Origin of the sequence: Barnesiella sp., from assembly GCF_022723415.1 — a bacterium.
In the GTDB taxonomy this organism is placed as follows: domain Bacteria; phylum Bacteroidota; class Bacteroidia; order Bacteroidales; family Barnesiellaceae; genus Barnesiella; species Barnesiella intestinihominis.
The window spans coordinates 1-57671 of sequence record NZ_JAIJHU010000001.1 but is presented as its reverse complement, the minus strand read 5'-3'; the positions used below and the strand labels follow the sequence as shown (position 1 = coordinate 57671).

The following is a 57671-nucleotide window of genomic DNA, read 5'->3' as shown; positions in this document are numbered from 1 at the left end:
GGAACCCGTCGGCACAGGCAGCGGCGTATTGGTACAAGTAGGTTTTGTAGATGAATCGGCAGGTATGTTCGAATCGAATGCCGATCGTCCCGAACAAACCGCTGCGGAACGTCCCCGTGAAAATGAAGATGAGCTCCTGACTCAAACCGATGAGGAAAGCATACACATCGAAAAAAAAGAAGATAAAAAAGATAAAACCATACAAGAGAATAAAAAAGACGAGCGCATAGCCAATCAAGTCAAAAATGCTTTCGGGAAAGGAGTTTCCAATGACGGCAGCAGAGGCGATAGCGACGAAGGAAGCGGCACGCAGGGCAATCCGTTCGGTAACTCTTCGACCGGCGAAATAACCGGTGTGGGAGGATATGGAGGATACAACCTCGGCGGACGCGGACTCGTAGGTTCATTACCATATCCCGAATACGACAACAGTAACGATGCCGGTATCATCGCCATATCCATAACCGTAGATCCGCAAGGAAAAGTCATCAGTGCTATCGCTACGGTTAACGGCAGCAAAGGCACGGCATTCTCCAACCCGAAGTTGCGGGCATCCGCCGAAGCCGCCGCCCGCAAATCGCGATTCGAGCGCAGCACGGGTTCCTCCAATCAAACAGGAGTTATCATCTATATCTTCAAACAAAATTAAGCACTTCTTTACTACGGAATTAAAGTCGAAAGGAGAAACCTCTCGACTCCTTTCCTCTTGTCCCTCGCACCTTCGGCTTGTCCCGTAGCCTTACGGGGTGTTTTGCATCGCAAAATATAGGGGAGGTGTCCGAAGGACGGAAGGGTTAAATAAATATCCACAACAGAGGAAACGTATCAAGGTATCAACACTCTCCCTCTGCTCATCGTAGATGAGATAAGGGGAGTGCCCGCAGGGCGAGGGGGTTAAATCTCTCAAAAACATAATTTATTATCTTCTCAATCCTTCTCCGAAGAGCCTGAAATGTAGCTATCGTCAAGCAATTCATCGCTAAAATTCACGTCTACCCCACAGTTTTCCTACTAAACTAAAAGAACAGTGCAATAAACGTAGAAATAGCGAGAGAATAATTTACGCCGTCTAATACCCCAACGCTATATTATCGATCCAAAAAGTATTGCCCAATCCTCCTATATAGGCCGTTCCACAAGTAGCCGAAGCCATTACCAACATGTGCGTTACCGGTTCGTCGGCTTCTCCCCAACCCACTTCGACCACCGGAACCATATCGCCTTTGCTGTTTCGGCAATAATACGATTTATCTTCGGGAATAAGCCCCATATAAGATTTGTAAAAAGGCTTATCGGTAATATCCCCGTAGTGAATAGGCACACTATGACCGTTAACCCAATCGGGTGTACTCTTTATATATCGTTCTCTCCCAGTGCCCACACGACGAGCATACACATTTCCGTCCTCATCTTCCCACCGGTGCTGCAACAAAATATATACTTCCGCGCTATCTCTTCCGGCCAACTGTTTCCGAGAACTGAATCCGGTCGATTCCGTACGGAAATCATCGGGCGAAGCCTTATATTTATAATCGAAAATCAATCGCACGGGACGTTTGGTGAACGGTATACCCATTTCCATTTTACCATAAGGATTACTCGTCGAACGAATCGGCTCGTTCACCTCTCCTAAAAAAATACTCCCGCTCACCAACACGTGAAGATTCATCATACCCAACACACGACAATCCTCTATGACGGTCTCCATACAAGCACAAGTCCCGCCATCTTGACGTTTCTCCGGTCGTACGGTATTACTGGCCTTCACTATTCCCATTACATTCGCCATCACATTCGACGACGCCCAGGGAGAACCGCCCATGTTCCGATACGCTTTATTCCCTTTGATATACTGTGTCGGAGCGATGGCGTATACAGTCTTCGTTTTTCCTCCCAACAAAGCAGATTCCTTGATTTCACGAGTTACCCAATGTTCAAAATCGCCGAAAGCTATCGGTTCCACATGTTGAGCCCTCAGACTCACCGGCTCCAAAAGACCGAGCAAAATAATAAACAAACTTAGTTTTCGCATCTTTTTCATCTTAATTTTCACAAAGTCAGACGTTACAAAATTAAATCCTCCTTCGATTTATTGTGGACAATTATCTATTTTTAAATATTCACAGGTCCTCATTTTGTATAAAACCTTTCTATTCCGCTTTTTGTTCGAAACAAAAAATGTTTCTTTATGTAAAAATACAGAGGGTTTCAGAAAAGTATTTAAATCGGAAACGATCTCTTTAATTTTCATTATTTTTGCAATATGTATGAAAATAGAAGCGGTTTAACACGAGAAAAAACATATTCGTCTTACTCGGCCCCTATCCCATCATGCGTTATTTTTGTAAAAACATTACTATTCATTTATCTTATATCGAAAAAACACAATGGACACGGCTACATTCAATACATTCCTCGTCGTCATGGCCGTTACGGCACTTATCGTTTTCATCGCGCTACATTTTATCAACGCGGGCTACGGTATGCTTTTCGATAAAAAATGGGGAGCATCACTTTCCAATCGCATAGGCTGGATCGTCATGGAAGCTCCGGTATTTATCGCCATGATTTTCTTATGGATTTTCGCCACCGACGAATACCGGTTCGACCCGATTCGAATCACATTCCTCGTCTTGTTTCAAATTCATTATTTCCAACGCTCTTTCATATTCCCCTTTCTCATTAAAGGGAATAGCCGCATGCCACTCAGTATCGTGAGTATGGGTATCATCTTCAACCTGCTCAACGCACTCATGCAAGGAGGTTGGATCTTTTATATCTCACCCCTAGACTACTACACTGCCGAATGGTTCTATTCTCCGCAATTCATCATCGGAGTTATTATCTTCTTTGCGGGAATGTTTATCAACATTCAATCCGACTCCATTATACGCCACCTGCGCAAGCCCGGTGACCGACGGCATTACATACCGCAGGGAGGAATGTTCCGATGGGTATCGTCGGCAAACTATTTTGGAGAATGGCTCGAATGGGTAGGATTCGCTATCCTCACTTGGTCATGGGCCGGAGTCGTATTCGCTTGGTGGACATTCGCCAACCTCGCCCCACGGTCGGCGGCTCTTTACAAGCGATACAGCGAAGAGTTCGGAGAAGAATTTACAAAAGAAAAACGAAAAAAAATAATACCCTTCATCTATTGACAACATGGATAACGAATATTCCCAAAAACAGGCCATACTGTTCACTCCGGCTTCGATAGGCCCGATAACCCTGAGAAACCGCACAATCCGCTCAGCGGCGTTCGAAGGCATGTGCGACCATAACGCACCCACCGAAATGCTCTATGACTACCATCGCAGCGTAGCGGCAGGGGGTATCGGTATGACCACATTGGCCTATGCTTCGGTAACCCGAAACGGGCTCTCGTTCAAACATCAATTATGGATGCGACCCGAAATCGTCAAACCGCTGCGACGCATTACAGATGCCATTCACGACGAGGGAGCCAAAGCCTCCATTCAACTTGGACATTGCGGCAATATGTCGCACCGCAGCACAGCCGGCCAGATTCCCATATCGGCATCGACCGGATTCAACCTCTATTCCCCCACATTTGTGAGAGGAATGCGTAAAGACGAAATCGAGGAAGTCGCAAAAGCCTTTGGCACTGCCGTCAATACAGCACGTGATGCCGGATTCGACGCAGTAGAAATCCATGCCGGACACGGTTATCTCATCAGCCAATTCCTGTCCCCGTACACCAACCGGCGACGTGACGAATACGGAGGCTCGCTCGACAACCGCATGCGATTTATGCGCATGTGCATGGAAAATGTGATGAAAGCGGCCGGAAACGATATGGCGGTAATCGTAAAAACCAACATGAGAGACGGGTTTAAGGGAGGTATCGAAATCGACGAAGGCATACTCATCGCACAAGAACTCGAACGCTTGGGAGCCCATGCCTTAGTATTGAGCGGAGGGTTCGTCAGCAAAGCCCCCATGTATGTCATGCGAGGCGAAATGCCCATTACCTCCATGACTTATTACATGAAAACATGGTGGCTAAAATACGGTGTCAAACTGGCCGGACGATTCATGATACCCAAATCCCCGTTCCGAGAGGCCTATTTTCTGGACGATGCGCTCGAATTTAGAAAAGCATTGAAACTTCCCCTCATTTATGTGGGTGGTTTGGTAGCTCGTCCGACGATCGAAAAGGTGCTCGACCACGGATTCGAATTCGTACAAATGGGACGTGCGCTCATCAACGAACCCGATTTTGTCAACCGCATGAAAAACGAAGGCGAAGAACGTTGCGGGTGCGATCATACGAACTATTGTATCGCCCGCATGTATTCCATCGAAATGGCCTGCCACAAACATTTGGAAGGACAGCTTCCCCCTTGTATCGCACGGGAAATAGAGAAAATGCACCATGCCACGAAATAAAGATCTTTCGGCATACACGGCTCTCGTCACCGGAGCGAGTTCGGGAATCGGGCTCGAATATGCTCGACAGCTAGCTGCGCGGGGAGCTAATTTGGTGATGGTGAGTATCGACCGGGAAGACCTCGATCGGGAAGCAAAAAAGATTGTCGACACCAGTGGCGTATCGGTCGAAACCATTTGCATGGATTTAGCCCAACCCGATGCGGCAAACAAACTTTACGACCACTGCCGACAAAAAGGAATACAAATAGAGATTCTCATCAACAATGCAGGCATATTCTCTTTTCAGGAAATAACACGCACCGATCCGAAGAAGATAGAAACGATGCTCCAACTGCACATCGGTACAATCACTCGCCTGTCCCGCCTCTTTGCCGCAGACATGTGCAACAGGAAACACGGATACATACTCAACATGTCCTCTTTATCCTGTTGGACGCCCTATCCCGGCATAGCGCTCTACACAGCGACCAAAGCCTATATCAGAGTGTTCACTCGGGCTTTGGGCTACGAATTACGCGACTACGGAGTCGTAGCCACAGTCGTTTGTCCCGGAGGCGTTGCCACCGGATTATACGGATTAAAACCCGGGCTACTGAAATTGGGAGTTCGGTTAGGAGTCCTTATGACAACCGAGCGCTTGGTTCGCAAAGCATTAAAAGCCCTGTTCCGAGGCAAAAAACAACTTATCCCCGGAGTATTCAACCGTCTGCTGATTCCTTTGGCATCTGTCATGCCCACCTCCATACGGCTATTTGTCAAACACCGTCTGCTCGATGAATAAAGATTATTACATAGTTACCGGAGCAAACGGTAGCATAGGACAAGCCATTACCGAAGCTCTCGCTGCCCAAAACCTCCCGGTCGTCATGGGCTGCCGGAACATAGCCAAATCACAACCTATCAGACAACGAATCATGGAGAAAACCGGTAATTCCGATATTCTCCTCCTGCCGCTCGACCTTGCCTCATTCCAATCCATATCCCATTTTTGTAAACAACTGGTAGAAACGGGTATCTCCATAAAAGCACTCGTTAATAATGCAGGAGTCATGTGCAAGGACTTCGGTAAAACCGTCGACGGATTCGAAACCTCGATAGGCGTCAACTACATAGGAACCGTTTTTCTCACTGAGTCGCTAATACCGCTCATGCACCCGGGGAGCCGCATTGTCATGACTACTTCGTTAACCCGATATATCGGGAAAATAGATTCCTCTTTTTTCTCCGACTCACCCCGAACCTACAAACGATTCAAGGCATACGGAAAATCGAAACTCGCCCTTACCATATACACTGCACACTTGTCCATGAAAATTCGAGATAAAGGAATATCGGTAAATGCGGCCGACCCCGGTATCGTCGATTCCGACATGATCACCATGCATTCTTGGGTCGATCCGTTAGCCAATCTTTTTTTTCGACCCTTTATCAGCTCACCCCGAAAAGGAGCGATCGGAGCGATCTATGCAGCGAGTGCGCCGGATACGGATAACATTACAGGCGAAATTTTCACAAAACACCGCCATACCCCTATCCCAGCTAAATGGAGAAAGTCTCGGCAAGCCCTATGGTTGCAAAACGAAACCGAAAAAATAATAGCCGGTATTAGGTCGTAAAACGCCCTTGCTTCCGACTGAAAATATAAAATTATACAAGACTTGTATTTTCTTATTAACTCGTCGCAACCGCCTATTAGACATAGTCACGAATGGTAACATAGGCATAATAATATGACAATTATCCAGATACGGAAAGTCCCATCTATCGACATACCTCTATTTAATCATATTTTTATAAACGAACCCCCTTTTTTCAGCACGCAGAATAAGAATTATAATTTTGTTTTTAATTCCGAAAACACTACCTTTGCCAAGTATTCAGATTTACATTTTCTCTTGTTTCAAGGGAAAAAGAAACAAGAGATATCTTTGATATTACGAACAAGTTCTGCCGGAAAAAACAACGATGTGAATCGTTATACTATCAGTCCCCTTTTTTTATGATATCGAGATTCCGGCAGAACTTTCCTTTTTTATATCCTTAGACCAAACAAATAAATATTGACCTCTTTGCACACGGTGCAAGAGAAGTCATCAACAAACACAATCTTGCTCTTATCGAGTTTTACCGGAAAGCAATAAAGCACAATAACAATTCAACCTTCTCCCCTGTGTTTCCGTAGGGAAATATAGGGGAGAGACCGAAGGAACGGTAGTTCCTGAGGAGAGGGGTTAAATGATATATAAAAACACTGCTCCTTCTGATTTCCTACCGAACCTATTTAAATTAATCTCATTTTTATCTCCTAAAAACAAAAACCGCCGAGCTCGTTCAGAACTCGGCGGCATTATGTATGTAATCAAATCCTTCAATTACAATTTACCGGCACTGCCCAATACATTTTCAATTTTGTGTTTGTACAATTTTTCCATGTTGTCACGAGCCGGGCCCAAATATTTACGAGGATCGAATTCTGCGGGTTTCGTCGCAAACACCTCGCGGATAGCGGCTGTCATAGCCAAACGGCTGTCCGAGTCAATGTTGATTTTACAAACGGCCGATTTAGCGGCTTTACGCAATTCCTCTTCGGGAATACCGATAGCGGCATCCAATTTTCCTCCGTATTTGTTGATCGTATCGACCTCTTCTTGGGGTACAGAAGACGAGCCGTGCAATACGATGGGGAAGCCCGGAAGTTTTTCCATAACGGCATCCAATACGTCGAATGCCAAAGGAGGAGGAACCAAACGACCCGTCTTAGGATCTACATGACATTGTTCGGGTTTGAATTTATAAGCTCCGTGAGAAGTACCGATAGAGATAGCCAAAGAATCGCAACCTGTGCGAGTAGCGAAATCGATTACTTCTTCGGGGTCGGTATAAGTGTGATGTTCTGCACTTACCTCGTCTTCTACACCGGCAAGTACACCCAGCTCACCTTCTACCGTTACATCGAATTGGTGAGCATAGTCCACTACTTTCTTAGTCAGAGCTACATTCTCTTCGTAAGGCAAGTGAGAACCGTCGATCATTACCGAAGAAAATCCCATATCGATACAAGATTTGCACAATTCGAACGAATCGCCGTGATCGAGGTGCAGAACGATTTGAGGATGTTCGCAACCCAACTCTTTGGCATATTCCACTGCACCCTGAGCCATATAACGAAGCAATGTTTGGTTGGCATAGTTACGAGCGCCTTTCGAAACTTGGAGAATTACCGGCGATTTAGTTTCAACAGAAGCCTTGATAATAGCCTGTAACTGTTCCATATTGTTAAAGTTGAAAGCGGGAATTGCATAACCGCCTTTGATAGCCTTAGCAAACATCTCTTTGGTGTTTACCAATCCTAATTCTTTGTAGCTTACCATCTTATAATAAATTAATGTTAGTAATTCCTCATGTGAAAAGATTGCGAACAAAATCAATAGGACTTTTCTTATCAGCTAGTCCGGCTTGTTTTCGACAATCGTTGCAAAGATAAACATTTTTGCCGACTCCCTTTATCAACAAGTATAAAAAACATGCATACCGCATACTTTTTTACTAATTTTACATAACGGAAAATGTGGCATTCCACTCTCTTTATATCGATATAACCTGCAAAATGTTCAATAAATATACTCAGAAAAAGGTTAAATCTTTGTACAATCGCACATTATTGCATTTTGAAACCGTTTCTGCTTTCTCTATTCAATTATTATCTGTACTTTTGCCCTCCGTATATTTTTTATAACCCCTTAAATTCAATTCGTTTATAAAAAATGAGAAAATGGCGTATTGAGGACTCCGCCGAACTATATAACATCAATGGGTGGGGCCTGAAATATTTTTCGATCAACGACAAAGGGCACGTCGCTGTAACGCCCCGGGAGGGAAGCGCATCGGTCGATTTGAAAGAATTAATGGACGAGTTACAAGTCCGCGACGTCACATCGCCCGTATTGTTGCGTTTTCCCGATATTCTCGATAATCGTATCGAGAAAATATCCAAATGTTTTCAACAAGCGGCCGACGAATATGGTTACACGGCCAAAAACTTCATCATCTACCCCATCAAGGTCAACCAAATGCGACAGGTGGTGGAAGAGATCGTCAGTCACGGTAAAAAATTCAACATCGGCTTGGAAGCGGGTTCCAAACCCGAATTGCATGCTGTATTGGCAATCAACACCGATGAAAACTCGCTCATCATCTGTAACGGATACAAAGATGAGAACTACGTAGAATTGGCGCTTTTAGCTCAAAAGATGGGACGGCGCATCTTCCTTGTCGTGGAAAAATTGAACGAACTACGTCTCATAGCCGATATTTCCAAACGCTTGAAAATACGTCCGAACATCGGGATTCGCATCAAACTGGCAAGTTCAGGCAGCGGCAAATGGGAAGAAAGCGGAGGTGACGGAAGCAAATTCGGGCTCAATTCCAGCGAATTGTTAGAAGCTCTCGATTTCTTGGAAAAAGCCAAGATGACCGATTGTCTCAAACTGATACACTTCCACATCGGCAGCCAAATCACAAAAATACGCCGCATCAAAAATGCACTCAAAGAAGCCTCGCAATTTTATGTCCAGCTCCAAAACATGGGATTCCATGTAGAGTTTGTCGATATCGGCGGAGGCTTGGGTGTCGATTACGACGGAACCCGCTCCTCATCGAGCGAGAGCAGTATGAACTATTCTATACAGGAGTATGTCAACGACTCCGTCTCGGCGTTGGTCGATGCTTGCGCTAAAAACAATTTGCCGCAACCGAACATCATCACCGAGTCGGGACGATCGCTTACTGCCCATCATTCCGTACTAGTATTCGAAGTACTGGAAACTACCTCGCTCCCGATATGGGACGAGAAAGAGGAACTCGGTGAAAATCCTCACGAACTGGTAGACGAGCTCTATAAAATATGGGACAACATGAATCAACCCCGGTTGCTCGAATCGTGGCATGATGCCCTGCAAATCCGGGAAGAAGCTCTCGACCTGTTCGGGTTGGGGCTACTCGACTTACGTACCCGTGCCCAAATAGAGCAACTATTCTGGTCTGTGGCTCGCGAAGTGAACGAAATCGCCTCCGACATGAAGCATGCTCCCGAAGAACTTCGGAAAATCTCCAAACTTCTGCCCGACAAGTATTTCTGCAACTTCTCTCTGTTCCAGTCGTTACCAGATTCATGGTCGATCGACCAACTTTTCCCCATCATGCCTATCAGTCGGCTCGACGAGCGCCCCGACCGCACGGCAACCATACAAGACATTACTTGCGATTCCGACGGAAAAATCAATAATTTCATCTCATCGCACGGAGCGAACTCGCACCTTGCCGTACATGCGCTCAACAACAAGGAGCCCTATTACATAGGCGTATTCCTCGTGGGAGCCTATCAAGAGATATTGGGAGATATGCACAACCTTTTCGGTGACACGAATGCCGTGCACGTCAGCGTGTACAAAGACCGCTACGAAATAGACCAAGTCATCGATGGCGAGACGGTGGCCGAAGTCCTCGACTACGTGCAGTTCTCACCCAAGAAACTGGTTCGCAGTGTGGAAACATGGGTAACCTCGTCTATGAAAGCCGGCATCATCACTCCCGAAGAAGGTAGAGAATTTCTCTCCAACTACCGATCGGGTTTGTACGGATATACCTATTTAGAAAACGACTAACTTTTCACATGGATTATCGGGACACGAGCTTCCCGGTAATCCATTCCTATTTAAAAATGCAACGCTATTTCATCTACCTTTCTTTCAACGGTGCGCAGTATCATGGTTGGCAAATACAGCCCAATGGAATCACTGTGCAAGAAGTCCTTGAAAAAGCGTTAGCCACATTGCTCCGCCGTGAAACTCCGGTGACAGGAGCGGGACGAACCGACGCCGGCGTCAACGCCCGACTCATGGTTGCCCACTTCGACGCTCCAATACCCCTCGACAATCCGACCGAAACGGCCGACAAACTCAATCGTATTCTGCCGCCCGACATAGCTGTCTACGAAATACGTCCCGTCATTGCCGAAGCACACAGTCGATTCGATGCTTTGAGTCGCACCTACAAATACTACATAATAGATCACAAATCACCATTTATCGAATCCTTCGCCTGCCGTTATCGGGGAGATCTCGACTTCGACAAAATGAATACGGCGGCCGAACAGCTCTACCGATATACCGATTTCACCAGTTTTAGCAAACTGCATACCGATGTTAAAACCAATAATTGCCGAGTGACATTCGCCCGCTGGGAACCCGAAGGCGAACGACATGTATTTACCATCACTGCCGACCGTTTCCTCCGTAACATGGTGCGGGCCATCGTAGGAACGCTGCTCGATGTAGGACAGGGAAAACTATCGGTGGAGGACTTCGGCCATATCATCGAGCAAAAAAACCGTTGCGCCGCTGGAACTTCGGTCCCCGGCAAAGCGCTCTTTCTTCACGACATCGTTTATCCCGACCACCTTTTCCTGCCTCGTTAATCCTTACACGACCTGTGAAAATCAAACACATCACACAAAACAAGGCCGACTTTCTTGACCTGCTTTTATTGGCCGACGAAAGCGAAACTATGATAGCCCGTTATCTCGACCGCGGCGAAATGTTCGCCTTGTATGATGACGATTTGAAAAGTATCTGTATTGTCACACAAGAAGGGAAAAATCTTCACGAAATTAAAAATCTGGCCACCTATCCGCCATTCCAACGACAAGGATATGCCCGTCGGCTAATCGAATACATAGAAAATCGCTATAACGCACCCGGCACGATACTACAAGTCGGCACAGGTGACTCGCCTCTCACGATACCCTTTTACGAGCATTGTGGGTTCCGCTACTCCCATCGTATTCCTCGTTTCTTTACCGACAATTATCCGCACCCTATCTTCGAAGGAGGGAAACAGCTCGTCGATATGATCTATTTGAAAAAAGAACTCTGAGAATTTCTTTCGAAATTTCCCGGACAACGACTCTTGCGCGACCACCTATCGAACCGCTTTCTTCCGTTTCGTGATTACGAAATATAGCCCCAACAAGACAAACGGGATACTCAATATCTGCCCCATATCGATAGGCAATACATTCTCGAAATCCACCTGCCGCTCTTTCAAAAATTCGATAAAGAAGCGGAACAAAAATATCAAAGTAATACACAACCCGAAGTAAAAACCTCGCCCGTAATTATCCTTTTTATATCGAGCGACCCCGACCATAATCAAGAAAAACAGAAAATAAGCGATAGCCTCGTACAACTGAGCCGGGTGACGAGGGAGCATATCCTCACGCTCGAATACAAAAGCCCACGGCACATCGGCGGGCAAACCTATAATTTCGGAATTCATCAAGTTGGCAAGCCGTATGAAACCCGCCGCCAATGGTGCGGCGATACCCATCATATCGAGAATATCGAGATAATGAATCTTGGTCTTGCGACAAAATATAGCAAGGGCTATAATCAACCCCAACGTTCCACCATGACTTGCCAATCCCGCATATCCCGTAAACTTCCAATCGCCATCGGGATAAAAGTGCACCGGCAAAACAATTTCCAACGGGTGACTCAGGTAATAGTCAGGCTCATAAAACAAACAATGTCCTAACCGTGCCCCGATAAAAATACCTAAGAAACTGTATAAAAACAAATTCTGAAACGTATCGACAGGTAAACCCTTCGATTGATACAATTTATAAACCACCTGACTGCCCGCCAAAATGGCGATAAACCAAAAAATACTGTACCAACGTATCGCAATGCCGGCAATCGAAAACAATATGGGATCGGGATTCCAATGGATATATAGCAACTCCATAATTTACAACGATGTATGTTAAAGAAATAGTACAAGCCGAGAGTGGAAACAAACTCACTTGGTTACACCGAGGCACAGTCTATTTTCGTAAAATGCAAAGATAACGCAAGGCACGAAAAGGGCAAAACGGACTTGTCCATTTTTTATTTCGAATCACTACCTATCTGCAATAGACTTTTCAAAAAACAACACAAACAAAGTCCTAATCTACCATCTTCTGCCTCTATATCAAGCAATACAAGTCCTCAGAACGAGAGAGCTAAAAATAAACCGGACTGTTCTTCCTTTCTATAATATAATAAAAGTTGCAGGTGAGAGTAGAAAAATCAACTTTTTATTAGTTTTGTAAAAAAACAAATATATGCCCGTAACGATCCCTACACACAAGGCCACCCAACAATCGGACTGCGGAATATTGCTAAAAACAATTTCTCCCGGCTCTTTCCAAGAACCCGTCCAATATGCCCACCGAGACGATTACTACATATTCGGCATAGTAGAAAACGGGCATTGCTGTATCAGTATCGACTTTAAAAATTACACAGTATCGGACCATGAAATATTATGTGTTCAACCGGGTCAAGTTCACCGGGTTGTCGACACAGGAAATGCGCAAGCAACGATACTTTTCATAGATAGTGTATTTATCGACGCACCGGATAAACAAATCTTATCCGAATACGCATTATCTGTCGCACCGTTCCGAATAAACGACCTGCAATTCAACGAATTGGAACAAATTTTCTCCATTATCTCCCGAAATATAAATATACCGGAAAGCAGCCGTACCAAACGAATCGTACAAGACTTATCCCGTGCTGCCACGGGTATAATAATCGATAACATACAAAACATCATCTGCCGTCAATTGAAAAGCAGAAGACAAATCGAAATCACCTTAGCTCTCAAAAAACTACTCTCCGAAGATTCTCATATCAACAGAAGACCTTCTTATTACGCACAACTGCTACATATCTCCCCGGTCTATCTGAATGAAGTCGTCAAAAACATAACCGGGACCACCGCAAGCAAATACATTCAAGACGAAATCATATTGAGAGCCAAACGTATGCTAATCTATACCACCTTGAGCATAAAAGAGATAGCTTTCAATCTAGGGTTCGACGACCATACCTATTTCACCCGTCTATTCACTCAAACAGCCGGTTTATCCCCCACTACATACAGAAAAAAATACCTCGAATAATCCAATCATTACCCCATATAGTCTATTTCCCAGTTTCCCTATAAGCCGTTACTTTGTACTGTCTCCAAAAGAACCTATCGAACAAGAAAAAACGATGAACAAAAGACGGCTTATTTACTTGACAGACGCAATATTAATTCCCCTTTTCGTCTTATCATTATACTCAGGTATACAACTGCACATCGCAGGCCACGGAACCGAACACGACATTTGGCACAACTGGGCGGTATTTCATACCATCGACAGTCTGCTCTTTACTACATTCGGGATCATACACATCAAAAGTCATTGGTTTTGGTACAAAGGCTTGAAAAACAAAAAGCGGGAACGCAAAACACGAAGGAAACAAAAAATCGTCCTACTGCTCACATTCATCTTTATATGGGTCATTATTACCGGTATATGGTTGTTGTGTTTTGTCGAAGGAGCAAATTCGCCGTTTGGGAAATTACACTACAAGGCCGGTCTACTAATGGGTATCTTAGGGCTCCTGCACATAGTGAAACGATTGCGTCTCCTAAAAAACGGCTTATGTCTGAACACCTCTCACCCTACGAGTACTCCCCCTATCTCACCGAAATAAGCAAGGGTGAATTAAAATACCAAATGAATTCGTTACACAAAGGCAAAGCTCAGGTTAAATACATTTTATTCCTTTTTCCAATCCCCCCTCCTACTATTTTAGGAAGAACGAAATGAAACACATCAACGAGAGAAAGAACTTGAAAACACTGTCGGCTTCACATACAATAAAGCAAATACCACATGACGATGGATAGTTCGAAACCCGCCTGTTACCGCATAATATAAGGTGAAGAGACCCATTCAGTCAGACACCCGTTCCACTTGCACCAAACATCTATTTGTAAAAATTAAAACAGTTTCTAACTTTGCAGGCGATTTACAGATATAACTAAAAGATACAAAAGATGTGGTTATCACTCGCTTTTCTCTCGGCTTTCCTATTAGGCTGTTACGAAGTCTGTAAAAAGAAATCGCTCGACAACAATGCTGTCATTCCTGTACTCTTTCTCAATACCTGTTTTTGCAGTCTGTTGTTCCTCCCGTGTATTGTCCTTTCCTACGGGTTTCCCGAATTTATGCGAAATTCACTCTTCTATGTGCCCCCTTCCACCGGTCACGAGCATATTTATATCATAGGCAAAGCGGCGCTCGTCCTCACATCATGGACTTGTGCCTATTTCGCCACCAAACATTTGCCCATCACCATAGCCGGGCCAATCAAGGCTTCCCAACCCATTCTCACACTCGTAGGAGCATTACTCATCTTCGGCGAGCAACTGAATCTCTATCAATGGATCGGAGTCATTCTGGCGATCGTCTCGTTCATTATGCTATCCTTCTCCGGAAGAAAGGAAGGCATCAATTTCAAACACAATATCTGGATTCTCTTTATAGTCCTCGCCACAATCACCGGTGCGGCCAGCGGGTTGTACGACAAATATCTCATGTCGCACGGCTTCGACCGAATGACCGTACAAGTATGGTACTCCTACTATCAAATGGCGATGATGACCGTTATTCTCTTTGTATTATGGTATCCCAAACGTAAGCATACCACACCTTTTGTTTGGAAACCCTCTATCTTTTTCATCTCCCTGTTTCTCGTTTGTGCCGACTTCGTATATTTCTACGCCCTCAGCTACCCCGACTCCATGATTTCTATCGTCTCTATGGTACGTCGCAGCAGTGTCGTCGTCAGCTTCATAGCCGGCGCATTCCTGTTCCGAGAAAAAAATATCCGTAGCAAATCGTTCGATTTGATACTCGTCCTATTGGGTATGTTCTTCCTTTATCTCGGCACAAAATAAAAGACGGTAACAATATTTACGGCTGTTTTTTTGGCTCACAGAAGCAAATATGATTACTTTTGTGTCAAACGATCGTTATGAAACTAAAGAATCTGTTATTCTGTTTATGCTCGATAGTCACCTTGACATCATCGGCAATAGAACCAGTAGCGCAATTATTCATTGCCATGCCCGACTCGCTCGTCCCTTCTATCGAAGTGAACCGAAGGAAGGACCTGATCGATTTGATGCACGCCGGACAGAAAGCCGAGATTGTCACGAAACTCGGCAGTAAAGCCGAGATGACACTGCTACAAGACAGCCTGCTCTCGATCGACCTGTCGAAACGCAGTAAAATGGAAATACGGTGGTATGATACAACCGGCAACGATACGATTATCGCTCTTGTCAATACGGTATATGCCCCGGCGGGAGACAGTCGCATACGGTTTTTCGACACTGCATGGAAGGAACTCCCCGCTTCGGAACGCATTCGCCAGATACGACGGGAAGAGTTTTTCCAATTCCCCGATAGCTTGACAAAGGCAAAAAAAGAAGACTTGTTACGTCCGGTAGACATTTTCCTTGTGGAGTACAACTTCGCTACCGACGGTTCTCTATGTGCCCGGCAGTCATGGGCAAACTATCTAGACAAAGAATCATTCGATCGTATCGAACCCTATCTGCAAGATTCAATCGTGTTGCATTGGAACGGAAAAAGATTCAAATAAAACAACCTCACTTTCCTGAACAGAATCAGATTCAATCGCAGCGATAATCATCTTATATCATCAGAGACCAAACGGGCTCAGTCGATAATTAGTAGGGATTGACCTTGTATATTCCAACCCCTCTCCTCAGAAACCGTTGTTTCTTCGATGTCTCCCCTATACGGCTAACGCCACACAGGGGAGAAGGGTAAATACAATCTCCATCTCATTCTCCAAAATAATGCGGCAGAGGGGAAACTCTTCCCTTACCGTTTCTCGCAACCCTATGGAGTATATGTCGCCAAACAAAATATAGGGAGAGGAGACACATAGTGACGGAAGAATCGGAAAACAGAAAGGTATTAACCTCCTGCCCTGCGCACACACGTACGATAGGGGAGGTGGCACGTAGTGACGGAGGAGTTCAAAAATACCCGCAGCAAGAGGGAACGGATTAGGGCATCCCCCTCTCCCCCTGCCGTGTCCCGTAGCTTTACGGGGTGTTCCCATAAAGGGATACAAGGAGAGTACCCGCAGGGCGAGGGGATTAAACTTTCAAAAAGCAATATATTGTCTTTCTCAATTCTTCTCCGAAGATATCCGGAATGAGGTTGTCGACAGAGATTCATCTCTAAAATCCAAGTCTATCCTCACAAATTTTCTACTAAATCACAAAACGGGGTTACCTTTACAGGTAACCCCGTTTAATTATACAAAAAAACCTCTTTAAAACTCTGCGTTTTTCGGTGTACGAGGGAACGGTATCACGTCGCGGATATTAGTCATACCCGTAACGAACAACAGCAACCGTTCGAATCCGAGCCCGAAACCCGAGTGGGGAGCCGTACCGAAACGGCGGGTATCGAGATACCACCACATATCCTTCATCGGGATATGCAACTCTTCGATACGGGCAAGTAACTTATCATAATTTTCCTCACGCTGCGAACCTCCGATAATCTCGCCGATACGGGGGAACAGCACGTCCATCGCCCGAACCGTCTTGCCATCGTCGTTCATTTTCATATAAAAAGCCTTTATCTCTTTCGGATAATCGGTAAGGATAACCGGTTTCTTGAAATGTTCCTCTACCAAGAAACGCTCATGTTCGCTCTGCAAATCGGCGCCCCAATAGACTGGATATTCGAATTTATGACCCGACTCCTCTAATATTTTTACACCCTCGGTGTACGGCAACCGCACAAAATCGTTATCCACGACGAACTTCAACCGGTCGATCAATTCCTTGTCGTACATTTGGCATAAAAATTCGAGGTCGTCCTGACAGTGATCGAGCGCATAACGAATCAGGTATTTGAGGAAATCCTCCGCCAAATCCATGTTCTCTCCGATTTCATTGAAAGCGACTTCCGGCTCTACCATCCAAAACTCGGCCAAATGTCGCGGCGTATTCGAATTCTCGGCGCGGAACGTAGGGCCGAACGTATAAATCGCGCCCAAAGACATCGCACCCAATTCACCTTCGAGCTGTCCCGATACAGTGAGGCTGGTAGGTTTGCCGAAGAAATCCTCGCTATAATCCACCGCTCCGTCCTCGGTCTTAGGTACTTGGTTCAAGTCAAGAGTCGTTACTTGAAACATAGCTCCTGCGCCTTCGCAGTCGCTACCCGTAATTAACGGAGTATTCAAATAGAAAAATCCCCGATCGTTGAAATATTTGTGAATGGCATAAGCCATATTGTGACGGATACGCAACACTGCTCCAAATGTGTTCGTGCGAGGACGCAAATGTGCGATTTCCCGTAAAAATTCCAGCGTATGCCCTTTCTTCTGCAACGGATATACATCGGGGTCGGCGCCGCCGTAAAGCTCTATGCTATCGGCCTGTATCTCGGCCTGCTGACCTTTACCTTGCGACTCCACCAATGTACCGATGACACTAATACAAGCACCGGTCGTTATCGGTTTCATCTCCGCTTCCGAAAATTTGGAGAGGTCCACCACGACCTGTATATTTTTAATGGTAGAACCGTCGTTCACGGCAATAAAATTCACATTCTTATTGCCACGGCGCGTACGCACCCAACCCTTTACATTTACTTTTGTCCCGTAAAGAGATGCATCAAATGCATCGACGACTTTGGTTCTTTTCATTGTTTCCATACTTTTCTATATAATTGTACACTTTTTTAAGCATCGTCCCGTACGGAGAACCGTTCGGGACGTGATAAACATTTCTTATTCGAATGAACCCATCTGCAACATGTTCACCTCTTGCTGAGTGAGGTAACGCCAACGTCCCCGTTGCAGGTTCTTCTTGGTAAGCCCGGCGAAATAAACCCGGTCGAGTTTAACCACACGATACCCTAAGGCTTCGAAAATACGACGCACGATACGATTCCGCCCCGAATGAATCTCGATACCCACTTGGTTCATATCCGTCTCGTTGGCATAACTTACGGCATCGGGCTGTATAGGGCCGTCTTCCAATTCTATACCATCGGCGATTCGTTGCATATCCTCCTCGCTCACATCTCGGTCGAGCCACACATGGTATATCTTTTTCTTGATAAACTTCGGGTGCGTCAGTTTCGATGCAAGGTCGCCATCGTTCGTCAGCAGTAACACACCGGTCGTGTTGCGGTCAAGACGTCCCACCGGATAAATACGTTCGGTACAAGCGTTACGCACGATATCCATCACCGTGAGTCGTCCTTGTGGATCGTCCGATGTAGTCACACAATCCTTAGGTTTATTCAACAATACGTAAATCTTACGTTCCAAAGTCACCACCTTGCCACGGAATGTCACCGTATCATTACGGGTAATCTTCGTTCCCAGTTCGGTCACGGCAACCCCGTTGACCAACACTTCTCCGGCTTGAATAAATTCGTCGGCCTCACGACGGGAACAGATCCCTGCATTAGCCATAAATTTATTCAGACGAATCGGTTCATTCGGATCCACCTCCGGCAACTCATATTCGATGCGCTGCGGGCGGCTGAACACCTTATTATTCCGACGCGGTTGCTGGCGATTCTGATTATATCCTCCGCGATTATTATACCCCCGGTTATTATATCCGCCCGGGCGATTGTTTTGCTTCGGATAACGAGGTCTCTCACTTTCCCCGTAAGGCTGCTGGAAGCCCTCTCCCACTTCGTTATTACGATTATAATCCTGATTATACCTCGGAGTATTGTTGTAATTATTGTTCCGACGGTTGTTTCCGTAATTGCCCTGACGGTTATTGCTATACCCTCCCTGACGATTACCATAGTTGTTTGGACGTTCGTTGCCGTAAGAACGATTTCCTCCATCTCCATAGTTATTGCGGGGATAGTATGGTCTTTCCGCATTTGCACTGTACGAGGAGTGTCCCTCTTCTCCTCCATTTCTTCTGTACTCTACTTTTTCATATCGCTCGGTCGCACCTTCGCGGTTCGACATTCCGATGCGCGGACGCTTAGCTCTTTTTTCGCTTTCCATAGAAATTGTTTGTAATTAAAAATACAAGCCTCTCGGCCTATTAAAAAACATCTGTTATAAATGATAGTTATTTTTTCTCATAAACAAAAATTAGTGCAAACCGAAAGTAAAAACAAATTTACTATCGAGCCGCAGCCTATGTTTGTAAACACGTTGCAAAGATACGAAGGATTTTTCATTTTGCTTCTATTACAATCGAATAAGTTGTTATTTTCTGCTTAAAAAAACAAAAGCTCGGGCCTTTTGTTCGTCCGGCTTGCAAAGAATCTGCCTTACAACCGTTCAAAGCAACAAATACATACTCAATACGGGAATCAGTGGGGTTATCCTTGCATATTTACCCCCCCTCCTCAGAAACGACTGTTTCTTCGGCCTCTCCCCTATCGCTATACGACACAGAGGAGAAGGGTAAAATCTATCCCTGTGCCGAAATGAGAATTACCATTTTAATCTTTTCTTCCTATTGTATCTATGTGGCATTGCCGGACATTTCAGCCCTTTTTTTTAGAACAGTGAGGGATTGGAGTGAGATTATTAAAACCTCTTCCCTGCCGTGTCCCGTAGTATTATGGGGTGTTTTGCGACAGCAAAATATAGAGGCGGTGTCCGAAGGACAGAGGGGTTAAATAAAATTATCCGCAACAGAGGAAACATATCAAAGTATCAACACCCTACCTCTGTTCATCGCAGATGAGATAGGGGGAGTGCCCGAAAGGCTAGGGGATTAAGCCTTCAAAAACATAATACATTATCTTTCTCAATCCTTCATCGAAGAGATCGAACTGTTGCTATTGTCAAGAATTTCATCGCTAAAATTCATGTCTATTCCTTCTGATTTTCTACTGAACCCAATACAGAACCGGCATGCGATAAACGTCGAAGGAGAATAAGAGGTTCTCTTATTCTCCTTCGGTTACAAGTCTCATTTCTATTTTTCATCTAATCTTGCGAGGCTTCCCCACCTCATCAAAACCCGGTATATGAGTGAGGAGTTATCTTTCGTAATTCCTCTTTTACCGATTCCGAAACATCGAGCGTATCGATAAATTCCCGTATGGAGTCGGCATTAATTACCGTATTCGTCCGTGTCAAAGCCTTCAAAGTCTCGTACGGGTGAGGATAACCCTCCCTCCGCAAAATCGTCTGGATACCTTCGGCTACCACATTCCACATCTGATCGAGATCGCGATATATAGCCGGTTCGTTCAGTAACAGTTTATTCAAGCCCTTGATTGTACTATGGAAGGCAATCAGCGTGTGAGCCAAAGGAACACCCACATTCCGCAACACGGTCGAATCGGTCAAGTCGCGTTGCAAGCGCGAAACCGGCAACTTCGAAGACAAGTGGTCCAGTATGGCATTGGCTATTCCGAGATTCCCCTCCGAATTTTCATAATCGATGGGGTTCACCTTGTGAGGCATTGCCGACGAACCCACTTCTCCCGCTTTGATTTTCTGCTTGAAATACTCCATAGAAATGTATTGCCAGAAGTCCCGGTCGAGATCTATCACAATCGTGTTGATACGACGCAAAGCATCGAACAGAGCGGCGAGATTGTCATAATTCGAAATTTGAGTGGTCCACTCCTCCCGGTCTATCCCCAACCGCTCCTTCAAAAATCTATTCCCGAATGCCGGCCAATCGATATCGGGATAAGCAAAACGATGAGCATTGAAATTACCGGTAGCTCCTCCGAACTTACCGCTCACCGGAACCGATTCGAGCAAAGCCATCTGCCGTTCCAACCGATAGCCAAATACCCGTATCTCTTTCCCCAGACGGGTGGGCGATGCCGGCTGCCCGTGAGTTTTGGCAAGCATGGGAATATCTTTCCATTCCTCGGCATACCGGTTGATAATAGCCAGCATATCTTTCAACACTGGGAAATAACAATCGTGCAAAGCCTCTTTCAACAAAAGAGGAACCGACGTATTATTAATATCCTGTGAAGTCAACCCGAAATGGATAAACTCTTTATAAGCCTCCAAATGCAATTCGTCGAATTTCTCTTTAATAAAATACTCGACAGCCTTCACATCATGATTAGTAACAGACTCTATCGACTTCACTTTTTCGGCATCGGCCTCCGTAAAATCGGTATATATCTTGCGCAACGCCGGAAACAAATCAGGATTTACCCCCGAGAGCTGAGGAAGCGGCAATTCGCACAATGCAATGAAATACTCGATTTCGACCCGTACCCTATACCGGATAAGTGCCCATTCCGAAAAATAAAGCGACAAATTTTTCACCTTATTGCGATAGCGGCCATCGACAGGAGATATAGCCGTGAGTGATGATAATTCCATAGTCTTTTATTTGAAATAGAGTACAAAAATACGATTTCCCCGGCAATTTTTACACAATAATTTCATTTTTTGTTTTGCAGATAAAAAAATAGTATTACCTTTGCAACGCTTTTCGGCAAACTATCCGGGCGTTTAGCTCAGCTGGTTTAGAGCATCTGCCTTACAAGCAGAGGGTCGGCGGTTCGAATCCGTCAACGCCCACAAAATCTTGGACAAAACCTTGTTGAGCGAAAGCTCACGAAAACAAGGGCGTTTAGCTCAGCTGGTTTAGAGCATCTGCCTTACAAGCAGAGGGTCGGCGGTTCGAATCCGTCAACGCCCACTATCCCCAAAAACAACTATATATGTCCGCACTTGTAAGAATCAGTCTTGCAGGTGTTTTTTGTTTTATGGCAAAGCCTACTCTTTACCATACATAATACAGAAGATGCAGCCTACCATTTGCATATTAGGCAAAAAAATAGGTCAGTAAAAATTTAGTGGGGATTGTTCTTGTATATTCTCTCCCATATATAGCTAACACCGTTCTCCGTAATGCTACGGGACATGGCAGGGGAGAAAGGGATATGTCCGGTATAAACAGACTGATATGATGGCGTTTTCAACCCCTCCGTCCTTACAGACACCTCCCCTATCGCACATTCGTGCGCAGAGGAGGAGTACAACACATTTCTTAGCTTTTGTAGTTTTCTACGCAACAAGACAAAACATTCTAACCTTCTCCCTTGCCGTGTCCCGCAGCATTGCGGGGTGTTTTTGCCCAGCAAAATATAGGGGAGGTGGCCGCAAGAACGAAGGGATTTGAAGTATCAATGAGCCCTTTCAAATTCCTACCAAGCCACAAGCGCAAATCAAATTACCGGGTAACAGTCCTGCCCTCAAACTCCATCGCCTTCGGACGCAATATCCCCCTCGCGCCCCATTCGTGTATTTTCAAAATCAAAGAGTCTCTTATTATAAAATAATATAGACAATTATATTTTCTTTATAAAATCGGGATAAAAAATTTTTATATTATTATATTTGTAACAAAGATATTTAAGCAATAAGCCGAGAATGAAAATCCCAATAACCAACATGATATGAAAATAAAACTTACTTTTATGATTGGCATGCTGAGTGCTTGTACCTTGCTACTCCAAGCCCAATCGATCGATGAAGAAACAGCCCGCGCAGAGGCTTGTCGATTTTTCAACGAACGGATTACAAAAATTCCCTCCAAACGAGACATTTCCCGACAAAGCCCACGACTAAAATTAGCCGAAAAAAGAATGCTGAGTAACAACGAAACGGCTTATTATATCTTTAACCGAGGCGAAACAGACGGCTTCGTTGTCGTCGGAGCACAAAACGAACCGATAGTCTTGGGTTACGCAGACGAAGGTAGCTTCGACCCTCACAATATTCCAGATGGATTAAGGGAATTATTGAATAGCTACGCCGATGAACTGGAATGGGCCGCAAATCAAACACAGTCGATATCGGCCTCTCCCAAAGGTTCTACCCCCGACAAACCGGCTATCGCCCCGCTATGCGAGGCTATGTGGAATCAAGACGATCCTTACAATCGTCTAACTCCGATTATAAACGGGAAACATGCTCCCACGGGGTGTGTGGCTACCGCCATGTCTATCCTCATGTATCACCACCGTTGGCCGGAACAAGGATCGGGCTCCTACGGAGATGTCGATTTCAGCAAAGCCCGATACAATTGGGAACAAATGACCCCTACATACGGAACGGGAAGCGAAGAAACAGCCTGCACGGAAGTGGCCGAACTGATGTACCATTGCGGTGTGGCGGTAAAAATGAAATACGGAGCCACCGAAAGTGCCGCTTTTTCAACAAATATCGCTCCTGCCCTGAACGACTATTTCGGATACAACGGAGTACTTTACGCCGAAAAAGACCAATATGGCATTAAAACATGGGAAGACCTTATTTATAACGAATTATCAGAAAATAGACCTCTATATTATGCCGGAGGTGTGCATGCGTTCGTCTGTGACGGATACGACGGGAACGGCTATTTCCATTTCAATTTCGGGTGGGGTGGTCATGCCAACGGCTATTTCCGTCTCTATGCCATTCGTTTGAGCGATGTCGGTATCGGCGGAGGAGCGGGCGATTACAGTTCGGGACAATGTATCGTTTACGGTATAGAGCGCCCCGATGCGAACCGACACGTTCCCCTCTCCATTATCGGATACGGGAGTTTGTTTTTAACAGATTCCCAAAATGGAAGTTTTGGCTATAATGCCGATGTGATAAACGCCGGTGAGGAAACTATAAGCATCGAGACCGGCATCGAAATCAAGCCATCGAATGGAGGAGACTCCCAATTCCACTTCATAACCACAGAATCTTTTCCGGCCCAATACAATGAGCGGTATTTCTTTGATATCCCCCTCGATAATTTACCGGAGCTGCCAATCGGCGAATACAATCTTTACCCTATTTACCGAATAACGGGCAAGAATCAAACAAAAGTAGTTCCGTTCCCTTCCAATAAAATACAATACCTGTCGCTAACAGTATCCAATGAGGGCAAAAACTTCTCGCTTCCGGCGATAGAACCCATATTTACAAGTCAAATTACCCCCAAGCACGAGCTGTATAGCGGGAAACGAGCCGACTTCGATATAAAACTCTCCGTAACAGGTTATGAGTATTCCGGAGATATACAACTTCTTCTCACCCGAACCGACAATTCATACTCTTGGAGCAAACAAAGGCCGGTAGACTTGACTCCCGGAGATACAATCGATTTTTCTTGGAGCGAAATCCTAATAGGCGCCATGGACAGACCCGTTCCGGCAGGAGAATACAAATTGCAGTTACGAGTCAAATACCAGCCAATATGCGAACAAGACATAACCGTGTTGCCCGCACCCGAAACAAGCGTATTGGAACTCGTCTCGCCCATTGCGGTCAAAAATCAAGGCTGCGTGTCTCCGGATAAATTCGAAGCCTCTTTCACGGTACGTTGTACCTCGGGCTGCTTTATCGGCTGCATCAACGCTTTTTGTTACGACAAAGCCTCCGGGAACGGTATAGCCCAACCTTTTGAAAGCGATTTCCTCGTACTGAAAGAAGGCGAGGAACAGACATACGTCTACAATTCCTTATTGACAGCCGAACAGGGAACTATCGCCACAGTCGATATCTTCACCGATTTGGACAATGACGGCATCGGTGAGATTATCGGCCCGACCGAGTACAACTCGGTTCCGTTCATGATAGCCCCTGAGCACTATCTCGCTATTGACGATGTTACCGTTTTCCCCGACACGGCTTTTCAGAAATATTTACACACCATAGACTGGTTGAACGACGGTTATATGTCCGACTATGAATTTAACGAAACAACTTATATCAATGTAAACGAACGCAATATAACAACACTAAAAGGACTCGAATTCTTCAAAAACCTCACAAGGTTGGACTGCTTGAACAACAAACTCCAAGCGGTCGACCTCTCGGGAAACACGCATCTATCCGAAGTAAATTGCCAGCACAACAATATAGACACCCTCATATTTGAAAATCACCCCGATCTCGCATGGCTGGCTTGCGGAGACAACCGCATAGAAGAATTGCGTATATCCAACTCACCCAAATTGACTTACTTATCTTGTGAAGACAACCGATTGCGAAACTTTTCTTTCGGGATTCTCCCGGCTCTCCAAGACCTCATGGCCGACAATAACCCACTCGACGACATCGACCAGTTCGATTTTACCCGTCTTCCTTCCCTCAAAATGTTTCGACTGTCGGGCAGTAACGCTACGACTTTCCGCCCGACAAACGATTCCATCAGGACACTGGTTATCGGCGGGAACACAATGCTCGAAGAGCTGAACGTGTCGGGCTGCACAGAATTATCCACATTTCATTTGCAAAATTGTCCGAGACTTGCGAACCTATCGCTCACAAACGAAAAGTTAACCTCCGTCTCTCTTTATGAAAATTCCGGACTTTCATACCTCGACGTGTCATCTTGCACTTCACTTTCCGATTTTGAGTGTAGCGGAAGCCCCCTCTTTATGCTCGATTTGTCAAGTAATACGGCTCTCTCGTCTGCCACTTTCAGAAACGGGAGAGACTGTACCGTGACCGTCAACGACAAGAATTGTTTCGACCTCACGGATTGGATCGGTCAAGGCTTTCGGATCGACCGCATGAGCAATCTTCAAAATGCCTCTGTCAAGGACAACTCTCTCCATTTCGGGGCCTCTTACGTCCAATACGACTACCTCACAGGTAACGACATTCTACCTTCGATTCCCGTCACCCTGCAAAGCGAAGGTTGGGCATCGGGAATTTCCATGCCTAAGCAGGGAAACAAAGTATATGCCATAGGGCGGGAAATCATAATTGAAGGCTACCAGAACGAATCGATATCAGTCTACACAATGACCGGGAAACACCTATTCGACAAACAAGCCCAATCGTTCACTGTCCCCACCGCAGGAATCTATATAGTCAAAGTAAACGACCGAGCTACACTCGTATCGGTTCCTTAACGCAGTAGGCAAGGATAAAATCCCAATATACACAGCCCCGCACAGATGACATCTGTGCGGGGCTGTGTATAAATATAGGTTCAGTAGAAAATTCATGGGGATAGACTTGAATGTTAATGAATGAGAGGAATCTGCATTTCCCCTTCTCCCCTGCCGTGTCCCGTAGCATTACGGGGAGTTACGTTAACCATATAGGGAAGATACCGAAGGAACAACAGTTTTTGAGAAAAGAAATTGAAAGATAGCATATTATATTTTGAAGGCTTAACCCCCTCGCCCTGCGGGCACTCCCCCTATCTCATCTACGACGAGCAGAGGGAGAGTGTTGAAAGTATCCTTTTGAACCGCTTTTATTCGCTCCGATGCTTTGTGGGTATTTTCCCTTCTCTCCTGCCATGCCCCGTAGCATTACGGGGTGTTTTGTCCTGCAAAACATAGGGAGGTGTCCGCAAGGACGGAAGGGTTGAAAACAACATCTCGTTAAGCCGTTTATATCAGATATTTACCCCCCTCTCCTCTCCCCCTATATTCCTTGCCGGAACACAGGGGGGGGGGAGGGAGATACATCACTCTGTTCCTGTTATCGAATTTTTACAAAAAAAGCGCCTGCATTTCTGCAAGCGCTTCTGTGACCCCGGAGGGACTCGAACCCTCGACCCAATGATTAAGAGTCATTTGCTCTACCAACTGAGCTACGGAGTCGACTTCTTAGACGGAACGGGTGCAAAGGTAACTCTTTTCGAGAAACCGGCAAACGATTATTCAAAAAAATTTCTCGCAACCACTATTTTTGACACTCCGGCAAACGATCCGGCTATCCAAGACAGTCATCTTCTCCCGAAACCGCACTGTTCCAATCCATTCTTTCCGACTCTTCAAACGTATAAAGCTCCGACGGGTGATTACGGGTAAGTGCCACCAACTCCACATCTTTACCCACTCGTATGCCTTCCTCGTAAAGTCGGTTTTCCACCGTCTTATAAGCCAGTTCAGGGTGATTGTTATCCCCGCTGAGATGACATAGAAAAATATTTCGCAAAGCCGGCGTATAGATTCGAGCCAAATATTCGGCCGTACGGGCATTGTCCATATGGCCGCTATCGGCAAGGATACGTCTCTGCAAATGAAGAGGATAAGAACCGTTACGCAACATCGCCTCATCGTAATTCGATTCGATGACCAGATAATTAGCTTGCCGCAAATATTTATCTGCCGTAGGCGTGATATGCCCCAAATCGGTCGCAAAAGCAAAATACAAATTCCCGTAAGAAATAAAAAAGCCTACGTTGTCGCTCCCGTCATGGGGTACTTCGAAGGCTGTAATCGTAAAATCCTTGATCTTGAACGGAATCTCTTTTACAATAGGCCGATGAGCGCTGTAAATTTTATCGACCATACAATAATTACGATTCATTCCGTTCTTGATGGCCTCGGTGGTATAAATGGGTATGCCGTATTTTTCGCCTAATGTCCCTGCCGCCTTGATATGGTCGGCATGGTCGTGGGTAATGCACAGAGCAACGATTTTTTCAAAAGGGATACCATACTCTTTCAAAACCTTCTTGATCGTCCGCACACCCTTGCCGGCATCGATCAGTATGCCATACTCCTCGTTTCCCAGATAATAACAATTGCCGCTACTGCCGCTGGCAAGGCTTAGAAATTGTAAGCTCATATCCTTTTTTCTCCTCGGGGCACAAAGATAGCTTTTTAACGGCACAATTGAAAATTATCGAAGGTAAGATATTTAGAATCCGTTTAAATTTCTTCGATCTCCGACGAAGCATAAAGGCAAAAAAAAACGATTCTGCCAATAGAGATTGTCCTTCATCTCCCCAGCCGTGTCTTGTAGCATTACAGGGTGTTTTGTGGCAAATAAAATATAGGATAAAGTGTCACGAAGAAACAAAAGGGTTGAAAAAACAGAAAGGTATTAACCTCCTCCCTGCCGTGTCCCGTAGCCTTACGGGGTGTTTTACAACGCAAAATATAGAGGAGGTGTCCACAAGACGGAGGGGTTGAAAAAAATAACCACAGCAGAGAGAGAGCGGATTAGGGCATCCCCCTCTCCCCCTGTGTTTCCGCAAGGAAATATAGGGGGAGTGCCCACAGGGCGAAGGGGTTAAACTCTATAATCAAAGGGAAAAAATCTACTTATAAAGTAAAAAAATGGCAGGGGTTTTCTGATAATCATACTTCGTCTTCGCCCACTCACCCAACGAGAGCGTACGAATACTTTCATCGGGGCAAGAAATACCCGCCGCCACGCACAACCTCGTATGAGGACGACAGGAACGCACCAAATCCTCTATCATCTTATGATTACGATAAGGCGTTTCGATAAATATCTGCGTCTGCCCTTCGGCATATACCCGTTGTTCGAGCTGCTTGATTCTCTTTATCCGTTCTCCCGCCTCGATAGGCAGATAACCCTGAAAAGCGAAACTCTGCCCGTTGAATCCCGAAGCCATCAGCGACATCAATATCGACGAAGGTCCCACCAATGGAACCACAGGCAAATGTTCCCGTTGGGCGATCGCCACAACATCGGCCCCCGGATCGGCCACAGCCGGACAACCGGCCTCCGAAATCACGCCTGTCGCATATCCCCGCCGCAACGGTTCGAGAAAACCCGACACCTCCGTCGCCTCCGTGTGACGGTTCAATTCATAAAACGTCAAGTCGTCGATACAAATATCGGGATTTGATTTTTTGAGAAACCGTCGGGCCGAACGCACATTCTCTACGATAAAGTGACGTATCCCGGCTATTACTTCGCGGTTATAAGAAGGTAGCACCTGCTCGACCGGTGTATCGCCCAGAGGAACAGGAATCAGATATAATGCGGTTTTGAGCATACAAATTCGATTTATCGGCAAAACCCATTTTCACCGTTCGACAAAAATAGGTATTTTTGCCCAAAGAGAAAAACAGAAACTGTTATGACAGACCTGCCTGCCCCATTTATCGAACGTACCCGCCGATTACTCGGCGACGACTATCCCCGCTTTGCCGAGGCCCTCGAATCGGAATCTCCGACAAGCATACGGCTCAACCCTTCGAAAAGTACTCCGACAGGCACGATAGGCGATCCGGTTCTCTGGGCTCGACATGGGTTCTATCTCTCTTCCCGGCCAACGTTTACCTTCGACCCCCGGCTTCACGCCGGAGCCTACTACGTACAAGAAGCGGCATCGATGTTCCTCAATCGGGTAATACGGCAATACGTTCATGAGCCGGTCCGTTATCTCGACCTTTGTGCCGCACCCGGTGGAAAATCGACCGATGCCGTTGCGTCGCTCCCGGTCGGCAGTTTAATCGTCAGCAACGAAGTCATACCCAACCGGGCGCATATCCTCGCCGAAAACATTGTCAAATGGGGATCGCCCTATTGCATAGTCACCCGCAACGAAGCCTCGGCATTCGGCGCACTCGAAGAATACTTCGACATCATTGCCGCCGATGTCCCTTGTTCGGGAGAAGGTATGTTCCGCAAAGACCCCGCCGCCATCACCGAGTGGTCAGCGGCGAATGTGGCGCATTGCGCCGAGCGACAGCGCGCCATTCTCACCGATGTGTGGAACGCTCTACGCCCCGGCGGATTGTTCATTTACAGCACCTGTACCTACAACACCGAAGAAAACGAGGAGATGATCGGTTTCCTCCGAAAAAAGTTCGGGGCCATACCTCTCACAGTCGATATCGACCCGGCTTGGAACATAACGCCTGCACTCGTTGGCGATCTGCCCGCCTATCGCTTCATGCCCCACCGTACCCGGGGCGAAGGTCTCTTTATGGCAATCCTTCGGAAACCGGGCGAACCCGGTGAAACTCGACGAGAGGCTCTCCTCTCGACAGCCGAAAAGACAGAGAAACGCAACAAAAAAAATAAAACACCCCGAATAGCTATACCCGATGAATGGAGGCTTCTCGTTGCCAACCCCGACCGCTATACATTCATATCCGACGAAGAGAAAATTATCGCTATCCCGGCCGAGTATACAACCGATTATAAACTCCTCGACCGGAATCTCGACCTGTTGCACGCCGGTATCACCGTAGCCACGCTCAAAGGAAAAGACTACGTGCCACATATCTCGCTGGCACTCTCCACAGCCTTCGATATGAATAAAGTCGTCCGCTACGAGGCCTCCCTCGACACAGCCCTTGCCTACCTCCGACGAGAAAGCCTCTTCCTGCCCACCGACTTACCCCGAGGATATATACTTGTCACCTATGAAGGATTTCCCCTCGGCTGGGCAAAACATCTTGGCAACCGAACCAACAACCTCTACCCGCAAGAGTGGAGAATCCGTAGCGGATATACGCCCGATACTCCGTTCGAATTGAACATCGCACCGAAATAACGACATAAATATTCTCTCGGACTTCCCCTCTGGCACTGCGTGCCACCTCCCCCTATTGCTGACGCCACAAAGAGGAGGAGGAAAACACATACCTCTCTGTTCCTGTTATCAAAAGTATTAACACTTCTCCCCTGCCGTGCCCCGTAGTATTACGGGGAGTTGCGTTAGCGATATAGGGGAGAGACAGAGGAGCGGTAGCGACGATGAGAGGGGTTAGAAATACTACATCATTCTTGCTTATGGTATTGAAAAACGACATCTCATCAGTCTGCTTCTATCGGACATATCCCTTCCTCCCTACTTTTACCCGATACCGATCGGGTAAAAAAAATTCAATCATGCCATAAAATGCGAATGCCCCGACCATACATTTGCCTCAAAAAAAGTATGGAAACACAAGAACAGAAATTCACCCGGGAACTGGCAAATAGCCGTATGCAAATAGAACTGTTACGCAATCAAGTATTGCTGCGTTATTACGCACAATTGCTCGAACTCGATATTATGCAGCATCCCAAAGAAGTGAAAACGCTCATGAGCAGCATTAACACCCTCGAACGTTATGCTCGCAAATACACCCCCAAAGACTCTGCCGAGGTTACTCCCGTCTCTAACGAAACCCAACCGATGACAAACGGGAAAGAAACGGCAACAAACACAGTTCCACACGAAGGAGAAAAAACCGAAACTATTGAACCGAAAAAAATACAGAATACGGCTGTCGCAAAACCCACCCCACATACGCCGGTCGAACCGCCACACCTCTCATCAGTGACAAATTTCCCCGAAGGAATAAAGATAAAGAAAGTTGTCCATCGAAGTAAAACACACCGAAAATAACCTCCGGGGGGAAAACACAAAGTCGATTTTTCGACCACACGGTCGTCTCCGGCATCAATTTTCATATATTTAAACTTACCGAATACAAAAAGCACATTCGATATAAAAATAAATAAACTTGTTTGTTCTGCGCTCGACTTTCATTATATTTGCACGTGATGCAAAGGAAATCGAGCCCGGCCGTGCAAAAAATTTTCACATCGGGTCATTTGTTTTTTCTTTGTACAGAAACAACGGGCAGAAGCAGTAACTGCATCGCTCTTTATATTCCTCCTTAAAATACAGCCCTATGAAAACTCTGAAACTGATAAAAAACGACCCGTGGCTGGCTCCCTATAAACAGGCTATCGAAGGCCGGCACAATCGTGCCGTGGAAAAAATTTCGGAACTAACCGGAGGAACAGGAAACCTTTCCGATTTTGCCGACGGCTATCTTTACTTCGGATTACATAAAGAAAACGGCCACTGGGTATTTCGGGAGTGGGCGCCCAATGCCAATGCTATCTATTTGATAGGAAACTTCTCGAACTGGAAAGAACGCCCCGAATATCGGTTATTAGCCATCGGCAGAGGAGTATGGGAAATAAAACTTCCACTCGATACGTTACACCATCTCGACTTTTACAAACTATCCGTACACTGGCCCGGAGGACAAGGAGAACGCATTCCGGCTTGGGCCACGAGAGTCGTGCAAGACCCCGAAACATATATCTTCTCGGCACAAATTTGGGATCCCGAAAAGCCTTTCGTTTTTTCAAAAAAGCCGTTTCGCCCCCAAACCTCCCCGCTGCTGATTTACGAATGTCACATCGGTATGGCGCAACAAGAAGAAAAAGTTGGCAGTTATACCGAATTTAAAGAAAAGATACTTCCCCGCATTGTTGCCGACGGATACAACGCCATACAAATCATGGCTATACAAGAGCACCCCTATTACGGTTCTTTCGGGTATCACGTATCCAGTTTCTTCGCCCCGTCGTCCCGCTTCGGGACACCCGACGAATTGAAATCGCTCATCGACGAAGCTCATAAAATGGGAATAGCCGTCATTATGGACATCGTACACTCTCACGCTGTCAAGAACGAAGTCGAAGGGTTAGGTCGATTCGATGGCTCGTACAACCAATACTTTTACGGCGACCACCGGCGAGAGCACCCCGCTTGGGACTCTTTGTGTTTCGACTATGGAAAAAACGATGTAATCCACTTCTTGCTCTCCAACTGCAAATACTGGCTCGACGAATTCAGGTTCGATGGTTTCCGGTTCGATGGCGTCACCTCGATGCTCTATTACAACCACGGTTTGGGACAGGCTTTCGGTTCGTACGACGACTATTACAACGGAGGGCAGGACGACAACGCCATCGTTTATCTCACTCTGGCCAATGAACTCATTCACCAAGTAAATCCGCGGGCGATAACCATCGCCGAAGAAATGAGCGGAATGCCGGGATTAGCAGCGAAATTCAACGACGGAGGAATAGGGTTCGATTACCGAATGGCTATGGGAATACCCGATTTCTGGATAAAGACCATTAAAGAGAAAAAAGACGAGGACTGGAAACCCACGGCCATATTTTGGGAACTGACCAATCGGCGTTCCGATGAAAAGACCATCAATTATGCCGAGAGCCACGACCAAGCACTGGTCGGCGATAAAACCATTATTTTCCGGCTCATCGACGACGTCATGTATTGGCACATGAGCAAGGGAGATACCAATCTGATCGTAGATCGAGGCATGGCCCTGCATAAAATGATACGGCTGGTAACCCTCTCGACCATCAACGGCGGTTACCTCAACTTCATGGGAAATGAATTCGGCCACCCCGAATGGATCGATTTTCCGCGTCAAGGAAACGGCTGGTCCTATAAATACGCCCGTCGGCAATGGGACCTCGTAGACCGAAACGATTTGAAATATCAATACCTCGGAGCCTTCGACGAAGCCATGATTCACATCATAAGCCAAAAGAAAAAATTCGAACGAACCCCTATCGTCAAACTCTGTGAAAACGACGGAGACCAAGTACTCGCATTCCTGCGCGACGATCTGCTTTTCGTATTCAACTTCCACCCGTTCAAATCCTTTAACGGATACGGCATTTTGGCCCCGACAGGAGAATACGAGCACATACTCAGTAGCGACGATCCTGCATTCGGAGGATACGGACTCATTGATATGAAAGTGAAACACCTCACCCGACACGATCCGTTATTCGAAAAAGACAACAAAGAATGGCTCATGCTCTACCTCCCGGCACGGACAGCTCAGATTTTAAGATGGAAAAAGCCCGAACCCGGAGAAACGAAGAATGCAAGTAAATCGAAAAAATCGGCAGGTTCGATAAAAAAAGAGAATAAAAGCAAAAAGAAATAGTCCATCGACAATCCGTTTAGATATGGAAAAGCGTAATAAATGCAAAGCTCGAAATGCAGTAATTCACACAATTGGCATTTATTAAGTAGTAATCTTTCATTCGGAAGCTCATGAAAAAAATACTTGGAACGCTACTGATACTCACAAATATCGTGATATTCTCCGGTTGTACTTTTATTAACGAAGAAGAAAAATTCAATCCGGTCGCTTTGAAAATCGAAAGTACAGATTTGGCACAAACGACCCGAGACGAATATACGATACCGGCGGGAGGAGGGCAGCTAACTGTTTATAGTGCAGAAGAAAAAAATCCTTTTTGCCTCGTCAACTGGTTCGAAGTAAACGGTGTGGAATGCTACCTGAACGGAGTAGAAAATGATTTATACAACGACAGGGCAGACTATTCCTACGACTGGGGAGAAATTATCATCTCATCGGCCACTCTACCGGTCAAAAACAATATTACAATTCGTCCGAATCTTTCCGGGAAAGAGAGGAAAATTCGCATAGGACTCAACTGTTTCAAATACGATTATAGAATTCTGGATATAATCCAACTTTCGAATGAAAGCAACCCTTAACGAGCTTTACAAAATCGAGTTACGACGAAGATAGTCTATTGAGAAAGCCATGATACCGAAAGTAATCGAACAATTACCGAGGACATTTTTGCCTCTTACAGAATCTCCTGCTCGAATTTCCGGCACTCCACCGACGAAAATCGAAGAAAAGAAACAAGATAGATACATGTTTGTAACGCTTCTGTAACATCAATATCGTTTCTTTGCGAGTGAAAAAACATGCAAATTGGACATTATGGAAACGTTCTATCTGATCATCGTTATTTTTATCTTTCTCATCGCCATTTTCGATTTATCGGTGGGAGTCAGTAACGATGCCGTCAACTTCCTCAATTCGGCTATCGGGGCAAAAGCAGCCCCCTTCAAAGTAATTATGGCGGTCGCCGCAATAGGAATCTTTGTAGGAGCCTCCATGTCGAACGGTATGATGGATATCGCACGGCATGGAATATATCAGCCCCAATATTTCTACATGAACGAAATCATGAGTATCTTGTTGGCGGTCATGCTCACAGATGTAGTTTTACTCGACATATTCAATACGATGGGACTTCCCACATCGACCACCGTATCGATGATATTCGCATTGTTAGGCGGCACATTTGCTTTGGCTATCGTGAAAACGATAAATAGCGCAGGAGCCTTGCAAATGGGAGACCTCATCAATACAGACAAAGCTCTGCAAGTAATCGTAGCCATTTTCGTATCCGTAGCCATCGCCTTCTTCTTTGGTGTTTTGGTACAATACATCGCCCGCTTGATTTTCAAATTCAATTACCAGAAACAGTTAAAATACTTCGGTGCGCTGTTCGGCGGATTCGCGGCTACCTCCATCATCTATTTCATACTTATCAAGGGATTAAAAGAGTCCACGCTGATGACTCCCGAAAACCGCCAATGGATTCACGACAACACACAAATACTTTTAGGCTGTTGCTTCCTATGCACGACAATACTCATGCAAGTACTCATGTGGTGTCGCATAAACATTTTGAAAATAGTCGTCTTGTTGGGAACTTTTGCTCTGGCATTAGCTTTTGCGGGAAATGACTTAGTCAACTTTATCGGTATGCCTTTGGCCGGTTATTCGACCTACCACGACTACATCGCCAACAGCAACGGCGTCAGTCCCGATCAGTACTTGATGACCTCTCTTCTCGATTCGGCTTCAACGCCTTCCATATTCCTCATCGGTTCAGGTATAATTATGGTTGTCGCCCTGCTCACCTCCAAAAAAGCACATAACGTAATCAAAACCTCTCTCGACCTATCCCGTCAGGAAGCCGGAGAAGAAAGTTTCGGGACTTCTCCCATCGCTCGTAAATTGGTGCGCATGACAACAAATACATCTTCTTTTATTGTCAATAACATACCGCCCAAAGCCAGAACTTGGCTCAACGCCCGATTCGACAAAGACGAAGTCATACTCGAACACGGTGCGGCATTCGACTTAATTAGAGCCTCGGTAAATTTGGTGCTTGCCAGCTTGTTGATCGCATTGGGAACCTCGTTGAAACTACCCCTATCCACTACCTATGTCACCTTTATGGTTGCTATGGGTACGTCTCTTGCCGACAAGGCTTGGGGACGCGATAGTGCCGTTTACCGTATCACCGGAGTCATCTCCGTTATCGGAGGTTGGTTTCTCACGGCCGGAGCCGCTTTTTTGATTTGTTTTACAGTGACGATGATTGTCTATTTCGGAGGTAGTATCGCTATTATCCTGTTGGGAGCATTAGCCGCTTATATGCTCATACACAGCCAAATATCATACAATAAAAAACTAAAACAAGAAAAAAACAGCTCGCTGGCACAACAGATGGTCGCCAACAAAGACAAGCAAGAAGCACTTGTCTTATTGAGAAAATTCAGCCGGGAAGAATTCGCCAAAGTCCTCGAATGGAGTGCCGACCTATATCATCGAGTCACCACCGGTTTCCTCAACGAAAGTTACAGAACCCTGCGCAAAGCGATGGGCGATATAGAAACGGAACGGCGATACTTCAAACAAGTAAAACGGTTGGGAACCATAGGAGTCTCCCACTTGAATGACAAAGTAGGATTAGAAAAAGGTCTCTATTATTTTCAAGGGAACGATTTCTCTTACGACATTATCCACTCCATAAAAAGGACCTGCGAACCTTGTTTGGAACATACCGACAATAATTTCAATCCTTTGGAGCAAAGTCAGAAAGACAGCTTTGGAGAGATAGCACAATCGATCGTATCGTTCTTGGAGGAAAGCCGGCAATCGATCGAAAAAGATGCGTTCGGAGATCTTGCCGCCCTCTACAATCAAGGGAATATACTCATCAATCAATTAGGTGTACTCAAACGGGAAGAAATACGTCACATGCGGGAACAAGTCTCCTACATCAAAGTAGGAATCGTTTACCTCACTGTCATTCAAGAATCCCAAAATGTAGTAGCTTACACGATAAACCTGTTGAAAATGAATCAAAAATTTCAGGAAGGGAATTAATAATCACATAAAGTCTCAATTTGCATCTTTTAATTTTTGAGAACTTGGGTTGCCTTTTGCGGGAGTAAAGGGCAACTCTCTTTTTATAGACAAAAATAGGGCTTATCATTTCTGAATATACCCTATCGGTTATAATGGCTCAGTCGATAATTTAGCAAAGATATGACTCCGTGGAAAATCAGAAAGAATTATGTTTTTATACATCTAACCCCTCTCCTCAGAAACTATCGTTTCTTCGGTGTCTCCCCTATTGCTAACGCAACTCCCCGTAATGCTACGGAACACGGCAAGGGAGAAGGGTAAATGCAATCCTTCTCTTTCGATAAAATAATGTGGCAGAAAGGTATTAAACCTCCTCCTCTGTGTTTTGCACCGCAAAATATAGGGGAGGTGTCCGAAAGACGGAAGGGTTAGTTCTACAAAGATACTATATGCCATCTTTTCAACCCCTCTCCTCGTCGCTATCGCTCCTCTGTCTCTCCCCTATATTTCCCCTACGGAAACACAGGGGAGAAGTGTTAGTACCTTCGATAACAGGAACAGAGAGGTATGTGTCTCCCTCCTCCTCTGTGTGGAGCAGCCATATAGGGAAGGTGGCACGCAGTGACGGAGGGATTAAAATCCGCAACAGAGGAAACGTATCAACCTCATCGATGAGTCCGAAATGGGATTATTGCCAAAGAATTCATCGCTAAAATTCAAGCCTATCCCCCACGGATTTTCTACCGAATCGTTGTGCTTCGATTTCGTATTATTTTTCTTCATGAGGAACGATACGAATCCCCACGTCGGAAATTCCTCTGATACGATCGTCCCGCATAGCTTGTTGCACAGTGAAGACATGTTCCTTCTCGCCCGAAAAACGGAAATCGTCATTCAGCAAAACCTCCTGCTGATAATAAGAGCCCCAACCTCCGCCCGACCATCGTCCGAACTCATCGGCCAATTCACAATTTACCGTATCGGTTTTCAAAACTCCGCCCTCGTCGTTGTAAGAAACGAAAAGCCACAAATTCCTATACGTATAATCTCCGTTATGCCGCAGAGACAAATAGACATCATACCGGTTCACAGTATCGGGAACTTCCGGTGTAAAGCGTTGTACGTCCCGTTTGAACCAGCCGTTTTTAGGAAGGGTATTAAACTCGTTATACACATCGGTTCGCCCGCAGGAGACCGTGCCTCCCAGCAAAAGACAAACGATACCTGTATTTACCAAGTTCCTCCACATACGCCCATCTATTCTTTCTTATCGGAAGCGGCAGGTTTAGACGAAATGTTTTCACTACCGTTGCGAGCAGCAGCCGTATGGTTGCCATTGTCATTTCCGCCCTTTTTATTTCCATCACGGGAAGCCTTGTTCTGATTCCGATTGTTATTATTAGAACGGTTATTCCGTTCGCCCGACTGTTGACGACGATTGTTATTACCTCCGTTATTATTCCGTTTCTTATTTTTCTTCGCCTTATCGAAGCGAGTCAAACTGTCTTGTCCCACCACGTCTTCGAAATCACGACGTTCGGGAGCACGAGCTCCGGCTTCCGACTCCAATGTATCGGGCTTTATTCCTTTCTTATTCAAAGCAATTACCTCGAATACCCTATCGGCAGAAATCGTTACCAAATTGGCGGCAATAGACTTATCGGTCGAATAAGTCATCTCACGTTTGAAAATATCGGTTTTGAAGTGATAATAGGTATTTATCTTCGTTTCCAACGGAATCTCTCGCGATGGTAACCGCTTCTGGGCTTCCACGTATGCATCGGCCTCATAATTCAAGCAACATTTCAATTTGGCACATTGTCCGGCCAACTTTTGAGGATTGAGGGCTATATCTTGGAAACGGGCCGCACTGGTCGCTACCGAGACAAAGTTGGTCATCCAACCCGAACAGCACAATTGACGACCACAGGGTCCCAAGCCCCCGATACGTCCGGCCTCCTGACGCGCCCCGATCTGCTTCATCTCGATACGCACCCTGAACGCTTCGGCCAACACTTTAATCAACTGGCGAAAATCGACCCGCTCGTCGGCAATGTAATAGAAGATGGCCTTATTACCGTCTCCCTGATATTCGACATCGCCGATCTTCATATTCAAATGCAAATCTTCGGCAATCTTGCGGGCTCGAATCATCGTATCATGCTCTTTCGCCTTAGCTTCTTCGAATTTTTCCAAGTCATTGGGTTTGGCTTTCCGATAGACACGCTTTAACTCCGGATTATCGATCTTTACATTGTTCTTTTTCATCTGTATCAAGACTAAACGCCCGGTGAGAGTAACCTCACCAATATCGTGACCGGGCGAAGCCTCGACAGCGACCAAATCGCCGGGAGCGAGTTTGATATGAGTTGTATTACGGTAATATCCTTTTCGGGTATTTTTGAAACGCACCTCGACTAAATCGGTATCGTCGTGCGATTCGGGAATATCGGATAGCCAGTCGTAGACTTCCAATTTCGCACCTTTCCGACGACAAGCGCACGGGTCGAGCTGTGTTTTTTCCGACGGATTTATCGTATTGTTATCGTTTGTATTATCCATTTCGAATTTGTCGTTAACAAGAACAAAGCCATAGATCGTACACGAATTTCATTCGGGTAACGCCCTACGGCCTCGTCATTCGTTTTTAAAGTGGAGCGGTATGGCGTCTCCTTGTTATTTGGCGAAACTTACGGCCCGAGTTTCCCGGATAACAGTAATCTTCACCTGACCGGGATAAGTCATCTCGTCTTGAATACGTTTTGCAATTTCGGTAGACAAGTTTTCGGTTTCGGCATCGCCTATCTTATCGGCTCCGACAATCACCCGCAATTCGCGGCCGGCCTGTATGGCATAAGTCTTCAACACGCCCGGATAAGACAGAGCCAACTGTTCGAGATCGTTCAACCGTTTAATGTAGGCCTCGACGATCTCACGACGGGCGCCGGGACGAGCTCCCGAAATAGCGTCGCACACTTGTACGATAGGAGCCAACAGACTGGTCATTTCGGTTTCGTCGTGGTGAGCTCCGATAGCATTACAAATGTCGGGCTTTTCCTTATATTTCTCCGCCAACTTCATACCTAACAATGCATGCGGCAATTCGGGTTCCTCATCGGGCACTTTACCTATATCGTGCAACAAACCGGCCCGACGGGCTTTCTTGGGATTCAAACCGAGTTCCGAAGCCATAACGGCACAAAGGTTCGCCGTTTCACGAGAGTGTTGCAGCAAGTTCTGCCCGTAGGAAGAACGGTATTTCATTTTACCCACCAGACGAATCAATTCGGGATGCAGACCGTGCACGCCCAAATCAATGGCAGTGCGTTTACCGGTCTCGATGATTTCTTCCTCGATCTGTTTACGCACTTTGGCAACCACCTCTTCGATACGTGCCGGGTGGATTCGGCCGTCGGTTACCAACTGATGCAAGGCCAAACGGGCGATTTCACGGCGAACGGGATCAAAAGCCGAAAGCACAATGGCTTCGGGGGTATCGTCCACGATAATTTCCACCCCGGTAGCCGCTTCGAGAGCTCGGATATTACGACCTTCACGCCCGATAATACGGCCCTTGATTTCATCGGATTCGATGTGGAATACCGTAACCGAGTTTTCGATAGCCGTTTCGGTTGCTACCCGTTGGATACTTTGTATCACGATACGTTTTGCTTCCTTGTTGGCCGTCATTTTGGCATCGTCCATGATGTCGTTGATATAAGAGGCTGCCTGCGTCTTGGCTTCTTCCTTCAAAGATTCTACCAAACGTTCTTTCGCTTCTTCGGCAGAGATTCCCGAAAGGTGTTCGAGCCGTTCCACTTCGGACTTATGGAGTTTTTCCAATTCTTGTTTTTTCTTCTCTACCATTTCGAGCTGAGTATCGAGGTTGGCGCGAATGGCATCGGTCTCACTTTTCTTCTTTTGCAGATCTTGTTGCTGCTGGGAAAGCTGCATTTCCCGTTGTTTCAGTTTAGCCTCGGCCGACTGTATCTTGGCATTGCGGGCATTCGCCTGCTTTTCCATTTCGGCTTTCATGTGGATAAACTTCTCTTTCACTTCGAGCAGCTTGTTTTTCTTAATTACTTCGGCTTCTTTTTCGGCCTCTTCCAAAATCGTTTTCGACCGAGTCGCCAGCAGATAGCGGTTCACCAAAAAGACCACAAGCCCCCCTATGACCAAACCGCCAATTACTGAAAAAATCAATAGTATGTAATTCATCTTTTCTAAATTATAGTTATAAAAAAAGCACTACCAACCTGTCCTTTCGAAGGACCTGTCGCAGTGCAGGAATTATCTCTCTTTTCCGTACCGTTATTCTCCGGTATGTCCGTCTAATATCTTCGCAGCCTCGGCTTCAAGTTTTCTTAAATCGGCCAGCAAGGTTTTACGGTCTTGTACCATTTCACAGTACAATCGAGCCATCTCTACCGCCACCATCGCCATCATAGATTCCGAATCCATCAATCCGTCTTTATACTTGTCCTTATAAAAAGCCCAACGCTTGTTGAACAAGTCGGCAGCATCTCTCCAATATTTTTCGTCCGCTCCATAATCGACCCGCAAGGCTAACGGGGTTTTCAGATCGGCGATCCTCAGAGTTATTTTTAATTTATCATCGTTCATAGCATCTATTCATTCAAGAGTGAGATGCATTTATCGATTTCCCGCACTAATCTGGCAAACCTGACTTTTGTTTCTTCGGTACTCGAACCATCTTGCCCCGCAACCGTCTTCGAGAGTTTCAAATTTCCATATCTTTTCTCCAACTCTTCGTACTTACTTTGCAAAGCTTGCATCTCTTGTTTCTGATGCATCAACTGCTCTTTCAAAATACCGTTTTCGTTCTCGAAAGCCTTACATAAATCACTCATAGCATGAAACTTAGCAATCAGTGAATCTATTATGTCTTTCGAACTTCCGGCCATTATCCCACCAAATTTCTATACAAATATAGGTATTTCCCGCCAAAAGCTGTAACATCGACCCAATTATTTCTTTTTTTCTCTCTTTTATTACAAATTTTAAATTTATTTATCTCTTATCGCCAAACAACGATATAGAAAGAAATCAATCAAAAACAGCTGTTCAAAACTGGGAGTAAATGAAAGGAACCAGTTCGCTCGAACGCACCTGCAAAACAAAGAAGAGTACCAGCGCCAGAATAGCTGCCTTAACTACCAGCGGCGACCACGAAAGCTCGCGTTGCAGCCACTGCGACCAGCGATGCGGGGCAAAATGGAGCAGATAACCGACTACCAAAGCCACGAATATAACGGCGTATCCCGACACGAAGGAGGGAATGGCTTCGGGACGGAAGTTGGTGAATATCTGGGTTAATATCTGTCCGGCAACATCAAGAGAAGGCGACCGAAAGAATATCCAGCCGGCGGCCACAACATGGAACGTGAGCAAAACATGAAAGAAATGGCGGATAATACCCGGGCGATCGTCTTTCGCCACAGGGAATATACGCCGGTAAACTTTATGGACAATCAACAAAACGCCATGCCAAGCACCCCATATCACAAAAAGCCACGAAGCTCCATGCCAAAGTCCACCCAGCACCATAGTTATGAACAAATTGAAATAGGTACGGACTTTGCCTCGACGATTCCCGCCCAAAGATATATAGAGATAGTCTCGCAACCAACTCGACAAAGAGATATGCCAGCGACGCCAGAACTCGGTAATAGAACCCGACTTATAGGGAGAATCGAAATTGATTTTAAAACGATACCCCATAAGCAAGGCTATGCCGATAGCCATATCGGAATAACCCGAAAAATCACAGTATATCTGCAAGGTATAGCCATAGACACCCATAAGATTCTCGAACCCAGTATAGAGCATGGGATTGTCGAAAATGCGGTCTACGAAATTGACACTAATGTAGTCGGAGATAACCACCTTTTTAATCAATCCGCACATGACGAGAAAAAGACCTTCACCCAACAGCATAGGTGTAATCTCCAACGGACGGTGTATCTGAGGGACAAAGTCTTTCGCCCGAACTACGGGACCCGCCGCCAACGGAGGGAAGAACGAGAGGTAAAAAACATAATCTCTCAAATTCGTCACCGGGGACATTTGCCGCCGATACACATCTATAATATAGCTCAACGAACGGAAAGTGAAAAAAGAGATACCGATGGGCAACACAATATCCAACGGCTCGAAAGGCTCACGGGTGAAATCGGCAATCGTACCCAGTAACAAGTTGGTGTATTTGAAATAACAGAGCATGCCCAAATTGACCGCCATGCTCATCAAAACGAAAAATCGACGCATCCATTTCCACGAAACCCAACCTAAAAGCCGCCCCAACGAATAGTCCGAAAGGGCGACGAAAAGCAACAACAGGAAACACAGCCCACTCGATTTATAATAGAAATAGAGAGAAAAAAGTATCACGAAGTAGATACGCAAAGTATCGCGCCTCGCCAACAACCTGTATATCCAGATAAATCCGACGAAAAGAAACAGAAACAATCCGGTATTGAACATGAGCGGATTCTGCCCGTCATAAACGAATAAATCCACGACTTTCGATACGTCGATACTTTCCCAAAAGGAGATCGCACCGGTCTTTATATTATTGAGCCACTCTATCCACATATTCCTGATAAGCTTTCATAAGAGCACGATACAACATTTCGCCCTGCACCCGATAGCCCGTCTCGGTGCAATGGGTACGGTCATAGGCCATGAACCCGGCCTTCCGCCATTGCGAGGACGAACCTTCGCCTCCGGCAATTTCGTACCAATCCCAACAAGCCAGCCGATGCTCCACCGCATAGGAACGAATCGTTTCCCGAACGAGTTTTACCCGAGCATTCGGCGTATAATAAACTCTACGTTTTTTATTTACGCGACGCACCCGACGCCGAGCACATTCGGCCGGAGTAGTCAGCAAAATTTGAGCCTGCGGACAATCTTTTCGCAAAGACGAAACGACGGTATCGATCTGTTTATATAACTCGTCGCGGGTCAAAGAGGTGGAAAACGACTCATTCGTACCCAACGACAAAACAATAAGCGACGGCGAGAGTGCTGCCACTTGCTCGGAAAAGCCGGGAATGGCAGCATAACTACTGTAAAAAGCCCCGTTGTTGCCGATAGTGTGGTAAAGAATTCCGCTCTCACCGGTTTCAAGGCTCGCTCCATAAATGGCCAAAGGCGTCTCTTTCGAGACGGCTTCTCCCGTAAGATGAACACTACACACGGACTCCTCCCACGAAAAATGGGTCAAAAAAGGTAATCGGGTTTCACCCTCCACCAAAAAGGGTTCTGAAATTACTCCCGGAAAAGAGTCAACCGGCGCATGGAACAAACGAACTTTCTTGAAACCTGCACAGTCATCGGTCTTACTAAGCGTGGAAACCGTCAAATCAATGCGACCGTTACGGGGTACAATAGCTATACCGCCTACTCCCGGTGTATAGTTACTATACTTCCGCCCTACACAACGAGAAAAATTCCAACTTCCGTCCGCCACGACCGAATAATCTCTCGGTTCATTGGTCTTCGCTAACTTCAAAGGAACGACCAACCCACGCCCTGCATCCCCGAACCTTCGCTGCAACGGTAATCGGACAGCCTCGGTGAGAAACCCTGCCTGAACATGCGAATCGCCGATATGAACCATCGCCACTACCCGAGGAACAGTATCCGTGTCGTTCTGCAACCGTACCATTCCATCGAACAGAGCCGACCAATCGGCATCGTTAAACTCGATAACGTTTTTCTCTTTTTTCAAAAAAGAGGGTACAGTAACCGTGTCGCCTGTCAGCTGTGCACAAAGTTGCACTGCCAGCACTGCGACAACGAAGAAAAACCCTATTACCGACAAACGAAATTTCATAAGCCTTCCCGATTCATTTCATACTCCAACGACTTGACAAACTCGGTCGCCAATCGTTTACCGCCTTTATGGTTAATGTGCGTATAGTCTTTATTCGCCTGTCCGTTAGCGACATAATCGAGCATTCCGTTGTGCCCTCCCATCGCCTCGTATGTATCCCAAAAAACGACACCAGCACTTCGTGCCGCACGACGTTGCGCTTCGGAAAGAGCGACTACCGCCGGCATCGTAACGAAAGCCCCGTTCGCTTTGCGACTGCGATCACCTACTCCCATCAATATAATATCGGTATGCGGATAACACTCCCGCAAGTGACGAACAACCTCTGTCATCTTACGGGCATAAGACCCGTAATGCAAAATTTCGGGAGTCATCACATTCAGTCCGTATTGCAACACAATGGCATCGTAGGGAACGATACTGTCCATCTGAATCGCCCTTTCCCGGGACAACGCCCCGAGCGAAAGACCCGAATAACCACGGGTCGATATATTATCGACAGCAATGCCCTGCACATCGTCCAGCCACACGCCTATGGCTGCAAATCCCGGCGTATTTCCCACCCTTACTTGAAAACGTGGGGTTTGCCCCTCTACCGCCAAAGATTGAATCTCATGAGAACCCGCAACGGGAAAAACCTGCCATTCGCCATCGGCTATTTTCAACTCGACCGAGCAATCCTGCCGGGCGATAAATACGAAACGAGACAGTGCCCAACTATCGGCATGTTCTATTTTCGCAGTTCCTCTGTATTGAGCCGTAGCACCCTCCAACGGTACGAAATACTGCTGCTGCAAAGTCATGACTTTCCAGTCGACTTCTTTGGGTTTCAATACACTATGCACTTCCCAACCTTCGCCCGACTGTATGACCGATCGACGAAATCCGGGAAAATCGGAATGCATAGACACGTATCCCACACCACTCCCACCATACCGGGATTGCAACAAACTTCGCACGTCTTGCGTGAATATATCGGCCTCGATAAACGAATCGCCCAAAAATGCCAAACGCACGGGACGTCCCAATGAGGCTCGTTCCTTCAAGGACGAGAGAAGATGAGACAAACCATTTTTCCCCGGCGAGAAATCTTCGAACAAAACCACATCGCCGTCCCGTCGGGGAAGATTCCCGACCTCTGCCGTATCGGACGAAATATTCGTTACGAGAAGAGTGTCGGCTGTTTCTTGTACCCTTATCGTATCGGGCACGACTTGCCGATCCTGCGGCTCATCTTTCTCCACAGAGGAAAGAGAATCCACCCCCTCGTTCAACCACTCCATTCCCTCCTCCTGCCACTCTGCATCGCCCGGCAAATCCAAATCTTGCTCATCGACACGGATATCGGAAAAGAGATCGACAGGTTTTGTCGCGAATCCACCCCACTCCAAAACAGGCAACTGAGTCAGGAGAAACAGAAAAACGAGAGAGAGCACCAACAGAGCAACCACATGCCCGTCTTTGTATTTAGAGGAATTATTCCCTTGCTTTTTATTCTTCACTTCGGCTATTCAAATGAGACTACAAAAATAGAGAAAGGAGAGTGGAGAAAAAAGAACTCGCCCTATTTTTCTACCGAGCTACCTCCCATTTCCGCATTTCACACAAAAATAGGGAAAGATTTATATCTACGAACGATTCCTTCCAAATTTCACTCGTCCCATTCACATTTCTTACAGTTCTCTCCCTCCTCACGATTTTTTCAAGAAACAACTATCCTATTTGCTTTTTTCAGATTTTTTTTCTAATTTAGCTTTCGGAATGTTGACACTCGCCCTATTACCGCCTATCGACGACTGGGTATACATCGTGGTCTATACGATATATGCCATTACCATACTGGGTACGATCGTGATAATCATCACAGAGAATCGCAATCCGGTAAAAAGTTTGGCATGGGTACTCGTATTGGCATTTCTTCCCATCGTAGGGTTGGTTTTCTATATTTTTTTCGGGCAGAATTTCAAGGCGAAAAGAATGGTTTCCCGACGCATAAAGAGGAAATTACGAAAGCGGGATTATCATTCGATCGTCAATATCGACAGTCTTCCACTGAGCGAGGAGAGCAAGCAAGAGATAAGATTGTGCCACAGTTTGTGCAGTGTACCGTACTATTCGGGAAGCCACGTGAAGATATTCACTTCGGGAGAAGACAAATTCAAACACTACCTGCAAGATTTGGAGATTGCCCAAGAGTATATCCATATCCAATATTACATCTTCGAGGACGATAAACTCGGCAACCGAGTCAAGGAGGTTTTGCTTCGATGCGCCCGCCGAGGCATACAAATAAGAATCCTATACGACGATGTGGGTTGTTGGTCGGTGAAAAAACGTTTTTTCAAAGAGATGCAGGATGCGGGAATCGCCGTACGTCCTTTCCTTGAAATCACATTTCCCCAACTCGCCAGCCGAATCAATTACCGGAACCACCGCAAAATAACGGTCATCGATGGAAAAATAGGCTACATAGGAGGCATGAATATCGCCGACCGCTATGTCGAAGGAACCAAATGGGGAACGTGGCGCGACACACATTTGCGTATCGAGGGGCCTGCGGTAAGAGGATTACAATTGTTGTTCGCCGTCGATTGGAGCTACGAATGCAAAGAGGTTCTTTCGGATTCCCGATTTTTTCCACCGGTAGCAGACAAAGGGAAAAGCGGCATACAAATCGCTCCGGGCGGCCCCATAGGGGAATGGTCGAACATCGCCATGCTTTTCTTGAAAGCGATTACCAATGCTAAAAAAAACGTATATATACAAACGCCTTATTTCCTGCCTACCGAAAGTTTGGTGAAAGCCTTGCAAACCGCAGCTCTCGCCAAAGTGGACGTGCGGCTAATGATACCGGAACGGTCGGACTCGACGGTGTTGCGTTTTGCATCGTTTTCTTACATAACGGAAATGTTACGCGCCGGGGTAAAAGTTTACTTTTACCAACCGGGCATACTTCATTCCAAGACGATCATCATAGACGACGAGCTATGTTCGGTAGGCTCTACCAACTTCGACTTCCGCAGCTTCGAACACAATTTCGAAGCCAACGCTTTCATTTATGACCGAGAGGTCAACAGTGAAATGAAACGTATTTTCTTGGAGGACCAGCAACAATGTCGTCGCATTATCCAACACTATTGGCGACACCGTCCCCTCTATCAAAAAGGGATAGAGTCTATCATGAGGTTATTGAGCCCTGTATTATAAAGACGGCTCCCGAAACTCTTCGCTCATATTGACCAGCCATATCTTCTCGGTCGCCCGGGTGAAAGCCGTATAAAGCCAACGATAGAAATCGAGCGAAACCGCACCCTGAGGGATATATCCCATATCGACATAGACATGTTTCCACTGACCGCCTTGCGCTTTGTGACAAGTTACCCCATAGGCATATTTTACTTGCAAAGCGTTGAACCACGGATCGGTTTTCAGCCGTTTCATTTTTTCTCTCTTTGTCGTAACGTCATAATAGTCGGCCAAGACTTGCGCAAAAAGAGTCTCCTGCTGTTCCCTTGTCAGAGAAGGGGACTCACTGGTAAGGGTATCCAATAGGATCTTAACTTCCATCTCGACTTCCAAATCAGGGAAATAAAGTTGTACATCGGCAAAGCGGAAACCATACATATCGGTACGTTTAAGTACTCGCACGACACGGGCCACATCGCCGTTAGCGATGAAATCGACCTCTTTATAGTCCTTTCCCCAGAAATAGTTATTCTTGGCGACCAACAACAGATCGCCTGCGGTAAGTTCCTCTTCCCGATAGAGTATCTGGTTGCGAATCCCCTGATTGAATATATTGGCCCGTTTATTGGAACGGGTAACGACAATCGTTTCGTCGAGTCCGACACGGTCGTAAGAGTCGGATATACGTTCTACCAAATACTCTCCGCTAAGAGCCTCGACATCGGGAAACCCATTCACCCGCAAGCAGGGTCGGGGCAATGGCATCTCTTCCATACATTCCCGCAAACGGGTGGCATTATAGAGGATTCCCGATTCGGCAGCCTGCCGAGCGACCTCCCGCAATTCATATTCCACGACATTCAATCCGTAACCGCCCATAACGGCGGCATCCAAAGCCGGACTACGCTCCTGACCCACCGGAAGCAGCTGTGCAGTATCGCCCAACAAAATCAACCGACAATGCTCGCCTGAATAGACATACTCGACCAAATCGTCGAGCAGCCTCCCGGAACCGTAAACCGCCCCTTCACCCACCGAGTTGGCAATCATGGAGGCCTCGTCGACAATAAACAGCGTGTGTTTCGCCAGATTTTCCCCAATAAGAAATCCTTCCATATCGGGCGAATAGCTCTTTTGCCGGTATATCCTCCGATGAATCGTATAGGCCGGGTGACGAGCATACCGAGAAAACACCTTAGCCGCACGCCCCGTAGGAGCCAGCAATACCACCTTGCTCTGTAACTGTGTCAAGGCTTTGACCAAAGCTCCCACCAGTGAGGTTTTACCAGTTCCCGCATATCCCCGTAGCAGGAACAACGAGTCGTCCCGTCCGTCGAGGACAAAAGCGGCTAGCTGCTGCAACAACTCACTCTGTTCGCGATTCGGTTCGTACGGCAAACAACTTTCTATCTGTTGGACAAGCAGGTCGGTAATCATGTGCAATCGGTTAAAGCATACTGCAAAAATAACGTTTCCCGGTTTCTTTACCTACATTTGTATAGGATAAAATACCAGAGTATTTTTGCAGGCATAGTCAAGCCGAATATACAATTTTCATTTACCTCAGCGCTCTCCTTTCACTATATTTGTAGAATATCGGAGGCGGTTCGGTATAGTCAAGCCGAAAATGTAATTTTCGCTTGCCTCTGCGCTCTCCTTTCACTATATTTGCAACAAATACGAAGGCAAACGACGGTTATTTCCAACCACCCGACCCTTTGCACTACGTGCCGCCTCTCCTATATTTTGCCTTGCAAAACACAGGGGAAGAGGCTAAACCCGGAGATACCTTGCTCTGTTTGCACAAAGACAGTTAAAACAAATTGACGATGGAACCGATAGAGGCACTGAACCGACCGATAAAAGAGAGTCACAAATACATCTTGGCGATGTATGCCGACGGTTCGTATCTGTATATTTTATTACAACACACGGAGAATCGTGATGAAATCGTAACGGAACGTTTACCGCTGACCTCAGAAAAGGGAGTTCCTTCTATCGAAGAGGCTGTTTTCTCCCAACCCATATTGACTCGTCCGTTCGAGAAAGTCTTTTTCATAGCCGACTCTCCTCGGTTTATCTTTATCCCAGACGAATTCGCTTCGACGGAGGACAATCCTCTCTATTTCGATTTTTGTTTTCCAGACAGCGAAGGAACTTTGATTTCGGCCGACCTACCTCAAACGGGAGCGAAAATACTTTTCGACCTGAACACAGAGCTGTCGTCTTTCGTGAAACGCACGTTGGACCGCCCCGTACTGCTACACAGGCTGGCTCCGGCGTGCGAATACTTTTTCAGAAAAAGCCGATTGGGATATACGTCTAAAATGTATGTTCACTGGGAAACCGACCATATCGATTTGTTTTGTTTCAACCAACAGGGCTTCCTGCTATCCAACAGCTTTCGCATACGCCATATCAACGACGGTATATATTATCTATTAAACGCTTGGAAACAATTGGGATTCCATGCCGGGGAAGACGAACTTTCCTTGTCCGGGGACCATGAGAATCTCCGACAAAATGTTATCCCGGCTCTTCGGAAGCATCTGTCTTATATCACCTTGACGAAGTTTCCTTCCCACGCTCTCACCGGGAAAGAGAATCTGCCGTTACCTCTACGCCTAATATCCGTCTACATGCGATAACCCGACACCACCATATCCCGTAAAACAAAAAAATGCTTTCGGGATTCAGTCGAACCCCGAAAGCATCTCTAACCTAATCTTCCGAAAAGCCTATAATTCGAATTTATACATACGAGCCAATCGCAACTGATACTCATATTCCAAAGAGAGTTTATTCTCAAAAGCTTCATAAAGTTGCGTAGCATCTACCAAGTACTCCACCATCGAGATCTTGCCGGATGCCAAAGCCTTCTGTAACAATTCAAAATTATTCTGCCGAGTCAACAGCTCATATCTCTCCCGATTATCTTTCAATGCAACCGCTTCGTTATAGGAAGACTGCAACACCGCCAACGTCTGCAACTCCTTGTTATTAACGGTGAAAGAACCGGCCACCGCTTGTGCTTTGGCTATCTTCACTTTCTTGCGATTGGCAAACAAAGGAATGGAAACACCCACGGACAATCCATTAAAACGCTCGCCCAATTCGTAGGCATGACGATAGCCCAGCTCGAACTTCGGCAACCAGCCTGCCCGGTTGAGAGAGATCTCCTTACCGGCGATCTGGTTTTCCTGCCGCAACATTTGTAATTCGGGATCGGATTGCAACGCCTGTTCTTTCAAGTCATCGAACGATGCCGGCAACTCCCTATCGGAATATTCCGTCAGAGCCGACTCCGCCAAGTTCAACGGCTCACCGCCATTCAACGCCTGCAACTGCGCCAGACAAGCGGCCAGCTCATTCCGGCGTTGTATATTGCTCGTCGTGATATTCAACTGCTCGATTTCGATTTTATTCACGTCCAGAATATTGGCATCGCCAGAGGTCAGCCGTTCACGATATAGTTTGACCAACTCGTCGGCGGCAGCTTGCCTCTCGTTTCCCAACCGAATACAACGATTCAAATAGATCACCTGCAAACACAGCTCCTTTGCCTGCAACAATATTTGTTGTCGCAAAACAGCCTGCTGCCCATCGTACAAAGTACGTTTCAAATTCCCTATTTTATTCCGCTGAACATATAGCGAAGGAAAATCGAACGACTGGGAAACCGAAATATCGTACTTGCGGTCTTTGGCATTGTCGGCTCCCCATAAATGCTCGAACTCGAAGTTAGGGTCTTCCAATGTGTTCTGTGAAGATACTTCGGCTTTCTGACTCAAAACGATTTGAGCTCCGGCTTTCAATTCGGGATTATTCGTTTCGATAGAAGCCAATATATCCGCCATATTATTTTGTGCTCCCATATTCGCAACAGCGAATACAAAAAGACATAAAAAGCTATTTCTCATCGATTTTCTTTTTTACGGTTCATAATCCAATAAACGACCGGAACGACAAAAGCATTGAGGAAAGTCGAAGTTATCAATCCTCCTAAAATGACTTTTGCCATAGGGCTTTGTATTTCATTCCCCGGCAAATCGCCACCCAAAGCCAAAGGAATGAGTGCAAGAGCCGATGTGAGTGCCGTCATCAATATGGGGTTCAACCGGTCGAGCGAGCCTCTTAAAATGGTATCGTGCAACGAATTACCTTCGGACAGCATCGTATTATAGTGCGAAACCAACAACATACCGTTACGCGTGGCGATTCCGAAAAGAGAAATAAATCCGATAATAGCTGGTATGCTTATCTCTCCGGTCGTAAAACGCAAGATAAACACGCCTCCGATAAGTGCCAACGGAAGATTCAGCAAGATGACCGCCGACTGCGATACGCTTCGGAACTGATTGTATAACAACAAGAATACAACCAGCAAAGAAAAAAGCGAAACGAACGAAAGCGTACGAGAAGCTGCCGCCTCGCTTTCAAACTGTCCTCCATACTCGATGAAATAACCTTCGGGGAGCACCACGGTTTCATCGATACGTTCCCTTATATCGTCCACTACACTACGCAAATCGCGGTCGCTGACATTGGCCGATATGACAATCTTACGTTTCACATTCTCCCTATTAATCGTATTGGGCCCCGTGGCGGACTTGATTTCCGCCAAATAACTCAACGGAACTTTCCCGTCCTGGGTATCGACCATCAAATCTCCTATCTTGGCCGCCGAAGAACGTTCATCGTCTTTTACTTTTACCGTCAAATCGAATGTGCGGCTTCCTTCGTACACCTGCGACACAACCTCGCCAGCCAATGCGACATCGATAAATTCGGCGAACTCGGACAGCGATACGCCATAACGAGCAAGCATTTCCCTGCGCGGAGTGATTTTCAATTGCGGGCGTTCGATTTGTTGCTCCACATTCAAATCGACCACTCCATCGATTGCCGAAATATTCTTCTTAATCTGATTGCCCAACATAAACATGCGGTTCAAATCATCGCCGAAAAGTTTAATGGCAATACGTGCCTGAGTACCGGAAAGCATAGCGTCGATACGGTGAGAAATGGGTTGTCCAATCTCGATATTCACCCCCGGAATCACCGACAGTTTTTTGCGTACATCGGCAACGACCTCGGCATGCGAACGGTCTCCCAATACAAAGGGGGCTTCTATCTCGGAGGTATTTACGCCCAAAGCATGTTCATCGAGTTCGGCACGTCCCGTCTTCCGGGCGACAGTCTGTATCTCGGGAACTTCAAGTAGAAGTTCTTCTGCCCGACGACCGATATTGTCCGATTCCTCCAACGAGATACCGGGCAAAGTGCTCACGTTGATTGTAAACGAACCCTCATTAAAAGGAGGCAAGAAACTACGTCCCAACGTGAAAAAGGTAATCATGGCAGCCACAAACAGGGCGATAGTCCCGCCCAGCACACCGGTACGGTGACGCAGCGCCCACTCCAAAGCTTGCCCATAATATTTTTTCAAAGTACGGGCGACAAACGGTTCACGACTAATATCCTTATCGGTCTTTCCTTTGCCCAACAGATAGCTGCACAGTACCGGCGTCAACGTCAATGCAACGACAGTCGATGCAAACAACGCGACGATAAAAGCAATACCGAGAGGCACGAGCATGCGGCCTTCCATGCCGGTCAGGAAAAAGAGCGGAATAAAAGTGACAATAATGATTAATGTAGAATTGAGAATAGGCATACGCACCTCGCGCGAGGCTTCGAACACGACTTCGACAATCGGCTTTCGTTGTCCCGGTGGCAACAGTCGATTCTCCCGCAGATGTTTATATACATTCTCCACATCGACAATGGCATCATCGACCAAAGATCCTATGGCTATGGCCATACCACCGAGGCTCATCGTATTGATGGTCAACCCCATAAAATGGAGCGCCAATATAGAGAATAGTAAAGACAACGGCAAAGCGACCAACGAAATGAGCGTCGTACGCACATTCATCAAGAAGAAAAACAGAACGATCACTACGAATATAGCCCCTTCGTATAAGGACTTTTGTACATTGTTTATGGAACTTTCGATAAAATGAGACTGACGGAATATATCGGTCGAAACCGTGACATCGGCCGGCATATTTTTCTGTAACTCGTCCATCGAAGAAAGCAGTTTTTCCGTGAGGTCGAGAGTACTCGTATTGGGCTGCTTGGTAACTGTCAGCAAAACGGCAGGATTGGCCCGAACCGAAGCCGTACCCAATTTAGGGGCTTTGTCTCCTATCTTCACCTCGGCAACGTCGCCCATCAACACAGGAACGCCATCGACCCGTTTTACCACGGCTTTGGCAATCGCATCGACGTCGGTCGTAGCGACAGCTCCCCGTACAATGTATTCATTGCCATATTCATACAAAATACCTCCGTTGGCATTCCGGTTCATCTCACGAGCAGCATTGAGAACCTCGTCCAATGTGACACCGTACTGTTTCATACGGGGCAAGTCCAAAAGAATCTGGTATTCCTTCATCTCGCCGCCGATAACCGTAACCTGAGCCACACCGCCGATAGAAAGCAAGCGGGGACGGATAGTCCAATCGGCCAACGTGCGCAAATCTCTCAAAGATGTAGAATCGGACGTCAGACCGATAATCATCATCTCGCCAAGAATAGAGGATTGAGGGCCTAATGTGGGAGTTCCCACTCCCTCGGGCAAACTTTCACCCACGACAGCCAATTTCTCGGAAGTAATCTGCCGTGCCCGATAAATATCGGTTCCCCAATCGAATTCCACCCAAACCACCGAAAACCCGGTCGTCGAGGAGGAACGTACCCTACGCACATCGGTCGCTCCGTTCAATGCGGTTTCTACGGGGAAGGTCACCAACCGTTCCACCTCCTCGGGCGCCATACCCGGAGCCTCGGTCATGACGACTACCGTAGGAGCATTCAAATCGGGAAAGACATCGACGTCCATTTTCATAGATGTGTACAATCCCGCAAAAAGTAACAATACAGATGCCACTAAAATCAGCAGCCGATTGTTCAAAGAATATCGGATAATTTTATTCAACATGGCTGTAATGTATTAGTGGTTGTGCGAATGGCCTTCGGGAATCACTCCACTATTGGCGGCGAGTTTTACCTGATAGACACCCCGTGTAACAACTTGGTCGCCTTCGTGCAAACCGGACAATATTCTCACATTCTCGCCATCGGAATTTCCGACTGTAACTTCTTGCTTTTTATACCCTTCTTCGTCCAAACGCAAATAGACGAAATAGAGCCCTTGTTCCTCGGTTAGTGCCGAAACAGGAACCACGATCGCATTATCGATCGATGCCGTCAACAAAAAGACTTCTATGTAGGCTCCGGGAACTATCTCGCCCTTATTGTCCAATTCGAAAACCACGGGGATATAAGCACCTCCCGCCAAAGTTCCCTTTCCGAAACTCAACAATCGCCCGTTCAACCGAGAAAGCTCATACACCCGGTCGTCATAAGGTGTCTTGAAATTGGCCGAAACAACCGCTGGCAATTCCTTATAATAACGTTGAGGAACTTCGGCCCGCAATTGTAAACGTTTATTTTGCGAAAGGGTCATCAGCGGTTGTCCCATCTCTACAAAATCACCGTCTTTCACCATGATATTTTTCAAATAACCTCCCATAGGGGCTTTCACGGCACTGCCCGACTTTCCTCCACCAATGGCTTCATAAGCCAATTTCGCCGTCTCATAGTCTTTATATATCTGTTCGTATTCCTGTCGGGAAATAATCTGATCCTTTACCAACTCCTGAGCACGCTCATAGGTCTTGCGAGCAGTTTCGTAATCGATATAAGCCCGTTTAGCCGGATCTCCGGTAGCCATCTTCTCGGCAGAAACATTCAACAACACACTGCCTTTGGCGACCGAACTACCATCGGTAATATGTTTACCGGCCAATGAAACCACACCGGCAACCGGCGAAACAACGGTTACTTCATCTCCCTGTGCAGCCAATAAAGTTCCCGAGCAAGAAATAACGCCGTGAAATTTTTCGGGACGGATAGTCTTGGTCGTTAAACCTATGGCTTCGGCCTCGGCTTTTTTCAAAATTATCTCGTCGCTATGTTCTTCGGCTTCATGGTCATGACCTTCGTGTTCGTCGTGATTATGATCATGAGCTTCTATATGATCGCTATGTTGATGCTCATGTTCATCACCATGAGAAGAAGACGAACCCGAACACCCCCAGAATATATAAGTGAAAAGAATTGAGAATATAATATTTCGTTTCATAGGTATAATTAATTATGGAATAAATAATAGTTATCGGTTCGGATACAAAAATACCGAACGAATTTTCTCTTATGGAATTAAGAGATATTTATACCTATGCGACGGGAGGAGCCCGCAGCCCCAACGTTTTAAGAAAAGTAAATGTATGCAGCCGCTCGATGTAAATACCGAAACAGGGAGATACCTCCAAACTGTCGATAACGAAATCGGACAACATAGCCCACGTCCCCAACAAAATTTTTACCGGGGCAAACTTTAATGTAAGATATTGATTTAAAGAAACTGTATCGACCGGAGCCTTATATGCAAACCAACTACAACCGCTGCAATCGCCAGCCTTTTCGGGGACATCGGACGAATGGGTATCTCCCGACTCTGCGGCATCGATTACCCAGCAGATCATACCATTCTCATGATGGTGATGAGGAATCACCGTCGAAAAAACAGCCAGACAACCGGCCAAACAAACGAATAGTATTTTCAGTTTTTTCGCCCACATAAGACTTAATCTTGCAGACAAAGGTAAGGGAGATTATTTCAGAGGAGTTATACAATCCTTTCTTTTTTAGAAAATTTAAATATTCGACTCTACACAACGGAAAATACATTCCGCTATCCCCTATTCGTCCAAGTCGTCATCTTCGAAATCGAAATCAAAATCGAATCCATCATCGGCATACTCCGATTCGAGGAATTGCTTCATTTGACGACCGTCTCTTTTCGTCGGTCGTCCCAATCCTTTTTGGCGATTGACAAAACCTCCTATACGCACCATTTCGAGCAATTCGTATTGTTCCGGCGGAGTGATATTCTCCAAATACCCGGGAACTAATTTTGCCCCCATACGATTTTCAGAGAGAGCCAAAACTCGAAAAGAATATGTTACAGGCGGTTTTCTCACTTGTATGACATCGCCAACTTTGATCATTCTGGAAGGTTTCACCGCAACTCCGTCGAGCATCACCCTTCCCTTTTTACAGGCTTCGGTCGCTATGGTACGAGTTTTAAAAATGCGGGTAGCCCACATGAATTTATCAATTCTTACCTCGTCTTTCGCCATATCTGCTATTTATTGTTATATTGATTCATAGTTTGCTGCACGCCGGCTAAACAAAAACTCTTGATAATCTCGCCGGCTCGTTCCAACTTTTCGGGGAGTTGCTTCTCCTCTTCCGGAGGAAAAGATCCTAAAACGAACTCTACTTGTCCTCCCCGCGGAAAATCATTCCCTATACCGAATCGAAGACGGGCATAGCATTGTGTACCCAATATTTCGCAAATATGTTTCAATCCATTATGACCGGCATCGCTGCCTTTGGGTTTCAATCTCAATGTACCGAACGGCAAAGCCAAATCGTCTACGACGACAAGCATATTCTCCACCGGTATATTTTCTTTTTGCAACCAGTACCGAACCGCATTTCCGCTCAAATTCATATAGGTCGAAGGTTTCAACAAAACCAACACACGTCCTTTTAACCGAAGTTCGCATGTAGCACCGTAACGTCCATCGGTAAAAACGAGATTGGACGCCTTAGCTAAGGCGT

At 46.1% G+C, this 57671-nt stretch carries 44 protein-coding genes and 3 tRNA genes (1 of these 47 running past the window's edge); 22 read left to right on the top strand and 25 right to left on the bottom strand.

Annotated features, from left to right (window positions below; translation table 11 throughout):
* Window positions 1-649, top strand: partial view of a cell envelope integrity protein TolA gene (tolA, locus tag QVD32_RS00235; RefSeq protein WP_118686941.1) — the 3' portion only. 98 nt of this gene lie to the left of the window's left edge; 649 of the gene's 747 nt are visible here — the last part of the coding sequence; its start codon lies beyond the left edge, outside the window; its stop codon occupies window positions 647-649.
* Window positions 650-1069: 420 nt separating this feature from the next.
* Here the strand turns inward: tolA and QVD32_RS00230 are convergent, their stop codons facing one another.
* Complete coding sequence (locus tag QVD32_RS00230) at window positions 1070-2041, bottom strand: PCMD domain-containing protein (RefSeq protein ID WP_287709946.1); 972 nt, start codon at window positions 2039-2041, stop codon at window positions 1070-1072.
* A 346-nt stretch (window positions 2042-2387) separates the two neighbouring features.
* Here QVD32_RS00230 and QVD32_RS00225 point away from each other — a divergent pair, with 346 nt between their 5' ends.
* Genes QVD32_RS00225 through QVD32_RS00210 form a run of 4 tightly spaced genes read left to right on the top strand, consistent with a single transcriptional unit; the run spans window position 2388 to window position 6032 of the window.
* The gene (locus QVD32_RS00225) at window positions 2388-3161 is read left to right on the top strand and encodes a DUF1295 domain-containing protein (protein WP_008862727.1); all 774 of its coding nucleotides are present in this window, start codon (window positions 2388-2390) and stop codon (window positions 3159-3161) included.
* 4 nt (window positions 3162-3165) lie between these two features.
* Entirely contained in the window at window positions 3166-4413 is a 1248-nt protein-coding gene (locus tag QVD32_RS00220; RefSeq protein WP_021891512.1) for an NADH:flavin oxidoreductase, read from the top strand.
* Complete coding sequence (locus QVD32_RS00215) at window positions 4400-5197, top strand: SDR family NAD(P)-dependent oxidoreductase (protein WP_021891513.1); 798 nt, start codon at window positions 4400-4402, stop codon at window positions 5195-5197. Before QVD32_RS00220 ends, QVD32_RS00215 begins: the two co-directional genes overlap by 14 nt.
* On the top strand, window positions 5190-6032 hold the full coding sequence (locus QVD32_RS00210) for an SDR family NAD(P)-dependent oxidoreductase (RefSeq protein ID WP_021891514.1): 843 nt from the start codon (window positions 5190-5192) through the stop codon (window positions 6030-6032). Before QVD32_RS00215 ends, QVD32_RS00210 begins: the two co-directional genes overlap by 8 nt.
* A 756-nt stretch (window positions 6033-6788) precedes the next feature.
* On the opposite strand, the gene QVD32_RS00205 is transcribed toward QVD32_RS00210, so the two are convergent.
* Window positions 6789-7787, bottom strand: coding sequence for a class II fructose-bisphosphate aldolase (locus tag QVD32_RS00205; RefSeq protein ID WP_021891516.1), 999 nt, complete (start codon window positions 7785-7787; stop codon window positions 6789-6791).
* 393 nt (window positions 7788-8180) lie between these two features.
* Between QVD32_RS00205 and speA the strand changes: the two genes are divergently transcribed.
* Genes speA through QVD32_RS00190 form a run of 3 tightly spaced genes read left to right on the top strand, consistent with a single transcriptional unit; the run spans window position 8181 to window position 11349 of the window.
* Complete coding sequence (gene speA / locus QVD32_RS00200) at window positions 8181-10079, top strand: biosynthetic arginine decarboxylase (RefSeq protein ID WP_008862733.1); 1899 nt, start codon at window positions 8181-8183, stop codon at window positions 10077-10079.
* A 56-nt stretch (window positions 10080-10135) separates the two neighbouring features.
* Window positions 10136-10891 carry a tRNA pseudouridine(38-40) synthase TruA gene (gene truA / locus QVD32_RS00195; RefSeq protein WP_118687107.1) on the top strand — a complete coding sequence of 252 codons (756 nt, stop codon included), beginning with the start codon at window positions 10136-10138 and terminating at the stop codon, window positions 10889-10891.
* A 14-nt stretch (window positions 10892-10905) separates the two neighbouring features.
* Window positions 10906-11349, top strand: coding sequence for a GNAT family N-acetyltransferase (locus QVD32_RS00190; protein WP_021891519.1), 444 nt, complete (start codon window positions 10906-10908; stop codon window positions 11347-11349).
* A 45-nt stretch (window positions 11350-11394) separates the two neighbouring features.
* Here the strand turns inward: QVD32_RS00190 and lgt are convergent, their stop codons facing one another.
* Entirely contained in the window at window positions 11395-12219 is an 825-nt protein-coding gene (lgt, locus tag QVD32_RS00185; protein WP_021891520.1) for a prolipoprotein diacylglyceryl transferase, read from the bottom strand.
* Between the two features lie 361 nt (window positions 12220-12580).
* Here lgt and QVD32_RS00180 point away from each other — a divergent pair, with 361 nt between their 5' ends.
* The 4 genes from QVD32_RS00180 to QVD32_RS00165 all read left to right on the top strand — a co-directional run bounded on the left by QVD32_RS00180 (window position 12581) and on the right by QVD32_RS00165 (window position 15968).
* On the top strand, window positions 12581-13426 hold the full coding sequence (locus tag QVD32_RS00180) for a helix-turn-helix domain-containing protein (protein WP_021891521.1): 846 nt from the start codon (window positions 12581-12583) through the stop codon (window positions 13424-13426).
* A 94-nt stretch (window positions 13427-13520) separates the two neighbouring features.
* On the top strand, window positions 13521-14009 hold the full coding sequence (locus QVD32_RS00175; protein WP_021891522.1) for a DUF4405 domain-containing protein: 489 nt from the start codon (window positions 13521-13523) through the stop codon (window positions 14007-14009).
* Window positions 14010-14355: 346 nt separating this feature from the next.
* Window positions 14356-15258 (top strand): EamA family transporter, encoded by a 903-nt coding sequence (locus QVD32_RS00170; RefSeq protein ID WP_021891523.1) that lies wholly within the window; start codon window positions 14356-14358, stop codon window positions 15256-15258.
* 77 nt (window positions 15259-15335) lie between these two features.
* A complete protein-coding gene (locus tag QVD32_RS00165) occupies window positions 15336-15968 on the top strand; it encodes a DUF3256 family protein (protein WP_021891524.1) in 633 nt (210 codons plus the stop codon).
* Window positions 15969-16673: 705 nt separating this feature from the next.
* Here QVD32_RS00165 and asnS read toward each other — a convergent pair.
* From asnS to purB, 3 genes are all read right to left on the bottom strand, one after another.
* Window positions 16674-18071, bottom strand: a complete 1398-nt coding sequence (gene asnS / locus QVD32_RS00160) for an asparagine--tRNA ligase (RefSeq protein WP_040296184.1) — start codon at window positions 18069-18071, stop codon at window positions 16674-16676.
* Between the two features lie 75 nt (window positions 18072-18146).
* Window positions 18147-19397, bottom strand: a complete 1251-nt coding sequence (locus QVD32_RS00155; RefSeq protein ID WP_021891525.1) for a pseudouridine synthase — start codon at window positions 19395-19397, stop codon at window positions 18147-18149.
* 966 nt (window positions 19398-20363) lie between these two features.
* Complete coding sequence (gene purB / locus QVD32_RS00150; protein ID WP_021891526.1) at window positions 20364-21707, bottom strand: adenylosuccinate lyase; 1344 nt, start codon at window positions 21705-21707, stop codon at window positions 20364-20366.
* A gap of 126 nt (window positions 21708-21833) precedes the next feature.
* On the opposite strand from purB, the gene QVD32_RS00145 reads away from it, so the two are divergent.
* The 3 genes from QVD32_RS00145 (at window position 21834) to QVD32_RS00135 (ending at window position 26233) form a co-directional block, all read left to right on the top strand.
* Window positions 21834-21908: transfer RNA gene (locus QVD32_RS00145), tRNA-Val, on the top strand.
* 46 nt (window positions 21909-21954) lie between these two features.
* Window positions 21955-22029: transfer RNA gene (locus QVD32_RS00140), tRNA-Val, on the top strand.
* 760 nt (window positions 22030-22789) lie between these two features.
* Window positions 22790-26233 carry a C10 family peptidase gene (locus QVD32_RS00135; RefSeq protein WP_118686943.1) on the top strand — a complete coding sequence of 1148 codons (3444 nt, stop codon included), beginning with the start codon at window positions 22790-22792 and terminating at the stop codon, window positions 26231-26233.
* A gap of 629 nt (window positions 26234-26862) precedes the next feature.
* Here QVD32_RS00135 and QVD32_RS00130 read toward each other — a convergent pair.
* The 3 genes from QVD32_RS00130 to QVD32_RS00120 all read right to left on the bottom strand — a co-directional run bounded on the left by QVD32_RS00130 (window position 26863) and on the right by QVD32_RS00120 (window position 29091).
* Window positions 26863-26935: transfer RNA gene (locus QVD32_RS00130), tRNA-Lys, on the bottom strand.
* A gap of 112 nt (window positions 26936-27047) precedes the next feature.
* A complete protein-coding gene (locus tag QVD32_RS00125; protein WP_021890880.1) occupies window positions 27048-27908 on the bottom strand; it encodes an MBL fold metallo-hydrolase in 861 nt (286 codons plus the stop codon).
* A gap of 475 nt (window positions 27909-28383) precedes the next feature.
* Window positions 28384-29091 carry an SAM-dependent methyltransferase gene (locus QVD32_RS00120; protein WP_021890895.1) on the bottom strand — a complete coding sequence of 236 codons (708 nt, stop codon included), beginning with the start codon at window positions 29089-29091 and terminating at the stop codon, window positions 28384-28386.
* 84 nt (window positions 29092-29175) lie between these two features.
* On the opposite strand from QVD32_RS00120, the gene QVD32_RS00115 reads away from it, so the two are divergent.
* From QVD32_RS00115 to QVD32_RS00095, 5 genes are all read left to right on the top strand, one after another.
* Window positions 29176-30600 (top strand): methyltransferase RsmF C-terminal domain-like protein, encoded by a 1425-nt coding sequence (locus tag QVD32_RS00115; protein WP_021890896.1) that lies wholly within the window; start codon window positions 29176-29178, stop codon window positions 30598-30600.
* A 387-nt stretch (window positions 30601-30987) separates the two neighbouring features.
* Window positions 30988-31440, top strand: a complete 453-nt coding sequence (locus tag QVD32_RS00110; RefSeq protein WP_021890898.1) for a hypothetical protein — start codon at window positions 30988-30990, stop codon at window positions 31438-31440.
* Window positions 31441-31729: 289 nt separating this feature from the next.
* Complete coding sequence (locus QVD32_RS00105; RefSeq protein ID WP_008862747.1) at window positions 31730-33820, top strand: alpha amylase C-terminal domain-containing protein; 2091 nt, start codon at window positions 31730-31732, stop codon at window positions 33818-33820.
* A 110-nt stretch (window positions 33821-33930) separates the two neighbouring features.
* Window positions 33931-34401, top strand: a complete 471-nt coding sequence (locus tag QVD32_RS00100; RefSeq protein WP_021890901.1) for a hypothetical protein — start codon at window positions 33931-33933, stop codon at window positions 34399-34401.
* Window positions 34402-34636: 235 nt separating this feature from the next.
* On the top strand, window positions 34637-36883 hold the full coding sequence (locus QVD32_RS00095; RefSeq protein WP_008862749.1) for an inorganic phosphate transporter: 2247 nt from the start codon (window positions 34637-34639) through the stop codon (window positions 36881-36883).
* 615 nt (window positions 36884-37498) lie between these two features.
* Here QVD32_RS00095 and QVD32_RS00090 read toward each other — a convergent pair.
* The 9 genes from QVD32_RS00090 to QVD32_RS00050 form a co-directional block, all read right to left on the bottom strand.
* The gene (locus QVD32_RS00090) at window positions 37499-37648 is read right to left on the bottom strand and encodes a hypothetical protein (protein WP_195242007.1); all 150 of its coding nucleotides are present in this window, start codon (window positions 37646-37648) and stop codon (window positions 37499-37501) included.
* Complete coding sequence (locus QVD32_RS00085) at window positions 37635-38114, bottom strand: gliding motility lipoprotein GldH (RefSeq protein ID WP_021890903.1); 480 nt, start codon at window positions 38112-38114, stop codon at window positions 37635-37637. The genes QVD32_RS00090 and QVD32_RS00085 overlap by 14 nt, the downstream gene beginning before the upstream one ends.
* Before the next feature lie 8 nt (window positions 38115-38122).
* The gene (locus tag QVD32_RS00080) at window positions 38123-39427 is read right to left on the bottom strand and encodes a PSP1 domain-containing protein (RefSeq protein WP_021890904.1); all 1305 of its coding nucleotides are present in this window, start codon (window positions 39425-39427) and stop codon (window positions 38123-38125) included.
* A 114-nt stretch (window positions 39428-39541) separates the two neighbouring features.
* Window positions 39542-41083 carry a ribonuclease Y gene (rny, locus tag QVD32_RS00075; RefSeq protein WP_008862752.1) on the bottom strand — a complete coding sequence of 514 codons (1542 nt, stop codon included), beginning with the start codon at window positions 41081-41083 and terminating at the stop codon, window positions 39542-39544.
* Between the two features lie 93 nt (window positions 41084-41176).
* Window positions 41177-41488 carry a cell division protein ZapA gene (locus QVD32_RS00070; protein ID WP_021890905.1) on the bottom strand — a complete coding sequence of 104 codons (312 nt, stop codon included), beginning with the start codon at window positions 41486-41488 and terminating at the stop codon, window positions 41177-41179.
* Window positions 41489-41493: 5 nt separating this feature from the next.
* Window positions 41494-41790: a coiled-coil domain-containing protein gene (locus QVD32_RS00065; RefSeq protein WP_008862754.1), complete on the bottom strand. Its 297-nt coding sequence runs from the start codon at window positions 41788-41790 to the stop codon at window positions 41494-41496.
* 160 nt (window positions 41791-41950) lie between these two features.
* Complete coding sequence (locus tag QVD32_RS00060; protein WP_021890906.1) at window positions 41951-43480, bottom strand: MBOAT family O-acyltransferase; 1530 nt, start codon at window positions 43478-43480, stop codon at window positions 41951-41953.
* Window positions 43458-44726: a GDSL-type esterase/lipase family protein gene (locus QVD32_RS00055; RefSeq protein ID WP_021890907.1), complete on the bottom strand. Its 1269-nt coding sequence runs from the start codon at window positions 44724-44726 to the stop codon at window positions 43458-43460. The genes QVD32_RS00060 and QVD32_RS00055 overlap by 23 nt, the downstream gene beginning before the upstream one ends.
* Window positions 44723-46228: a GDSL-type esterase/lipase family protein gene (locus tag QVD32_RS00050; RefSeq protein WP_046412349.1), complete on the bottom strand. Its 1506-nt coding sequence runs from the start codon at window positions 46226-46228 to the stop codon at window positions 44723-44725. The genes QVD32_RS00055 and QVD32_RS00050 overlap by 4 nt, the downstream gene beginning before the upstream one ends.
* A gap of 259 nt (window positions 46229-46487) precedes the next feature.
* Here QVD32_RS00050 and cls point away from each other — a divergent pair, with 259 nt between their 5' ends.
* Window positions 46488-47933, top strand: a complete 1446-nt coding sequence (gene cls / locus QVD32_RS00045) for a cardiolipin synthase (RefSeq protein WP_021890909.1) — start codon at window positions 46488-46490, stop codon at window positions 47931-47933.
* Here the strand turns inward: cls and QVD32_RS00040 are convergent.
* Complete coding sequence (locus QVD32_RS00040; protein ID WP_021890910.1) at window positions 47928-49349, bottom strand: ATP-dependent DNA helicase; 1422 nt, start codon at window positions 49347-49349, stop codon at window positions 47928-47930. The genes cls and QVD32_RS00040 overlap by 6 nt on opposite strands.
* Window positions 49350-49741: 392 nt before the next feature.
* Between QVD32_RS00040 and QVD32_RS00035 the strand changes: the two genes are divergently transcribed.
* Window positions 49742-50560, top strand: a complete 819-nt coding sequence (locus QVD32_RS00035) for a DUF3822 family protein (RefSeq protein WP_021890911.1) — start codon at window positions 49742-49744, stop codon at window positions 50558-50560.
* 90 nt (window positions 50561-50650) lie between these two features.
* Here QVD32_RS00035 and QVD32_RS00030 read toward each other — a convergent pair whose 3' ends face one another.
* The 6 genes from QVD32_RS00030 to pth all read right to left on the bottom strand — a co-directional run.
* On the bottom strand, window positions 50651-51832 hold the full coding sequence (locus tag QVD32_RS00030; RefSeq protein WP_021890912.1) for a TolC family protein: 1182 nt from the start codon (window positions 51830-51832) through the stop codon (window positions 50651-50653).
* The gene (locus QVD32_RS00025; protein WP_021890913.1) at window positions 51829-54918 is read right to left on the bottom strand and encodes an efflux RND transporter permease subunit; all 3090 of its coding nucleotides are present in this window, start codon (window positions 54916-54918) and stop codon (window positions 51829-51831) included. Before QVD32_RS00025 ends, QVD32_RS00030 begins: the two co-directional genes overlap by 4 nt.
* Before the next feature lie 12 nt (window positions 54919-54930).
* Window positions 54931-56124, bottom strand: a complete 1194-nt coding sequence (locus QVD32_RS00020) for an efflux RND transporter periplasmic adaptor subunit (RefSeq protein ID WP_021890914.1) — start codon at window positions 56122-56124, stop codon at window positions 54931-54933.
* 94 nt (window positions 56125-56218) lie between these two features.
* Window positions 56219-56623, bottom strand: a complete 405-nt coding sequence (locus QVD32_RS00015; protein WP_021890915.1) for a DUF6769 family protein — start codon at window positions 56621-56623, stop codon at window positions 56219-56221.
* Between the two features lie 120 nt (window positions 56624-56743).
* Window positions 56744-57184, bottom strand: a complete 441-nt coding sequence (locus QVD32_RS00010; RefSeq protein ID WP_021890916.1) for an RNA-binding S4 domain-containing protein — start codon at window positions 57182-57184, stop codon at window positions 56744-56746.
* 5 nt (window positions 57185-57189) lie between these two features.
* A partial coding sequence (gene pth, locus QVD32_RS00005; RefSeq protein WP_287709945.1) for an aminoacyl-tRNA hydrolase occupies window positions 57190-57671 on the bottom strand: 482 nt, incomplete at its 5' end.

What these genes read in the sequence shown, in the direction of transcription:
- QVD32_RS00230 (WP_287709946.1), bottom strand. Translation starts at nt 2,041, where the DNA reads ATGAAAAAGATGCGAAAACTAAGTTTGTTTATTATTTTGCTCGGTCTT.
- QVD32_RS00225 (WP_008862727.1), top strand. Translation starts at nt 2,388, where the DNA reads ATGGACACGGCTACATTCAATACATTCCTCGTCGTCATGGCCGTTACG.
- QVD32_RS00220 (WP_021891512.1), top strand. Translation starts at nt 3,166, where the DNA reads ATGGATAACGAATATTCCCAAAAACAGGCCATACTGTTCACTCCGGCT.
- QVD32_RS00215 (WP_021891513.1), top strand. Translation starts at nt 4,400, where the DNA reads ATGCCACGAAATAAAGATCTTTCGGCATACACGGCTCTCGTCACCGGA.
- QVD32_RS00210 (WP_021891514.1), top strand. Translation starts at nt 5,190, where the DNA reads ATGAATAAAGATTATTACATAGTTACCGGAGCAAACGGTAGCATAGGA.
- QVD32_RS00205 (WP_021891516.1), bottom strand. Translation starts at nt 7,787, where the DNA reads ATGGTAAGCTACAAAGAATTAGGATTGGTAAACACCAAAGAGATGTTT.
- speA (WP_008862733.1), top strand. Translation starts at nt 8,181, where the DNA reads ATGAGAAAATGGCGTATTGAGGACTCCGCCGAACTATATAACATCAAT.
- truA (WP_118687107.1), top strand. Translation starts at nt 10,136, where the DNA reads ATGCAACGCTATTTCATCTACCTTTCTTTCAACGGTGCGCAGTATCAT.
- lgt (WP_021891520.1), bottom strand. Translation starts at nt 12,219, where the DNA reads ATGGAGTTGCTATATATCCATTGGAATCCCGATCCCATATTGTTTTCG.
- QVD32_RS00180 (WP_021891521.1), top strand. Translation starts at nt 12,581, where the DNA reads ATGCCCGTAACGATCCCTACACACAAGGCCACCCAACAATCGGACTGC.
- QVD32_RS00175 (WP_021891522.1), top strand. Translation starts at nt 13,521, where the DNA reads ATGAACAAAAGACGGCTTATTTACTTGACAGACGCAATATTAATTCCC.
- QVD32_RS00170 (WP_021891523.1), top strand. Translation starts at nt 14,356, where the DNA reads ATGTGGTTATCACTCGCTTTTCTCTCGGCTTTCCTATTAGGCTGTTAC.
- QVD32_RS00165 (WP_021891524.1), top strand. Translation starts at nt 15,336, where the DNA reads ATGAAACTAAAGAATCTGTTATTCTGTTTATGCTCGATAGTCACCTTG.
- asnS (WP_040296184.1), bottom strand. Translation starts at nt 18,071, where the DNA reads ATGGAAACAATGAAAAGAACCAAAGTCGTCGATGCATTTGATGCATCT.
- QVD32_RS00155 (WP_021891525.1), bottom strand. Translation starts at nt 19,397, where the DNA reads ATGGAAAGCGAAAAAAGAGCTAAGCGTCCGCGCATCGGAATGTCGAAC.
- purB (WP_021891526.1), bottom strand. Translation starts at nt 21,707, where the DNA reads ATGGAATTATCATCACTCACGGCTATATCTCCTGTCGATGGCCGCTAT.
- QVD32_RS00135 (WP_118686943.1), top strand. Translation starts at nt 22,790, where the DNA reads ATGAAAATAAAACTTACTTTTATGATTGGCATGCTGAGTGCTTGTACC.
- QVD32_RS00125 (WP_021890880.1), bottom strand. Translation starts at nt 27,908, where the DNA reads ATGAGCTTACAATTTCTAAGCCTTGCCAGCGGCAGTAGCGGCAATTGT.
- QVD32_RS00120 (WP_021890895.1), bottom strand. Translation starts at nt 29,091, where the DNA reads ATGCTCAAAACCGCATTATATCTGATTCCTGTTCCTCTGGGCGATACA.
- QVD32_RS00115 (WP_021890896.1), top strand. Translation starts at nt 29,176, where the DNA reads ATGACAGACCTGCCTGCCCCATTTATCGAACGTACCCGCCGATTACTC.
- QVD32_RS00110 (WP_021890898.1), top strand. Translation starts at nt 30,988, where the DNA reads ATGGAAACACAAGAACAGAAATTCACCCGGGAACTGGCAAATAGCCGT.
- QVD32_RS00105 (WP_008862747.1), top strand. Translation starts at nt 31,730, where the DNA reads ATGAAAACTCTGAAACTGATAAAAAACGACCCGTGGCTGGCTCCCTAT.
- QVD32_RS00100 (WP_021890901.1), top strand. Translation starts at nt 33,931, where the DNA reads ATGAAAAAAATACTTGGAACGCTACTGATACTCACAAATATCGTGATA.
- QVD32_RS00095 (WP_008862749.1), top strand. Translation starts at nt 34,637, where the DNA reads ATGGAAACGTTCTATCTGATCATCGTTATTTTTATCTTTCTCATCGCC.
- QVD32_RS00090 (WP_195242007.1), bottom strand. Translation starts at nt 37,648, where the DNA reads ATGAAGAAAAATAATACGAAATCGAAGCACAACGATTCGGTAGAAAAT.
- QVD32_RS00085 (WP_021890903.1), bottom strand. Translation starts at nt 38,114, where the DNA reads ATGTGGAGGAACTTGGTAAATACAGGTATCGTTTGTCTTTTGCTGGGA.
- QVD32_RS00080 (WP_021890904.1), bottom strand. Translation starts at nt 39,427, where the DNA reads ATGGATAATACAAACGATAACAATACGATAAATCCGTCGGAAAAAACA.
- rny (WP_008862752.1), bottom strand. Translation starts at nt 41,083, where the DNA reads ATGAATTACATACTATTGATTTTTTCAGTAATTGGCGGTTTGGTCATA.
- QVD32_RS00070 (WP_021890905.1), bottom strand. Translation starts at nt 41,488, where the DNA reads ATGAACGATGATAAATTAAAAATAACTCTGAGGATCGCCGATCTGAAA.
- QVD32_RS00065 (WP_008862754.1), bottom strand. Translation starts at nt 41,790, where the DNA reads ATGGCCGGAAGTTCGAAAGACATAATAGATTCACTGATTGCTAAGTTT.
- QVD32_RS00060 (WP_021890906.1), bottom strand. Translation starts at nt 43,480, where the DNA reads ATGTGGATAGAGTGGCTCAATAATATAAAGACCGGTGCGATCTCCTTT.
- QVD32_RS00055 (WP_021890907.1), bottom strand. Translation starts at nt 44,726, where the DNA reads ATGAAATTTCGTTTGTCGGTAATAGGGTTTTTCTTCGTTGTCGCAGTG.
- cls (WP_021890909.1), top strand. Translation starts at nt 46,488, where the DNA reads ATGTTGACACTCGCCCTATTACCGCCTATCGACGACTGGGTATACATC.
- QVD32_RS00040 (WP_021890910.1), bottom strand. Translation starts at nt 49,349, where the DNA reads ATGATTACCGACCTGCTTGTCCAACAGATAGAAAGTTGTTTGCCGTAC.
- QVD32_RS00035 (WP_021890911.1), top strand. Translation starts at nt 49,742, where the DNA reads ATGGAACCGATAGAGGCACTGAACCGACCGATAAAAGAGAGTCACAAA.
- QVD32_RS00030 (WP_021890912.1), bottom strand. Translation starts at nt 51,832, where the DNA reads ATGAGAAATAGCTTTTTATGTCTTTTTGTATTCGCTGTTGCGAATATG.
- QVD32_RS00025 (WP_021890913.1), bottom strand. Translation starts at nt 54,918, where the DNA reads ATGTTGAATAAAATTATCCGATATTCTTTGAACAATCGGCTGCTGATT.
- QVD32_RS00020 (WP_021890914.1), bottom strand. Translation starts at nt 56,124, where the DNA reads ATGAAACGAAATATTATATTCTCAATTCTTTTCACTTATATATTCTGG.
- QVD32_RS00015 (WP_021890915.1), bottom strand. Translation starts at nt 56,623, where the DNA reads ATGTGGGCGAAAAAACTGAAAATACTATTCGTTTGTTTGGCCGGTTGT.
- QVD32_RS00010 (WP_021890916.1), bottom strand. Translation starts at nt 57,184, where the DNA reads ATGGCGAAAGACGAGGTAAGAATTGATAAATTCATGTGGGCTACCCGC.